This is a genomic window from Akkermansiaceae bacterium, assembly GCA_017798145.1.
Lineage (GTDB): Bacteria > Verrucomicrobiota > Verrucomicrobiia > Verrucomicrobiales > Akkermansiaceae > Luteolibacter.
The window spans coordinates 4,315,044-4,372,714 of record CP059069.1; the positions used below are offsets into that span (position 1 = coordinate 4,315,044).

Below are 57,671 nucleotides of genomic sequence, written 5' to 3' on the forward strand. Positions count from 1 at the left end.
ATCCGCACGGCGGAACTCGACCTTGTCGCCCTCTTTCAGTTCGTAGGGCTTCTCAAGATCGCCGGTGCGTATCGAGGGGCCGGTTAGATCGAAAAGGACGGCGGTGTGTGCGTTGCGTTTTTCCGATTCGGCGCGGATGAGCCTGGTCATCTCCGCCGCCCATTCGTGCTTTGCGTGGCTCATGTTGAGGCGCATGACATTTACCCCGCCATCAATCAGTTTCCCGATCATTTCCTGTTCCTGTGTGGCCGGGCCGAGTGTGACGATGAGCTTTGTTTTGCGTGGCATGGGTAGGGAGGGGTAATCGGTTTGCGACTGATCAAGTTGAAGAAGCAGGGGACATGCCGCAGTGAGGAAATGCAAGACCCGGATTGCAACCGATTGGGAATGCGTGTGCTGGGTGGCTGCATATTCGGGCGTTGCACCCAAATCCGGATACTTCCACCCGACAAAAAAGGCCGTGATGGAATTCCATCACGGCCTTTTCCTAAGAAGGTGAGCCTAGCGTCTGCGGCGGAGGAAGAATGCAGCAGAGAACAGAACCATGATTGCTGCGGAAGGCTCCGGGATAGGCATGAAGCCTGATCCGGTGAGGAAGAATCCGCCCATCTCGAAGTAGTTGGCGGGTTTATAGACGCCATTGGTGTCCTCCGCGTGGCCTCCTCTGCTGCTGATCTTCGCGAGGTAGTTTCCTGCTGCGAAATTTCCTCCGCTGCTGAATGTGTTGGTCAGGGTGTCGGGAGCTTCTGTGCCATTACCAAGAGATTGGGTGCCATCCGCGTTGAAGATTTCAAGAATTCCGCGGAAAGTTCCCACACCATCAGCAACGCCGGCTTCAAGATACTGGGTGCTGTTGTTCAGGGTAAGGGTGATGGCTTGCGTTCCGTCTGTTGCAAAGCTGAAGTAGTCCGAGGTGTAATTTGATGATCCGATTGCCTGCGGATCGGATTCACTTTTCGGAACGATGATACCCGATGACATCACGTAGTTGACGGTTCCATCGGAATTTACTGCCAGCACGCTGGCGGTGGCGATGCTTTTGCCCACCCCGTCGTCGATGAACTTGAGGTCAACTCCGCCCATTCTTCCGGCAGTGTTGGCAGCTGCTGCGGTGTTGGTGGAGAGCATGGTTTTTACGTCGTTCTGCTGTTCTTGGGAACCGTTTGGAAAAACGGTGCCGTCACGCCAAACAACGCGCTGGTTGCCGGAGGCTTGCCCCATGATTGCCACGTAAGAACCGTTGCCAGATACTGTGTCGCCAAGGCCGTATTCATTTACAGCGCTTGTGTTTACGGAGGAACCGGTAGTGAAATCGCCTTGATGAATGAGTCCGAATGCGTGGCCGTTCTCGTGTGCGGATACCGCGCCGATGTAGTCGCCGTTGATGATTCCGCCTGTGGCGGAACCCGCCTGGGCTTCCGAGAACATCCAGTTGGTGTGGGCACCACTGGCTGTCGGGTCGTTACCGGCGGCGATTCCAAGCCCCGATACGCCATCGGCACCATCATCATACCATTTACTCTGCGGGGTGAGGCTGCCTTGTGCCGGAGCGGATGTTCTGATCTGAGAACCAACCACGGTGTGCAGCATGTTTGGGGTGGCATCGTAGTAGGCCTGGCGCTGTGCATCGTTCGCAGCCTGGCCGGCTGCGACTGCTGGATCGACCGTGGTGACATTCACATCGAATCCTGTGTAGGATTGGGCGAGGCGTGCCCAAATTTTCTTGATTTGGGCCTGTTCGGCAGCATCGAACGAGCCTGTGCTATTGGTAGCATCGCGGTTGACGGCAGGAGTGAATCCAGGGGAGGTTGCGTGGCCATTCCAAAGTCCATTGTAGTCGAAACCACCCACGTTGAGGTAGATGGTGTATGCTGCACCGGGGCGGCTGCTAAGCTGCGGGATAGCGGTCATTTGAGCCGCGAGCGATCCGACGCCTGCTAAGATGGTGAGGAAACCGGCGAGCAATTGCTTACGACCGGAGAGGCGAGAGGCACTAAGGCCGTTAAATCTTAATGTTTTCATGGGAACGTATGTAGAAAGCACCACGATTTTAATTTTAGAGCCGATCAATTTTCAAGTATAATTAAATTATTTTAACGCCTAGAAACCCAAGTGGTTTCTCACAAATGGTAAAAAAATCACTCCGAATGATTGCTCCGGGGTGGCTTTTGAAGGGAAACTATAGAAGCAATCCTAGCCCTGCTCTATCGTCTTCTCCGTCGTGGCGTCGATGACGGCGAAGCGCTCGCGGTTGAGGGTGGGATCGGAGCGGAAAATGAGGCGCCCGGAGTGGGAGCGCTCGAGTTCCACAAGGACTTTCGCGTCTTCCTGCTTGAAGCGGTTGAGGACGTCCGAGTTCACAACGACGATGAGGTCTCCGACCTGGTCGCGGCGGGACTGGATGACGGTGTTGAGGCGGCGCTGGATCTCGATGGACATGGTCATCGGGGTTTTCACCCGGCCGCGACCCTGGCAGTAGGGGCAGGGCTCGTACATCGAGTCGCGGAGGGATTCGTTGAGGCGCTGGCGGGTCATTTCCATGAGGCCGATGGCGGAGATCTGGAGGATCTGGGTCTTGGCCTTGTCCTTTTTGACGCGTTCCTTCATGGCCTTGTAGACGGCCATCTGGTCGCGGCGGTGGCGCATGTCGATGAAGTCCACGACGACCAAGCCGCCGATGTTGCGGAGGCGGAGCTGGCGGGCGACCTCCTCGGCGGCCTCGACGTTGGTCTGGAGGATCATCTTATCGACATCCTTGGAGCCGCGGTTGCGGCCGGTGTTAACGTCCACGGAGATGAGCGCCTCGGTCTCGTCGATGACGATGTAGCCGCCACATTTCAGCCAGACCTGGCGGGAGAATGCCTCGTCGATCTGTTTCTGGATGTTAACCCGCTCGAAGATCGGCTGGTTGGCGGTGGGGAGGTGGTGGATGCGTCGCTTGGCGCGGCGGGAGATTTTTCCGGCGATCTCGCGGATGAGCTCGGTGGTTTCCGCATCGTCGCATAGCACTCGGTCCACTTGTTCGGTGAGGAAATCCCTAGCGGTGCGCTCGATGAGGTTCGGCTCCTGGAAGACGCAGCAGGGGGCGGGGTTGTTGGCTCGGCGGTTGTCGATGGAGTCCCATTGCTCAAGGAGCATGGCTAGATCGCGGACGAAGTGGCGGGCGCGTGTGCCTTGGGCGACGGTGCGCATGATGATGCCCATGCCTTCCGGGACGGAGAGGTTCTGGACGATGCGGCGGAGGCGCTGGCGTTCCTTGGGATCCTCGATTTTCCGTGAAATCCCGAACTGCTCGGTGAAGGGCATCAGCACGAGGTAGCGGCCGGCGAGGGAAATGTTCGTGGTGACGCGCGGCCCCTTGGTGCCGATGGGTCCCTTGGAGACCTGGATGACTATTTCCGAGCCGATCGGGTAGATGGAAGGAATGTCCTTGGAGGTGATTTTCTTCTGCTGCTTCTTTTTACCCTCGCGCTCGATTTCCTCAAGGCCGCCATCGAGTGCGGCGGGGATGGCGTCCCAGAAGTGGAGGAATGCGTTCTTATCCAGGCCGATGTCCACGAACATGGCTTTCAAACCTTGCTCGATGTTTTTGACACGGCCTTTGAAGATGCCTCCGACGATGTTCTGATCACCCTCTCGCTCCACGGTGTATTCCTCGAGGACACCGTCCTCCAGGAGTGCGACGCGGCGCTCAAGCTTCTCTACGTTTACGATGATGGTGTTGCCTTGGGATGGGTCGGTGTTGCCGATGCCTAACAGTCTTTTGATTTTCTGGATCACGTGATGTGTGTTGGTTGGAAATTATGGTTCTGGTATTTTGGAAACGGTTCACTCCTCGATGGGTGTGGCACGCGGGATCACTTGACCTTCACGGTCCGTTTCCTGGGTGATTGTTGGTTTGGGAGAGATTTCGGTGGGGAGGGTGCCGGTTGGCAGCTCGGGTAGCACCTCGCCGACCTCGTTGCCGGTTTCTCCGATTTCATCGGGATCTGCGTCTGGGGTGGCGCCGGGAGGTGCGACTGGGATTTCCGAGGCCTCAATGGCCGCGAGGATGTCCTCGGGCGGCTCGATGGCCTTTATGAATTCCAGGTTTCCCTTGTATTCGGTCTGTGGCTTGAGCGGTAGCCTCATGCCCTGCTCCTTAGCGAAGAGACCCGTGTAAACGATCTTGGTAAGCGGGCCGCAGACACCGCCGCCGGAGCCGGCCGCCTGCGACATGATGACGACGGCATAGCGCGGCTCATCGAAGGGGGCGAAGGAGATGACCCAGGAGTTATTGGACTTCTGGCCGTTGTCCACGGTCTGGGCGGTGCCGGTCTTGGCGGCGATCTCCACATCATCCATGCGGACTTTTCCGGCCGTTCCGCCGGCCTCGTTGACGGCCATCCACATGCCTTTGCGCACCAGCTCGATATCGGTTTCCTTCACGCCGGAGCGGAGCAGGTCGATGACGAGTTCCGGATGGTCAGGGACAAGGACGGTGCCGTCCTCTGCGGTGACCTTGCGGACGATCCTGGGCCTGAAGTATTTTCCGCCGTTGGCGACGGTGGCGGTCATGGCGGCGAGCTGGATGGGGCTGGCCATGGTGTCGCCTTGGCCGATGGAGAGGAATGCGGTGAGTGCGGGCGTCATGACCGCGCCGGGAAGCGCCGCACGCCATTGGCGGGAGCCGGGAAGGATGCCGGGATCCTCATTGGGCAGCTCGATCCCGGTTTTCTTGCCAAGGCCGACCATGGAGAAGCCGTCCACCATGGCTTTGGAGCCCATGGTGTTGGCGAGGCGGTTGAAGTAGGGGTTGCAGGATTGCTGGATGGCCTTGGGCAGGCTGATGGAGCCATGCCTGCCCTTGGATTGGTTCCACAGCCAGCAGCCTACAGGGTGCTTGCCATACATGACGAAGCCGTCGCAGGTGAAATTCCGCGTCGCCATGCCCTGGACTGCACCGGCGATGGCGGTGGGGATTTTCATGGTGGAACCGGGCGTGAAGGATGTGATGGCCCGGTTGGTGAAGGGGGATAGCTGCTTGTTGGAGTTGTAGGAAATGAATTTCTCGCGGGAGATGGATGGGATGAAGGCGTTGGGATCGTAATCCGGGACGGAGGCCATGGCGAGCACCTCGCCGGTGCGGACGTCCATGACCACCCCGGCGGCGCGCCCTGCACGGCGGAGCGTGTTTTCTAGCAGAAACTGGATACGGGCGTCGATGGCCAGCTGGACTTCCGCGCCGATGCCCGGCCTGGTGTAGTCGAGTATTCCCATGGTGCGGCCTTTCTCGTCCTTGAGCACCGTCTTGCGCCCTTCCGGGCCGCGGAGGTATCTGTCCATGGTGGCCTCGATGCCTGCGATGCCTTTTTCGTCGCCGACATAGTGGTCGAATTCGCGTTTTTCCGCAGAGGTGATCTCCCCTTTTTCCCATTGCTTCAGGTAGCCGAGAACATGGGAGGCGAGGGTGCCGTAGGCGTACTGGCGCTGCGGGCGAATGCTTAGGGTGACACCGGGGAACTCGAGGTTCCTCTCCGCAAGGCGGGAAAAATCCTCATAGGTGAGATCCGCGCGGTAGGTGAAAGGCACCAATCCGCCGTGGGTGAGGTAGTGGGTGCGGAGGGCGGCGGCGTTGTAGTTTTTCGCCATTCCGAGCTCCTGGAGCGGCTTGATCGTCCATTGGTTCACGATGGCGACGATATCCTTTTCCGAGCGTTTCCTGGGCAGGCCGTTCTGGGTGGTGAGGCGATCGAGGGTGGGGCTTTCGTCGTGCTGGAGCCGGTAGGCTGCGGCGATCTCATCGAGGTTGAAGGATACGACGTAATTCCTGAGGTTGCGGGCGAGGGGGATGCCGTTGCGGTCCGTGATCTCGCCGCGTATCCCCGGCTCGCGGACGGTGACGGTGCGGTTCCCCGGCACCTGGGCGAGGAATTCCGCCTGCCGCTCGATCTGGAATTCATGGAGCCGGGACAACAGGGTGCCGAAACCCACGAGGATGAGGGCGGTCAGCAGGTAGAGCCTGAGTCTGAAGCGAGGTTCCATGGTTGTCGTGTCAGCGTTTGCGGTTTTTTCCCGCTTCCGGATAGAGCGAGTGGCCGAAGGCTTTTGCAAGCAGGAAGAGCAGCCAGAAGATGAGGGGTGAAAACAGCATGGTAAGCAGCGAAGTGTAGGACATCAGCCGGATGATGGAGCGGCTGATGACGAAATCGCCCCGGACGAAGGAGATCAGGCAGTAGTCTGCGGCGAGGTAGAGGAAGGTGGCGATGCCGGTGAGGGCTGCGGAGAAATGCCATTTCCCTTGGCGGAAAAGGGGGTTGAGCCCCTGCATCAGGAAGCCCATGGCTCCGAAAAGCAGGATGGAATAGCCGAAACGCAGGGATTCCACCGGCTGGGTGTATACCTCAGGATCCGCTATCATGGGGGCAAGCGATGTGTGGGCATCCCACAGGATGCCGCCGATGAAGGCGAGCACTAGCATCGTCGGCGTGGCGACCGTCACTGCGGCGCACAGGAAAACGAGGTGGACGAGGAGGATGCGGGCATGGCTCAGGCCGGTGAGCGCGGGCACGAACTGCTGCACCATGAATGCGGCGAGTAGCAGGAGGATGGTGCTGACGTTGTATCGGAGCAAGGTTTTCCGGGAGGTTCAGTGGTTTTCCGAAAGGACGACGAAGACTGTGCCGAGATCGCTGAGATCGACGGCGGGCTTGACCAGCGCCTCGGAATCAAGCGCACCCCTCTCGATGGAGACGATGCTGCCGACGAGGATGTTCGGCTGGAAGATCCCGCCTCGACCGGTGGTGAAGACGCGCTGGCCGGGCTTGAGGGAGGCGTTCTTCGAGAGGAAACGGAGGCGCAGCAGCGGGTTGCGGTCGAACTCGCCGCGCTGACCGCTGAGGATGCCTACCTCGGGCGATCCCTCGACGCGGACGGAGACCTGGCATTTCTCGTCGGTGATGAGGAGCACGGATGAGCGTTGCTTGAAGGGGCGGTCGATGATGCCGACGAGGCCGTCGTTGGAAAGCACGGAAAGCTGGATGCCGATGCCGCGGTCTTCCCCCGCATCGATCTCCATGGTCTGCCACCACGTCGTCGGGTGGCGGCGTATGATCTGTGCGGCGACGACATCGAAGTTCGTCGCTTTCTTGAAATCCAGGGCATGGCGGAGCTCGGAGTTCTCGCGTTCCAGCGCCTTGAAGCGGGACTCGATGATGCGCAGCCGCCCGATCTCGCCGCGTATCGTGGAAAGCTCCGCCTCGAGTTCCTTCGAGTGCTTCGTTTCCGTTAGCAGCGCACGGGCTTTCGTTTCGAGTGCCGATCCGGATTTGAGGGTGGGGGAGATGGCCTTGAAATAGGCGACCTGGATTTCGCGCACGACGGTCTCGCTGCGCGTAAGCGCCCATGTCGCTCCCGCGAGGAAGAGAAGCAATGCGATCAGGTTGAGCGGTTTCATGGCCGTTGGGATTCCCCCTGCGGGGAGCCTCCGGGGCTCAGCGGTCGGTGTTCGTGACGCGCTTCAGGAGTGCAAGTTCCTGGAGCGCCTTGCCGGTTCCCTCCGCCACTGCGCTGAGGGGATCCTCGGCGACGTGGACGGGAAGTCCGGTTTCCTCACGGAGAAGACGGTCGAGCCCCTTGAGCAGGGCGCCGCCACCGGCCAGCACGATGCCGCGGTCGACAAGGTCGGCGGCAAGCTCCGGAGGGCAGCGTTCAAGGGTTGTGCGGACTGCGTCCACGATGGTGTTGAGAGGATCCGCCATTGCCTCGCGGATTTCCTGCGAGGTGATGGTGATGGTTTTCGGAAGGCCTGCGACGAGATCGCGGCCCTTGACCTCCATGGTCATCTCCTTGGGGAGAGGTGCTGCGGAGCCCAGGCGGATCTTGATTTCCTCGGAAGTGCGCTCACCGATCATCAGGTTGTAGGCGCGCTTCATGTATTGGATGATGGATTCGTCCAACTCGTCCCCGGCGGTGCGGACGGAGCGGGCATAGACGATGCCGGAAAGGGAGATCAGGGCGACCTCGGTGGTGCCGCCGCCGATGTCGACGATCATGTTTCCGGAAGCCTCCTGCACCGGCAGGCCCACGCCGATCGCGGCGGCCATAGGTTCCTCGATGAGATAGACCTCGCGGGCGCCGGCCTGCTCGGCGGATTCGCGCACGGCGCGGCGCTCCACCTCGGTGATGCCGGATGGGATGGCGATGAGCACGCGCGGGTTGGAGCGGCGACCCTTGTTCACCTTCTTGATGAAATGCCGGAGCATTGCCTCCGTGACCTCGAAATCGGCGATGACCCCGTCCTTGAGCGGGCGGATGGCGACGATATTGCCAGGGGTGCGTCCCAACATGCGTTTTGCGTCGTCGCCGACCGCCAGAACCTCATTGGTTCCGGCTTTCACGGCGACCACGGAGGGCTCGCGCAGGACGATTCCATGGTCTTTGACATTGATAAGGGTGTTCGCGGTGCCGAGGTCGATCCCGATGTCGCTGGAAAACATGTTTCCGAAAAGATTTTTGAACATGAAAGGCTTGTTGGTGGAAAGGTTTGGTAATGAACGGTTTGAAATGGAAAATTACGATTCTCCCGTGTGCCCTGCCGACCCGGGTTTCGTGCCGCACGCGCGGATTTCGAGAGGTCGCTGGCAAAGCCCTGCGGAAGAAGGGGAGAATCGGAGCGCAGCAGGGGGCCGTCAAGCCGGAAACAACGTTCCACATAATTGCTTCCAATGTTCCACGGCGGGAGCTGTGGTGGGTTCCGGCTGCCAAGTGGGTTGAAATCCGATAACGATAATCTACCTTGCTCTCGACTTTCCGCCATTTCCGAACATCTTGCCCCTCTCTATTACCGCACCTTCTGATGATCGTAAGCATTTTCAATGACGTGATCGGCCCCGTGATGCGCGGGCCGTCGAGTTCCCACTGCGCCGCCGCGCTACGGATCGGACGCCTGGCACGTGAGCTGATGGATTGCGATTTCACCGATGTCCTCGTCGAGTTTGACCGCGAGGGCTCGCTGCCGACCACCCACGACACCCAAGGCTCCGACATGGGGCTTTTCGGCGGACTGATGGGCTGGGATGCTGATGACGAACGGCTTCCCGGCTCCATGCGGACGCTCGGCGATACAGGGGTGCGCATCTCCATAGAGACGGTGGAAGCCGGGGATCCGCATCCGAACACCTATCGGCTCACTCTTCGCAGTGATCAGGAAGTGCATACATTGCGCGCCATTTCCACGGGCGGCGGAATGATGGAGGTGATCGACATCGACGGCTTCAGCGTCTCCATGTTCGGCGATTGCCACGAGACCCTGATCTGGGCCGATGGCAAAGAAGACGAGGTGGTTGCGGGGATCATGGCGAATTTTGAGGCGGATGAAATCATCCTCCATAAGTCCGGAGGGCGGCGTATGTTCGAGGTGAAGGCTCCGTCATTCGTTGGCGAAGAAATCCTTTCCAAGATGCCCGGCGTCACCTGCGTGAAGCGCCTTTCGCCCGTGCTTCCCGTGATGTCGCGCAAGGACACGGCGGTTCCCTACACCACCTGCGAGGAAATGCTCGTCCACGACGCGGGCAAGGGCACCCCGTTGTGGAAACTGGCGGTGAACTATGAGATGGCGCGCGGCGGCCTCACCGAGGAAGAGGTCATCGCGAAGATGGTCAGGATCGTCAAAATCGTCCGCCGATCCATCGCCCAAGGCATCGCCGGCACGGAATACGATGACCGCGTGCTTGGCCACCAGTGCGGGCGTTTCGATGAGTTGATGCGCGACGGGAAATTGCTGGATGGCGGCGCCCTCAACCGCATCATCCTCTATGTCACCGCTTTGATGGAGGTGAAAAGCTCGATGGGTGTCATCATCGCAGCGCCCACCGCCGGTGCCTGCGCCGCACTGCCCGGAGCCGTCGTGGCGATGGCTGAGAGCATGGGGCTCGGTGAGGACGAAATGGCAAAAGCCCTCCTCGCCAGCGGAATCATCGGGGTCTTCATCGCCACCCGCTGGACCTTTGCGGCGGAGGTCGGCGGTTGCCAGGCGGAGGGCGGTTCTGCGGCAAGCATGGCGGCGGCGGCGCTCGTCACCTTGGCAGGCGGCCCTCTGGATCAGGCGGTCGCCGCATCTTCCATGGCTTTCCAAAGCATGATAGGCCTGATCTGCGATCCCATCGCGAACCGCGTCGAGGCGCCCTGCCTCGGCAAGAATGTGATGGCGGCCGCCAACGCCCTTTCCTGCGCAAACATGGCGCTCGCCGGCTTCGACCAGGTGATCCCGCTCGACGAGGTCATCGAGACCGCGAAGCAGGTGGCCAAGCAGATGCCGCGCGAAGTCCGCTGCACGAATCTCGGCGGACTCTCCATCACCCCGACAGCGATCGCCCTTGAGAAAAAACTCGCCGAACGCCGTGCCGCCTCCTGTGGCTCGGGTTGCGGCTGCTGAAAGCTTTTCCTAACAGAATCCATGGACTCCACCCGCCGCCAGGCACTCAAGACAATCGCCGCGATGGCGACAGTGCAATTCGTCCCGAGCCGCGTTCTCGGCCTCAACGGCCAGACCCCGCCCTCGGAGGAACTCACCAAAGGCATCATCGGCTGCGGAGGCATCAGCGCCCAGCACCTCAAGATGCCCGGGAAGCTGCTCGCGCTCTGCGATGTGGACACCGGGCATCTCTCGCAGCGGATGAAGCAGTCCGGCGGAGAGGAAGCGGGCATCACCGGCTATTCCGATTTCCGCAAACTCATCGCCCGCGATGACATCGATATCGTCCACATCGCCACCCCGCCTCACTGGCACGCCATCATGGCCATCGAGGCCGCCAAGGCGGGCAAGGACATCTGGTGCGAGAAGCCGATGAGCCGCACCATCGGCGAAGGTCTCGCCATGGTGAAGGCAGTCGAGGCTCAGAACCGAATCTTCCGCCTGAACACATGGTTCCGCTTCAAGGACAATTTCTACGGCATGGGTACCCCCGTTTCTTCCCTGAAAAAAGCCGTCGATGCGGACATGCTCGGCTGGCCGCTCAAGGTTACCGTTTCCGGCGTGACCGGCTTCGACTGGAAGCTCAATACCTGGGCAGGAAAACCCGGCCTCCCGCCCGAGCCCGTCCCGCCGGAGCTCGACTACGACCTGTGGCTTGGGCCTGCCCCGAAGAAGCCCTACAACAGCCAGCGTGTCCACGCGAAGTTCCGCGGCTACTGGGACTACGACGGCGGCGGCCTCGGCGACATGGGCCAGCATTACCTCGATCCCGTCCAATATCTGTTAGGCAAGGACGCAGAGGCGCCCGTCTCCGTGGAAATCGATGCCGACCCGCAGGACGCGGAGGCCGTCGGGACATGGCGGCGGATGGAATTCACCTACGCAGACGGCTGCAAGATTGTCCTCGACGGCGAGAACAAGGACAAGGAAGCCGCCTACATCGAGGGGCCGAAGGGGAAAATCTACCGTGGTTTCAAATCCGACATACCGGATTTCGAGAAAAAGGTCGCCGCCCTGCCGGAGCCCCGTGCCCAGGAAACCGATTTCCATGAATGCGTCCGCACCCGGAAAAAATTCGCGCTCAACGAGCAGAACGGCTTCTGGTCCTGCACCATCGTCAACATGGGTGTCACAGCACACCGCCTCAACAAGAACCTCAGGTTCGACTCCAAGGCGCTCAAGTTTGATGATCCCGCCGCCAACGCGCTGATGGACCAGCCCATGCGCGAGCCGTGGGAAATCGGCGTGTGATCCGGGGGCGTTTCGCGTTGTGCGGTCATCGTCACCGATGGAAGGCGGAATCCGATTTCTACTCGCCAAGCCGGATGCGCGGTAGGAAAGTGAACCCGATGAGCGCGAAGACCAGAAAGCCGGTGGCCAGGGAACTATTGTTCGGGGATCTGTGGGAGTTCGATCCCGCCCCGGAGTCGGCTCCGGCGGAGATCGCGGATCGCTACAAGCTTTTCATCGGCGGAAAATTCGTCGATCCGAAGTCCAAGAAGTGGTTCGACTCGATCAGCCCGCGGAACGAGGAAAAGGTTTCCGAGATCGCCCTGGCGAATGCGGCGGATGTGGATGCAGCCTATGCCGCGGCGGCGAAAGCCTTCCCCGCCTGGTCGAAATTGCCGGGCGCGGAGCGCGGGAAATATCTCTACCGGTTGGCGCGGCTGCTGCAGGACAGGGCGCGGGAGTTCGCTGTGGCGGAAACGATCGATGGAGGAAAGCCGATCAAGGAGGCTCGCGATTTCGATGTCCCGATGGCGGCTGCGCATTTCTTTTACCACGCGGGTTGGGCGGACAAGCTTTCCTACGCAGCCCCCGGAAAAGACCTCAAGGCGCTCGGCGTCGTCGGGCAGGTGATCCCGTGGAACTTTCCGCTGCTGATGCTGGCGTGGAAACTCGCGCCTGCCCTCGCACTGGGAAACACAGTGGTGCTGAAACCGGCGGAGAGCACTTCGGTGACCGCATTGAAATTCGCTGAACTGATCCTCGATGCGGGCTTGCCTCCCGGCGTGGTCAACATCGTCACCGGCTTCGGCGAAACGGGCGGTGCCATCGTTAAACATCCCACGGCGGCGAAGATCGCCTTCACCGGCTCGACGGGTGTCGGGAAATGGATCCAGCGGGAACTCGCAGGCACCGGGAAACGCCTGACGCTTGAACTGGGCGGCAAGGGCGCGAACATCGTTTTCGAAGACGCCGCCATCGACCAGGCGGTGGAGGGAATCATCAACGGGATCTTCTTCAACCAAGGCCACGTCTGCTGCGCGGGCTCACGCCTGCTCGTGCAGGAAAGCATCGAAAGCGAGGTGATGCGCAAGCTGAAGCTGCGGATGAAGACCCTGAAAGTCGGCGATCCGTTAGACAAGAATACCGACATCGGCGCGATCAATTCCAAGCGCCAATGGGAGCGCATCACCGAACTGGTCGGCGATGGAGTGAAGGAAGGCGCCGAAATTTTCCAACCGGAATGCAAGCTGCCGAAGAAAGGTTTTTACTTCGCCCCAACTCTGCTTGGCGCTGTCACCCAGAGCCACCGCGTAGTGAAGGAAGAGATCTTCGGCCCCGTGCTTTCCGTGCTCACCTTCCGCACGCCGGAAGAGGCGGTGGAAAAGGCGAACAACACCGCCTACGGCCTCAGCGCCGGGGTTTGGACGGACAAGGGATCGAAATATCTACAGGTAGCCTCGCAGTTGAAAGCAGGCGTGGTATGGGGGAACTCCTTCAACAAGTTCGACCCCACATCGCCCTTCGGCGGCTTCAAGGAGTCCGGCTTCGGCCGCGAGGGCGGGCGGCAGGGCTTGTTGGAGTATGCGGAGTTGGGCTAGGGATCCCCACGTCATTTCGCTTCGGGACAGATCAATTCCACCTTCGGGAAGTAGGTCTGATAGGGGGCGGTGTCCCGGGTGAGGATGGGGATGCCGAGGGCTTCCGCGTGTCCGCCCGTTTGGTGCGGGTGATCGCCTCGTCCGACCAGTCGGCCCAGATCGGATCTTCGGTGACGACGTCGAGAACGACATTGCTGTCAATCCTGGGAAGGTTTGGTTTTTGGGAAACTCTTTTTTATCAAGGAACCGCGATTCCACGCCAATGGACGCGGATCCCGGAAAGCATGCTTAAAAATTCCCGCTCTCGGACAATGCCCATTCCAGCTTCGCTTTGGGAGTTCTTCCTTGGCGCACTCTGCGTCTCAGCGGTTCGAATTTCTTCTCTTCATTCGCGTGAATTCGCGGTGAAAATGCAAAACGAGGTGACCGTAGGTGTGGGTCAGTCCGGTTTGGCCTGCCCGATACGTGTTTGTCATGCCATGGCTGCTAGGTAGTCTGGGGCATGGAAACAAAGCATTTCGACTACGTGGTTATCGGTGGCGGCAGCGCCGGGTATGCGGCGGCGCGGACGGCAAGGGAGACGTTCGGAAACGTCGCCATCATCGAGGACGCGGAGGAACTCGGAGGCTTGTGCATCCTGCGCGGGTGCATGCCTTCGAAGACCCTGATCTATTCCGCAGAGGTGCTGCACCTTGCCAAGGAGGGGAAAAAATTCGGGCTGAATATCTCCGGTGCGGAGATGGATATGGCCGCGCTTCATCAGCGCAAACTCGATGTCATCGGCGATTTCACTTCCTACCGGCGTGAGCAGCTCGAATCGGATCGCTTTCACCTCATCCGCGACCGGGCGTTTTTCGTGGATGAAAAAACGGTGGATCTTGCCAATTCCGGACAACGGATCACGGCGGATCATTTCATGATCGCGACGGGTTCCGTGGTCAACACGCCGGACATCCCCGGCCTCCGGGAAACTCCGCACTGGACGAGCGATGATGTGCTGGATCTCGATTTCCTGCCGGAGTCTGTCATCGTCCTCGGCGGCGGCATCGTGGCCTGCGAGCTCGCGCAATTCCTGAACAGGGCGGGATCAAAAGTCATCCAGATCCAGCGCAGCCCCATCATCCTCAGGGAGACGTCGGAGGATGCGGCAAAGGTTGTCATGCAGGCGTTCCGCGACGAGGGCATCGAGCTTCATACGGACACCGCGCTGGAAAGCGTCGCACAGGAAGGCGGCGAGTTCGTCGTCCGTTTCCGCCAGGGCGGGGAAGCTCGGGAAGCCCGCGCCGCCCATCTCTTCAACGCGCTCGGCAGGAAGCCCAATGTCTCCGGCCTGAAACTGGAAAACGCCGGGGTGAAGACAAGGAAGTCCGGGCATATCGAGGTCGATGGCATGCAGCGGACCGCCAACCCGCGCATTTATGCCGCAGGCGATGTCACCGGGCCGCATGAGATCGTCCACATCGCGATCATGCAGGGTGAGGTCGCCGCGCAACATGCCGCCGGAAAATGCCCGAACCCGGTGAACTACGATGGCAGGACGGGCGTCGTCTTCACCGATCCGCAGATCGCCGGTGCGGGGATTCCCCTGGAGGAGGCCGAGGCAAAGGGCATCCGCACGGTGGTCGCGGACTACCCCTTCGACGACCACGGGAAATCCATCCTCATGGACGCGAAATACGGATACGTGAAAGCCTGGGCGGATCGCGACAGCGGCAAGTTGATCGGAGCGGAATGCGTCGGCAAGGATGCCGGGGAGCTCATCCACGCCATGGCCGTCGCCATCACCCTCGGCGCGACCCCGGCGGACTTGCTCAAGGTCCACTGGTATCACCCCACCCTCAGCGAAATCTGGAGCTACCCGCTGGAGGAATTGGCGGAGGAACTGGGGAAGTCAAAACCATGAAAATCATCCATACAATCGCAGCCGTGGCCGTGCTGGCATCGCAATCCAGTTGCATCCTCATTACAGATGCGGCAACGCGCCTGGCCTACGACCTGGAAGCCGGGGCGAAGAAGCTGGAAGCATCGGGCCAGAGCGGGCTGGAGGTGAAACACCGGCCTCTCCCTTTCCCGGATGGGGTGAAGGGCGATTACTTTGTCTGGCTCCAGGCGGTGCGAAGCGACAAGCCGAATAGCGGGACCCTGGCGGTGGGAGCCGTCAATGGGAGGCGTTTCGGAACCTCCTATCATCTGAATTACATGACCGTGCGCAAGGACTTGAGAATCCGGAAAAAGGCGGGCGAACCGACCTACCTCATGCTCAGCAAGACGGGCCTTGCCGACGAAGCAAACCTGAGAGGCGACAAATCGATCGAGGTCATATCGATCAGGTAGTTCACTTCAGCGTCTTGATCCATTTCGCGATCGCTCCTGCTTCATCCTCGGATAGCCCGGGATCCGGCATGGCGGGGGGAAACCCGACGGGATACATGGCCGTGGGATCGAGGATGGATCTGATGATGTAACCCTCATCCACGGTGACATCTGATGTCTTGCCGTCGCGGTGGGTCACCTTCTGCTTGCGTCCGAACAGACCTTTGAAATTGGGGCCGACAAGCTGTTGCCCGTCGATGGCATGGCAGGCTGAGCAAACCGCGGCATGAACCGCCTCCGCGTATTTGATTGGTTGCCTGGTGGCCAGCGCCGCATCGATGCCAACGGGGCGCTGGGATGTCTGGCCCAGGTGCTTGTTCATCGTGTACCAGGCCTCGTTCGCCCAAAGGGACGCATCCTCGATACGCAGGTTCACGACCCAGCCGACATTCTCGTTCGAATACTCCTTGCGGGTCACGAAAGGGGGCGAGTTGTCACGGAGACCATCGATGGCGATGGACAGGCGTTTCCCGTCTTCGGACAAAGCCATGGACTTCGGTGCAAGTGTTTCCATCCCGACATCCGGGCCGCCGTAACCGTTCGTCGGGATGTAGGTCCATTGGCGTATGGAAAGTTTCCCCGCTTCCGGCGCGGATTCCAGAGGCCGGAAAAACTCGATTTCCAGCCCTTCCTTGGTGTCCCGCACGGCCACCATTTCGTTGAACGATTCCGGGAGTGTTTCCCTGAATGAAAGCCGCTGGAGCCCGGTGTAAGGCTCGCCGGGCACGCCCTGGATGCGCCACAGGCCGCCGTGGCCGATGCCGCCGATGTAGTATTTCCCATCGGGGCCCCCGATCAGGCGGTTCGGGCCGGCGGTGAAGCCGTTCACCCCCGCCTTGTCGTAGCCTGCGGAGTGATTGAAAACGGCACCCTGCCACACTTCGCCGACCTTTTCCGTGAAGATCCGGGTCATCGTTCCCTTGGTGACATCCGGCACGAGGAACTGGCCGTTGTAGGCGGATAGTTCGCCTTCGAGGCCTTTGAGCTCCATCGGCTGGGCGGGCGAGCGGGCCACCGATCCCTGCGGCATGTGGACGGTGGGCGGGAGCTGGTATTTCGAACCTCCGACCAAGGAATCCACCTCGTCCGGCTGGAAGGCGGCGACGTTCGAATCGTCGCGTTTCATCAGGAAATGGCCGTAGAAGCCGCCCCTGGTGATTCGGATGAATTCATTGGACGGGTTGAAGACACCTTGGTTGTCGACAACGATGGGGCTTCCGTCGGATGCCACTGTGAATCCGTTGGGTGTGCGGTAGCCGCCGGCGAGGTATTCGATATCGACGTCCTCCGCCGTTTCCGAACCCGTGATGGGGCCGAGCATGAAGGATGAGCCGCGGTGGGTCTTGGGGTTCACCGTCACATTGTATTCGCGCGCGCCCCCGATCTTGATCGATGTCGTCAGGTTTCCCGCGAGGTAGGTCTTGCCGTCGCGTTCGATTTTCCCGAAGCCGACGGTGTAGGTATGGAAATTCGGCTGTGAGATGCCGTCGATGAGGACGGTTTTTTCATCGGCCGTGAATTTTCCGTCGCCGTTCCTGTCATCGAGCCGCGAGATCTTGTCCTTCTCTCCTATGTAAATCTTGCCCGAGAAAGTCCCGATGGCCGTTGGTTCGTAGAGTCCGCCCATGAGCTTTTCCGCGATGATGGGGCCGTCACTTCCGCCCAAGCCCTTGATGCGGAAAACCTCGCCCTCCCTGAACGGCGCCTGGTTCTGCCGGTCCGGTGTGAACACGGTCACGTAGAGATCCGCACCCATGAAGCACATTGCGGAAACCTTCAGCTCAACGTCGTTCTCCGGATAGACGTTCTCCATTTTCATCAGCGGATGGATGCCGGTTTGGGCAGGGAGCGGGGAGGAGGCGATTGCTGCCAGGCAGAGGATGAACGCGATTCGGAGGTTGCTCTTCATGCAGTTATGTCAGTTGTTCAGTATCTCGGCAGTGACTTTTTCGGGCGCATCCGAAATGGCGAGGGATTTCGCGGCGGCGGACATTTTTGAAAGCGCGGCGGGATCGGCGAGTAGGCCGATAAGGAGCTTGGCGAGGCAATCCGGGGTGAGATCTTTCTGCTGGATCAGTTTGGCGGCTCCGGCATCGGAGAAAACCCTGGCGTTTGCCGTCTGGTGGTCGTCGGCGGCGAAGGGGTAGGGGACGAGAATGGAAGGGAGGCCGGCGAGGGAGATTTCCGTGAGGGTGGATGCTCCGGAGCGGGCGATGACGAGATCCGCCAGGGCGTAGGCGGAGGGCATCTGGTCGCAGAAGCCGATGAGCTTGTAGCCGGGGCGCTGGACGGGGTTTTCCGAGGCGATGCGGTCGCGGTCGTTCGGGCCGGCGATGTGCAGGATCTGGATATCTTCAGGAAGAAGGGGGGCGGCCTTTGCGGTGAGCTGGTTGAGGCCGAGCGCACCCTGCGAGCCGCCGGTGACGAGGATGGTCTGCTTGTGAGGGTCGAGGCCGAAGCGTGCGGCGGCATCGGCGCGGGAGGGGAGGTTGAGGATTTCCGGGCGGGCGGGGGTGCCGGTGAGCTGGGTGGGTGCCTTGAAGAAGGCGGCGGCGGGTTGGAGGCCGATGAAGACCTTGGTGCAGAAGCGGGAGGTGAGGATGTTCGCCCGTCCCGGACGGGCGTTGGAATCGTGGACGAATGTTTTCTTTCCGAGCTTGTGCCCGGCATAGACGGGGGGGAGCGAGGTGAATCCTCCCATGCCCAGAACGGCGTCGGCACCGAATTCACGGATGATCTTTTTCGATGTCCGGATGGATTGGTAAAGCGCCCAGAGGAAAGGGAGCATCTTCGGGGAGAGTGTGGCGGGCTTTGCGATTGCAGGGACCACCCTGAAGGTGAGGTGCGGATATTTTGCTGATGCCTGCGAATCGATTTTCTTCTGGGAAATGAGAAGCAGCGGCTCGTGTCCCTGCGCAAGCAGGGACTCAGCGACGGCGATGCCTGGGAAGAGGTGGCCGCCGGTGCCCCCACAGGCGATTAATATTTTTTTCGGAGACATGTTATGAAAGCGGAGCGGGGGCTGTTGGGCGGGGATTTCCGGTGATCGGGTTTCGATTGGAAGTTGCTTGCTAAATGTTATTGGCGAAGGTGCCTAGTTTGAGACTCTTCAACAAATTGCATATAACTCTCAACTGCTTCAGGCCAAGCCTGCCCGTGCGAGGAGAGCGGTGGGGTCGGCGGGTCGGGACATGAAGTTCTCATAGAGGGTCTCTGCGGGGGCGGAGTTGCCTTTGCTCAGGATTTCCCGGCGGAACGACATGCCTGTCTCGGGGTTGAGGATTCCCTCTTTCTGGAATCGGGTGAAGGCATCCGCATCTAGCACCTCGGCCCATTTGTAGGAGTAGTAGCCGGCGGCGTAGCCGGTGGGGGAGCTGAACAGGTGGTTGAAGCGGTGCGCCATGGAGGGGCTGGGGGTGGTGACGGGAGCGCGGTAGGTGGCGAGGATCTCGCGGGTCACCTCATCGAGGTGGCGGCCGAGGTATTTGCCGAGGTGGATGTGGAGCTCGAGGTCGAGCTTGCCGTGGGCGAGTTGGGTCATGAAGGTGCTTGCGCTGAGGTAGTTCTTGGCGGCTACCATTTTCCCGAAAAGGTCTTCCGGGATGGTTGCGCCGGTCTCGTGGTGGCGGGCAAAGAGATCGAGTGTCTCGCGCTCCCAGCAATAGTTCTCCATGATCTGGGAGGGCAGCTCGACGAAGTCCCATGCGACGTTGGTTCCGGAAAGGGATTTCACCGGGACATCGGAGAGCATGCCGTGGAGAAGGTGGCCGAACTCGTGGAAGATGGTCTCTACCTCGCGGTGGGTTAGGAGGGCGTCCTTACCGCCGACGGGCGGGGTCATGTTGCCGATGATGAGGCCGAGGTGGGGCTCGCCGGGGCCGCCGGTGAGAAGGGAGTTCATCCATGCGCCGCCGCGTTTCGTTTCACGCGGGTGCCAGTCGGCGTAGAAGGAACCGAGGTGTTTCCCGGTTTCCGAGTCGTGGATCTCGTAGAATGTGACCTCCGGGTGCCAGGTCTCGACTGCCCCGTCCATGGCAGGGTCGGGGGGGCTACCGGGTTCGTAGTAGATGGTTTCGAGCTGGGTGATGGTGATTCCGAAGATGCGGGTGGCGATCTCGAACATGCCTTCCATAACGCCGGTGACGGGGAAGTAGGGGCGCAGGGCTTCGTCGTCTATGGCATAGTTTTCCTTGCGCTGGAGCTCGGCGTAGTAGGCCGTTTCCCATGGTTCCAGAGGCTGGGGTAGTTGGGCGCCATGATGCCGCCCCTCCTTGGTGGCCTTGTATTGGGCGAGTTGCCGGACCTCCTCCTTGAACCGTGTCTCGATACGCTCGTGGATCCGCTCGACGAAGGCGAGGGCGGTTTCGCCGTCGCGGGCCATGCGGCGCTGGAGGGTGAGGTCGGCGAAATTCGCATGACCTAGGATTTGGGCCTTTTCGTGGCGGAGCTTGAGGATCTCCCAGACAAGTGAGGAATTGTCGTAGGGCTCGTGGACGGCTACGTTGACCGAAGCCTCCCAGACGGTCTTGCGCAGGTTCTCGTCCTCCGCGTGCTGCATGATGGGATACATCGATGGGAACTGGAGTGTGAAACGATAGCTGCCCTCCGGATGTCCTTTGGCCTTGGCGTTGGCGGCGGCGCCGGCGAGGGCGGATTCGGGTAGCCCGGCGAGTTTGGCCTTGTCGTCGATGACGAGTTCCCATGCGTTGGTGGAATCGAGGACGTGTTCGGAGTATTGTTTGGTGAGCTTGGAGAGTTCCGAGTCGATCGCGGCGATGCGGGCTTTTTTGTCATCGGGAAGGGCGGCGCCGGAGGTCTTGAAATCCTCGATGGTTTCCTGGATGTGGCGTTGGTGAATGGGTGGGAGGGCTGCGGCGGCTTGGCTTTCCGCAAAGGTGTTGAGGATCTTGAACAGTTGGGGGTTGAGCGAGAGCGAGGAGTAGAAATCGGTGACTGCGGGCAGCATCCTGTTGAGCGCTTCGCGTTGGGCGGGATTGTCGGAGACGGAATCGAGGTGCTGCAGCCTGCCCCAGCCCAGCGACAGGGTTTCCGTGGCGTTTTCCAAGGCCAGGAAACTCGATTCGTAGGTGATTTCCGAGGCTGGCTGGGAACAGATTTTCCCGATGGCGTCCTTCGCGTCGGCGAGGGCTTGGGTGATGGATGGTACGATGGTTTCCGGGGTCAGTGTGGACCAGCGGACGTGGAAGTCTGGGGATAGGAATGGATGCATTTGGGGAAGTTCTAAATTTTGAATTCTAAATTTCAAAATCATAACGAAGAAACCGGCCGGAGGCGCGGTTCTCCATCATGGCTGTAGTGTTTCTGTCAGGACGAGGGTGCCGATGGCGATTCCGAGGACGATGCGGTACCAGCCGAAGATGCCGAGGCCGTGGGACTGGAGGAAGGATACGAGCCATTTGACGGCGAAGGCGGCGGAGATGGTGGCAGCGATGATGCCTGCGATGAGAGGTATGGGGCCGTAGGAATCCCACATGAGCTTGGATCCGCCGAACCAGACATCGTAGTCGGGGCCGGCTTCGCCGAGTTTCCAGATGGCCTTTTTCGCGGTGGCGGCGGTGAGGGTTAGCACGCCGAGAAGGAAGGAATACTCGACGGCGGATTTCACCGAGAGCCCGACGATGAGGCCACCGCAGATGGTCATCAGTGAGCGGGATGTGCCGGGCCACATGGCGATACACTGGAGGAAACCGATGAAGAGGGCGGACTGCCAGGCGAGCTTGAGGATGTCGCGGCCGTTGCCGCGGGGCGGGTGGCGTTTCCGCCAGCGGACGGTCCACAGGATGGCGAAGCCGCCCGCCACCCATGCGAAGATGACGGGCCAGAGGCCGAAGAGCTTTTGCTCGATGATGTCGTTGAGGAGAAGGCCGAGGACTGCGGCGGGGAGGAAGCCCACAAGGACGGCGACGGCGAGCTTGAGTCCCTCGGGATCGCGGCCGAGGACTCCCATGAGCATTTTCAGGACGTGTTTGTAGTAGAGGCCGAGGACCGCGAGGATGGCTCCGCCCTGGATGCAGATGGCGAAGCAGTCGGCGGCGAGCTTGTCGATGCCGTTGGCGGTGCCGATGTGCATGAGGCGCTGGGCGACGATGAGGTGGCCGGTCGAGGAGACAGGGAGATATTCGGTGATGCCTTCGATGAGGCCGAGGAGGATGGCTTGCCAGATTTCCATAGGGGCGTGGCGGCAGTTTGGGTATCTGGAGCCAGGGTTGCAAGGCTTGGGATGGAGAAAGGAAAGCAGCCCTTCCGGCGGTGCCGCAATCCGCGCGATCCACCTCGGCACATCGGGAACTTTGCCAAATCCTGCCGCCTGAAAGGACGGCTCTCCCTATTTTACAGTTTGCTTGCGGGGGAGGGGATGCGAGCTTGGGCGCGGGAGAAGGATGAAGGAACGGTATCTGAAATTGGTGAGGAGCGCTTACCGGATGTTGCGGCACCGCAGGTTGCGCGACAGGCCGTGGTGGCGGACGATGACCAGGCCGCTCTTCGATAGGCAGCTCTGGGTGCCGTGCCGTGATACGGTGGCTTCGGGTCTGGCGATCGGCCTGTTTTTCTCGATGATCCTGATTCTTCCGTTGCAGATGCTATTCGCGGCGGTGCTGGCGATGCGGTTCAGGGTGAATGTGCCCTTCGCGATGGCGGGCTGCTGGGTTTCCAATGTGTTCACGAACGTGCCGCTGGGTCTGGCGCAGGCATGGCTGGGGAACTGGATGATCACCGCGCTGCATTTCCCGATGCCGCATTTCCTCCGCAAGGTACACTTCAACGTGCCGGAAGTCGGCGAGATCAATGCCGCGAACCTGTTCCTGGGAATGTTCGTTTCCGCGGTGATACTGGCGCTGCTTTCCTACCCGCTGGTGCACCTTTTTTCCGCCGTCATGCCGCATCATCTGCCTGTGCTGAAGCGGCGCTTGCCTCCGGTTTCTCGGAAGGCTGGGGATTGAGCGGATTTTTGGTTGGACTTGCCGGGTGAAACGGGGGCTTTCTGGCGGCGATGATTCCCAACGTCCTTGCAGAGAGATATTCGTCCACGGAAATGAACAAGATCTGGTCCGCGGAGGGGCGTATCGTGTTGGAGCGGGAGTATTGGATCGCGGTTATGAAGGCTCAGCGGGATCTTGGGCTGGGGATTTCCGAGGAGGCCATCGCGGCCTATGAAGAGGTGAAGGACAATGTGGATGTGCGGTCCATCATGGATCGCGAGCGGGTCACCCGCCACGATGTGAAGGCGCGGATCGAGGAGTTCAACGGGCTGGCCGGGCATGAGGAGATCCACAAGGGGCTGACCTCGCGCGATCTCACGGAGAACGTGGAGCAGCTTCAGGTTTTCCGGAGCCTCCTGCTGATTCGGGACAAAACCGTCGCAGCCCTGCGTGGGATGCGCGAGCGTGCGGAGCAGTGGGATGAGATGGTGCTGACCGCGCGGACACACAATGTCGCCGCCCAGCCGACGACTTTGGGCAAACGCATAGCCATGTTCGGGGAGGAGCTGCTTTCCGGATTCCGCATGCTGGAGGATGTCATCGCCGGCTATGCCGTGCGTGGATTGAAAGGGGCGGTCGGCACGCAGATGGATCAGCTCTCGCTCTTCGGTGGGGATGCGGAGAAAGTCGCCGAGCTTGAGAAACGCATCGTCGCCCATCTAGGCATCCCGCAGCAGTGGAGCAACGTGGGCCAGGTGTATCCGCGGTCGCTGGATCTGCGGGTCGTCTCCATCCTCACGGAGCTGGCGAGCGGCCCGTCATCCTTTTGTAAAACCCTCCGCCTCATGGCCGGGAACGAAACCGCCAGCGAGGGTTTCGCGCCGGGGCAGACAGGATCGAGCGCGATGCCGCACAAGATGAACTCCCGTTCCTGCGAGCGGGTGAACGGTTTCCACGTGATCCTCAAAGGCTACCTCGCCATGGCCGCCGGTCTCGCCGGGGACCAGTGGAACGAGGGCGATGTGAGCTGTTCCGTAGTGCGCCGCGTGATGCTTCCGGATGCTTTTTTCTGCATCGACGGCATGTTCGAGACCTATCTGACGATCCTCGGCCAGATGGACGCCTACGAGGCGGTGATCGCTTCGGAAACCGCCCGTTACCTGCCTTTCCTGATGACCACCACGGTGATGATGGAGGCGGTGAAACGCGGGGTCGGACGGGAGACTGCGCACAAGGCGATCAAGGAGCACGCGGTTGCGACGGTTGCGGACATGCGCACGGGTGCGGTGGATAAGAACAATCTGCTGGACCGGCTTGCCGAAGACGGCCGACTGGGCCTATCCCGCGACGAGCTCGGCGAGATCCTGGAAAAGGGCGACAAGGAAGTCGGCGCCGCCAAGTCACAGGTGAACTTTTTCTCCGGAGAAGTCAGAAAACTTGAGCAGAAATGGCCTGAGGCTTCGGCTTACGCGCCGGGCGGGATTCTGTAGGACTTTGCACCGCAGGCTTTGGACTAATGGGATTCCCATTCCCAGCTCTGACGCTGCGTGCTGAACAGAGGAACGGATTCCATCTTCCACCCCGTTGAGCCGACGGAAATCTGCGGATGAGAGCCGCAGCAGTGCAGAGCCTCCTGCGGTTCACATCAGCCTCCCGTGCGGGGCGGACCCTTTTTCTTCGGCTTGTCCGGGGTGACATCGCGCATGCCGCCGGATTTGCCGCGCTGCTGCTGGAGCTTCTGCATTTCGGCTTGTTTTTCGGCCATCCGCTGCACCCAGGATTTCTTGCCGCCGTCCTTGCGGGCGACGAGTTCCGGCTCGGGGATCTTGTTCATCAGGTAGGTCTGTCCGATGGAGAAGATGTTCTGCGTGGTCCAGTAGAGTGCGAGGGCGGAGGCGTATGCGTAGCAGAAGAAGAAGAACATCAGCGGCATGAACATCATGATGCGCTGCTGCATCTTGTCGCCGGTCTTGGGCATCATCGCCATCTGGATGGCGCTGGTGGCGGCCATGACGATGGGGAGAAGATTGATCGGGATGCCGAAGAAATGGGCGACGGTGTCCGGCTGCGAAAGGTCATCGACCCAGAGGAAAGGCTGGTTGCGGAGCTCCACGGCGTAATCGAGCATGCGGAAGAATCCGAAGAAGATAGGGATCTGGATGAGCATGGGAAGGCATCCGCCGAGGGGGTTGATGCCGTATTTGCGGTAGAGGCCCATCATCTCGGTATTGAGCTTGTTGGGGTCGTCGGGATATTTCTCCTTCAGCTCCTTCATCTTGGGCTGGAGCTTGGACATGCGCTTCATCGAGTGGGTCGATTTCGCGTGGAGCGGCCAGATGGCGATGCGGACGATGAGGGTGAGGCAGATGATGGCGAGCCCCCATGACTCGTGGGAGGAAACCTTCATCAGGCCATCGTGGAGGAGGTTGAGTAGCCAGTTTAGGAAGCGCGACACCGGGCTGAAGAAGCCGTATTGCATCATGTCGCCCCAGCCGTCGCCGCCGCCTTCCGCGTTGTCGAGCTTGCGTAGCATCGTGTTCGCCTTTGGGCCGACGAAGATGCGGTAGCTCAGGCTGACGGGCTGGCCGGTGGAAAGGGAGATTTCAGGCAACGAGATGGCTGCCTGGACGGCAGGGTATTCCTTGCCACCCTCGGTGAGTGATACGGTCTGCGGCTTTCCCCAGACAAGCGTCTTGGCTTCCTTCTCCGGGCGGATGACGATGGAGAAGAACTGGTTGGTGATGCCCGCGTACTGGATCTGCTCCTCCGCTTCGCTGTTGATGATGGATTTTTCCGAGGAGAACCAACCGCCCTTGAAGCCTGTCGCGGCATGAAAGTGCATCTCGTTGTCCGAATACCAGAAGAAGCCCGTGTATGCGGCCCGCTCCTTTTCGTGGAGGGGCGCTGAGGAACCCAGGAAAAGTCCGTAGCGGGAGAGGTCGAAATCGCCGATGCCGGTGTATTCGAATGCGAGATCCAGCTTGAGGAAATAGCCTTTCCCGGGGATGTCGGAATTTTCCAGCGAGAAGGTTTTCTTGGCGATGACGCCGGTGGGCAGCTTGGCGATGAACACGGCGGTCTCGCCGGGGACGGATTGGTCCGCCTTGTAGGCGTAGGTGGAGTTCTCGAGTTTCTCCCTATCGTCCACGAAACCCGCGATGGGGCCCGCTCCGTGGATGTTGATGCGCACCTTTGAGGATCTGCCGACGTTTTTCTGCTCCTTGAGATCCGCGAACTTGATGCCCCCGCCGATGTTGGAGAGGGTGAAGGCGACTTTCTCGTTCTCGAGGACGATGAGTTCCTCCTCCGTGGGAGGGGGAGGGGTCTCGACGCTGAGCGCGGCCTCCCCGGCGGTTGCTGCAGCTTGCCCGGTGTCCTCAGCAACGGGCTTCGGCGCGGGCGGGGCTTTCTTCGGGGTGAAATGGATGTTAAGGGCGATCAGTACGCCGCAGACGGCGAGGACGATCCAGGTTTTACGGTCGTACATGGGGTGGGGAAATTGGTTGGTTGCCCGGCGGTTTTGGAATCCGGGTAGGGCTGATTAGGTGCTGGACGGGCTGCGGTCAATTGCCAAGACGCCGGAAACGCCCGACCCCCGGCTTGTCCCTTGCATAGCGATCTTTGCGGGCCCACGCTTTCCGCACGCCAACATGGAAGCCCCAGCAAACAACAACGCCACCGAAGCAGCCGCAGCCATCCTCGCCGGGAAACCGGGCGGGATCAAGCACTCCGTCTGCCGCTGGTGCTATGATGACATCCCGCTCGAGAGTCTCTGCGAGGCAGCGAAGGGGATGGGTGTGCAATCCATCGAGCTGGTTGAAACGTCGGACTTCCCCATCCTCAGGAAGCATGGCCTGGACTGCGCGATGGTGACCTTCCCGACGGCGGTCACAAAGCACGGCGTGAAGGTCGGCATGATCGAGAAATCCTTCAACCGAACGGAGCACCACGATGCCCTTGTGGAGGTTTATGAAAAAAAGCTCAGCGACTGCGCGGCGGTGGGCGCTAGGCAGCTCATCTGCTTTCCGGGGAACCGTGACGGGATGGGCGATGAGGAGGGCCTGGAGAACTGTGAGGCAGGCCTGAGGCGTATCCTGCCTCTTGCCGAAAAGCTCGGTGTGATCCTTTCCATGGAGCTTCTCAACTCGCGCGTGGATCATCCGGATTACATGTGCGACCGCACGGCATGGGGAACGGCGCTTGTGGATCGCATCGCGAGCCCGAACTTCAGGCTGCTCTACGACATCTACCACATGCAGGTCATGGAGGGGGATATCATCGCCACGATACGGGCGAAGCATGACTACTTCTCCCACTACCATACCGGCGGCGTGCCTGGGAGAAATGAGATCGATGAGAGCCAGGAGCTTAACTATCCGGCGATCATGAGAGCCATCGTGGAAACCGGATACAGCGGCTACGTCGGCCAGGAGTTCATCCCGAAAAACCCGGACAAGCTAGCCAGCCTGAGGCAGGGGGTGGGGATCTGCACGGTTTGACCCCATGGGATAAGGCCGCATGCCGCCTCTTCTGCCCAGTATTGAAGGGCATAACAAAAAAGGGAGCCGCTTACGGCTCCCTAACTTGTTCATCCTAAATGGAAAAGTGCTCGAAAGAGGACTCGAACCTCCACAGGTTTCCCTACTAGATCCTTAGTCTAGCGCGTCTACCAATTCCGCCATCCGAGCTTTTCTTTCCGGTTTGGGTGGGCGCAGGAAATATGACGAAGGGCCGGGCTTTGCAAGAGAATGTTCGGATTTTTTTCCCTGATGGGGCGGTGGTGTCGGCTTATCCTTGAAGTCCCTGCGGGTTGCCATTACCCAGAGCGCGTGTTGACGATCAAGAAACTTACGAAAACCCTCGGCGGGCGCACCCTTTTGCGCGAGGCCGAGATGTCCATCAACTGGGGCGAGCGCGTCGCCCTCGTGGGCCCGAACGGGGCCGGGAAGTCCACGCTTTTCCGGATGATCCTCGATGAGGACCAGCCGGATGAGGGCACGATAGACCGCGACGAATACGCGATCACAGGATATCTCCCGCAGGAAGCGGGCGAGCCTTCCGATGAGACGATCATCGAGATCGCGATGGGGATCACGCCTGAAATGATAGGCCTGCTGCGCACGATACGCGAAGGTGAGAAATCAGGCGACCTTTCCACCGAGAAATTCGCCAAGGCGCAGGATCAGTTCACCGCGCTCAACGGCTACCAGCTTGAGCCGAAGGCCAAGAAAATCCTCGCCGGGCTGGGCTTCAAGCAGGAGGATTTCAACAGGCCGGCCCGCGAATACTCCGGCGGCTGGGTGATGCGCGCCCACCTCGCACGCCTCCTTGTCATGGAGCCCGACCTGCTCATGCTCGACGAGCCGACCAACCACCTCGACCTCATCTCCCTCCTCTGGCTCCAGCGCTACCTGTTGAATTACTCGGGGGCCATCCTGATGATCTCCCATGACCGCGATTTCATGGACATGATGATCGAGACCGTCATTGAAATCGATCCGGATGCGATGCAGCTCATTTCCTACACCGGAAATTACACGGCTTATCTTGACGAGAGGGAAAAGGTCTATGAGCGCAAGGTCCAGGCCTACCGGAACCAGAACAAGGAAATCGAGGCGCATATGGAATTCATCGAGCGCTTCCGGCAGGTGGGTTCGAAGGCGGCCCAGGTGCAGTCACGGATCAAGCTTGTGGACAAGATCGAGAAAATCGAGAAGCCCCGCGCCCCGCGCAAACCGTTCAAGTTCGCATTCCCGCAGCCTCCGCGCTCGAACCAGAAGGTCATCGAGTTCCATAAAGTCGGCCAGTCATACCCGGGGAAGCGCATTTACAAGGATCTCGACCTCACCATCGAGCGCGGGGACAAGATCGTCCTTGTCGGCCCGAACGGTGCGGGCAAGACCACCCTGCTCAAGCTGCTGGCCGGGGAACTGGAGATCGACGGCGGGAAAAAGGAGACCGGCTACCTCACCAAGATCGGCTACTATTCCCAGCACCGCGCCGAGGCCCTGAACGAATACAACACGGTGCTCGATGAGGTCATGGGCGCGTGCACCACCCTCCGCGAAGAGGACGCCAGGGCCATCCTCGGCACCTTCCTGTTCCGCCGGGCGGATGTGGAGAAACGCTGCGGCGTCCTTTCCGGAGGGGAGAAATCACGCCTCAACCTGGTGAAATTCCTCGTCGATCCGCCCAATCTCCTGCTCATGGACGAGCCGACGACCCACCTCGACATCCTCTCCATAGACTCCCTCGTGAACGCGCTGAAGTCCTACGAAGGCACGCTTGTCTTCATTTCCCACGACGTGCATTTCATCCGCACCCTCGCGGAAACGACCTTGCATGTGACACGCGATGAAAAGAACCCGGAGAATGGCGCCGTAGTCACCCGATACACCGGCGGCTACGATTACTTCCTGGAGAAATCCGGCCTTAGCGACGACCGCAGTGCGGTGACTTCCTAACAAGCAAACAAACATGAATTTGCGCACCATACCAGCCCTTGTTCTGCTCACCGCCGTGGCGGGCGCGGCACCGGTCGTCATCGACGATGCCGCCCTGATCCGCGCGCTCCAGAAAGGTGTCTCCGATTTCGCCGAATCGGGAGAGGGCATCACCGCAGACCAGCTCGCGAAAGATGTGGCCGCGGCTCCAGCCAAGCTGGATCTTGCGATTCCTGCGGTGAGCCCCCCGGAGAACCTTGATGCATCCGTCTATCTCATCGGTTCCGTTTACAAATGCGGCAAGTGCGACAAGTGGCATTCCTCGGGAACCGCGACGGCATGGGCCTTGGCCGAGGATGGCCTGATGGTGAGCAACCACCATGTCTTCGCGAACACCAAGGGCGGGGCGATGGGTGTCTGCGGCATCGACGGGAAAGTCCATCGGGTCATGGAAATCCTCGCTGCGGACGAAGCCAACGACATCGCCATTTTCCGCGTCGACGCAAGCGGTCTCCAGCCGCTGGGCATCGGCGAACCGGCACCGGTCGGCACGGCCGTGCAGGTCATCGGGAATCCGGACCAGCGGCTGTTCACCCACACCTTCGGCCACGTTTCCCGCTACCACAACCGCCCGAAGGCACCCGGCGGCGCGGGCATCCTGCAGATGTCCATCACCGCGGACTATGCCAAGGGTTCCTCAGGCGGGCCGGTGCTCAACGCGGCAGGCGAGGTCATCGGGATGGTCAGCTCCACCCAGTCGATCTACTACAAGGGCAAGGAGCAGGGGCCCTTGCAGATGGTCGTAAAAAACTGCGTTCCGGCTTCCTCCATCTCTGCGATGATCCCGCAATACGGCGGGAAAACGGCGCAAGTGCCGGAGGGCGCTCCCCAGGAACAGCCGCAATGAGAAGGAAGCTCATCATCGCCATGCTATTGCTCGTGGCTACGGCGGCGGCCTACTGGCTGGGCAAGCCGTAGGCCGGAAGGAGTGTGGGTGCCTTGGGCGGCTTTCGCTATCCGCGTCGGAATCTCATTGTTTCGGGATCAGCCGTATCTGATAGATCTTCGGCCAGCATTTTCCGGTGACGAACAATTCCCGCGACTGCGGGTCGTAGGCGATGCCGTTGAGCACATGTTCGGGATCGAGCCTACGGGACTTGGCATCGATCCCGGTCAGGTCGATCACGCCGAGGACGGTGCCGTCCTTGGGGTTGATGCGCAGGATGAAATCGCTGTGCCACACGTTTGCGAAAATCTCGCCCTCGATGAATTCCAGTTCATTGAGGAGATTGACCGGCTTGCCATTGAGGCGCACCCGCAGCTCCCGCCAGACGCGGAAGGTCTTGGGGTCGAGAAAACGCAGCCGGTCGCTGCCATCGCTCATGACCAGGGATGCCCCGTCGCTCGTGAGCCCCCAGCCTTCGCCATCGTATCTGAAGTTCCCCAAGGGCTCCAGGGTCTTGGTGTCATAAAGGAAGCCCTGCCGGCCGTGCCATGTCAGCTGATGGAGTTTCCCATCCAGGTCCGCCACGCCTTCCCCGAAAAAATTGGCAGGCAAGTCTCTTTTCCTCAGCACCTTTCCTGTTTCCTTCTCAACGCGGCGTATGCTCGACGTGCCATATCCGCCGGTGGTTTCGATCCAATCACCGTGCGATAGAAGCAATCCCTGGGTGAAAGCCCCTGTGTCATGGGGAAGCTCGCGGAGCACCTCATAGCCCAGCATGGGATGGGCTTTCCAATCCGGAGCCACCGGCGCTTCGGCAGGCTCCTTGACCTGATTCACCCCCTGTGCCTTTTTCTGGCAAGCCCCCGATGAGAGGGCGAGGAGTGCGGCGGCGAAGATGCGGAATTTCATGATGGGAAGGGGTTGTGCATCCGCCACCGTTGGGCCCGAAACGCAATGCGTGGCGGCGGCAGGGAATCCTGTTGGGAAATGCGAATCCTGTCGATAGGCAACACCCGTGTGGCTGGTGAAAGATGATCCGGCGCCTCACAGGCCGGAAGCCCGGAACAGCAGCCGGAATGCGGGCGAGAAATCATCCGGGCAAGCCGCGAGCCAAGCCGCGATCTCCTCCACCGGGAAGGGCATGACGGAATCGATCTCCGCCGCCGGGAAGCGGATGGAGCCGTTATGGCGGATGAGGAAAAGGTGGACGTGCTCCCAGCCGGTATGTTCCGAAGGAGCGGCCGTCGCAAGATGCCGGAGATCCTCAGGGGTGATGTCGCGGATGCCCATTTCCTCGCCCAGCTCGCGGACGGCGGCCTCGCGATAGCCTTCCCCCGCATCGAGGTGGCCGGAGACGCTGGAGTCCCAGACGCCCGGGTTCATGTCCTTGATGAGGGAGCGTTTCTGGAGGTAGAGGTCGCCGTTGCGGTTGAGAACGAAGACATGGACCGCGCGGTGGATGAGGCCTTGGGAATGGACTTCCGAGCGGGTGGCCGTGCCGGTGGGGACATCGTTTTCATCCACCACATCGAAGACCTCATCCGCCTTCTGTGCATTGTCCTTGAGCGGGTGGGGATCGTAGGCACGGGTCAGGGCGATCCATTTCCCGAGATCCAGCTCTTCGCCGCGCACGGTGGTGGAAAGCCCCATGCGCTTCGCGATCCCTTCCCATGGTGGGGAATCCGGGAGCTGCTTGCGTAGCTGTTTGCGGCGCTGTGCAAAGCCGCGGCGCACCAGCTCATCGAAGAGGCGGGCATCGAAGGGTTCCTGCCCTCGCTCATCGCGTGGAGTGAGCACCGCTACGGCGGAGTCGATGGTGGGCTTCGGGAAAAACGCGTCGGGCGGGACCACGCGCAGGGATTTGATTTCCCAGTTCACCTGCATCCGCAGGCTCAGGATGCCGTAATCCTTGCCTCCGGGCTGCGCGCCGAGGCGGTCGATGACTTCCTTCTGCAGCATGATCACCGCGCGGGAAAAGGGGTGGGGACGCCCTAACAGGTTTTTCATGATCGCCCCGCCTGAGGAATAGGGGAGATTGCCGAGCAACTTGACCGGGCGGTGCCTGAAGAGGAGGCGGCGGTCGAACTTCGCCCCATCCGCATGATGCACCTCCACATCGTCCCGGTGGGAGAATTTTTCCTTCAGCGCACCGGCAAGCCTTCCGTCGAACTCCACGAGGACGACGCGCTTCGCTTTTCCGATGACATGCTCCGTGAGCGAGCCCGTGCCCGGCCCTACCTCGACGACCGTATCGGCTTCGGAAATCTCGAGCTGGGAGACGATCCAGCGCGCCATGTTGGGATCGGTCAGGAAATTCTGGCCGAGCTGCTTGCTTGGCAGCACCCTGGCGCGATCGAGCGCCTCGCGAATCTCCTGTCCTGTCATGGGCGGCATCCTTGCCGCGCAAGCGACACCTGGCGAGCGCGGAAATGCAGGCCTAGCGGGATGTGAACACCCGGCCTTTGCCAGTCACCCAAGCCGTCCTGACACTGGAGTAAAGCCCGTTGAGCTGCTGCTCGGAAAGCAGCCGGTATTCGATCGTTTTGCTGTGCGTCGTCAGCGGGTATTTCTTCACGACCATATCCTGCACCTCGGTGCCTGCACGCCTGGCCGCGCCGTCCACAAGGGCGAGCGCCCTCTCCGCGGCATCGGATGCGGCGGCACCGACCCCGGTGGCGGTGATCGGGGTGATGAAATAGAAGCGTGCCAGCGCCTGGCCGGTGGTGTCCACCGTCACCTCATCGACGATGAGCGTGCCGTCGAGGACATACTTGTGGCGGCTGACCGAGGAGATCCTGCCGAGGGCGACGAGGTAGTTGCCGCCAGCAAGGTTTGCCTCCCAATAGCCGTTGCGCACCTCCCTGTCGGTGGGTCCGTTGGCGTTGGGGTTGTCCGGATCGGCATTGGTGCCGCCGTTGTTGTTCTGCGCAAATGCGTTGAAGGCAAGGAGGAGTGTCGCAATCAGGACGGCGGCTGGTTTTTTCATGATGGTGGGAACCTATGCGGGAAGCGGGCGCTTGGCCAGCTTCCAAAAATACTACGGAAAACTTAATCATTGCCAGTTCATCCCTTCGGTAGCATGCTATGCGCATGGTTCGTTACCGCCCTAACGTCGCGGCGCTGATGGTGAACGCGGATGGAAATCTCCTCATCTGCGAGCGCGCAGGTGTGCAAGGGGCGTGGCAATTCCCCCAAGGCGGTGTGGATGCTGGTGAAAGCATGGAGCAGGCGCTTTTCCGCGAGGTGCGCGAGGAAATCGGCATCGCCAGCAAACATTATGAGATCATAAGCCGCCGAGACGGCTACCGTTACCTCTACCCGCCGGATGTGCGTGTGAAAAAGATCAGGAAGCACGGCAACCACGGACAGGAGCAGACGTATTTCCTCTGCAAGCTCAAGCCATCCGCACCACCCGTCAACGTGAACCAGATCCCGCAGGAATTCGGCGCATACCGCTGGATCCAGCCGGATGAGTTCGATCTCGACTGGCTGCCCGCCTTCAAGCACGAGGTTTACCGGTGCGTGATGGCCGATTTCTTCGGGGTAGATCTCGACCCTGCGCAAAAAATCTGAGTTCTACGCGATTGCGTGATTCCCTTGTCGGGTTTTGCGGGTAGGATGAGGGCGTGTAAGGGATAGCACATAGCCCCCCAAAGGGCCCAAGGGCGCCGGAAATTCAAGGGATCCGGCGCCCTTGGTTTGTACTCCCAGTGCCTCCAGGGCCAGGAATCGAGAAAATGTTAGAATTTCATCCTTGATTGATTGATATTTTCAAAATATTAATTGACTTGCTCTTGGGAAATTTAATTTCGGTTAATTTCCTGAGCGTGACATTTCCATTTCCTGCAGACTGGTGCTGCGAGCCTATCTCCGGGGGGAAGTAGGCAACGCCAGCAGGCTGCGGGGATCTTTGGGGGGAATGTGCAAGTTCAGGGCGTGTTTGGGGTCAAATCCAAGCACGCCCGATTGCTTTCCGGGATCCGGGGCTCAGTCCCCCAGCGAATTTGGATACTCGCCGGCGGCGATGAGATCCGCGATTGCCTTGACCACATGATCCTTGTCCTCCGCGTAGGTCACTCCGAACCATGAGGAGCTTGTCGTGATCGCACGGCAGCTGGTCTTTCCCTTGCGGATGAGAGAGTCCACAACGGTGGGGATGTAGGATTCGCCGGTCATCCCGAAGTGTTTCCCGAGGAATTCCATGAACTCGCCTTCAAGATCTTGCACGAACTCGGCCGGGAAGAGCCAGAAATTCATCGAGGCGGGGGCTGATGCCGGGATTTCGCTGCGGACGCCATCCAGTCCCTCACCTGTCACCCTGCCATCGGCTTCCCTGCCGATCTTGACGAATTCCTCGACGCTCTCCAAGAGCCCCTCGGCGGAAACCCCGCAGATCCCGCGGTTCACCTGGCCGTGATCCGAGAGGGTGTTCTCCAGCGGATAGGCGATGAGCGCACAGGTGTCGGCGGAAATATCGGCCAGGAAACCGGCGGCGCGGGCATAGGCATCGCGGCCATAGAAATCATCCGCATTGATCACGGCGAAAGGGCCGTCGATGAGGTGCCGCGCCGCCCGCACCGCGTGGGTGGTGCCCCAAGGCTTGCTGCGCCCTTCGGGAGGTGTGAAGGGGGCTGGCAGGTCATCGAGTTTCTGGAAAGCGTAATCGACCCGGATCTTTCCGGCAAAGCGAGCGCCTATCCCTTCACGGAAGGCATCCGCGAAATCCTCGCGGATCACGAAGATCACGCGGTCGAAGCCTGCGCGGATCGCATCATACACCGAGTAGTCGAGGACGGTCTCCCCGTTGGGGCCCATGGGGTCGATCTGTTTGAGTCCGCCGTAGCGGCTTCCCATTCCGGCGGCGAGTACGATGAGCGAAGGCATGGCGGTTTCTATGGCAGGCAGCGCCGGATTGGCAAGGATATGCGGAAAGGCTCTCCGTACCGCTTCACGAAATCCGCATTCGCCCGGATGCGGAGGGGGGGCGCGGATCCGGGAATACGTAAGGCGGAGCCGACTAGCGGCTCCGCCTTACGCTGAGATTCCGGGACTGTGCCTGAGCAAGATGGGGGAAGAAACCGCGCTCCGGCAACATGCGTATGTTCGCATGTTCCAGAAATAGCGATATCACGGGATCGCGTAGTATCTGGGGGCGGCGCCGATTTTCACTCAAGCCCTTTTAGGATCTCCGCGCGCAGCTCTACGGCATCCACTTCGTCGGCATCCTGCCAGAGAATTTCCCCCTTTGTGGAGATGATGACGGTGAGTGGCAGGGCGCCGGTCCATTCCGGTGCGATGGCCTCGGCAAGCTTGTCCGGATTGCCGCCCGCCCAGATGTAGTTGTTGGATGTGCGGCCTTCCTTTTCCATGGAAGGCTTGGTGCGGTTCGACAGCGCGGCGTGGCGGGACTCGAGGAATTTCAGCACCTTGTCCCTATCTTCGGCCGGATCCATGGAGATGGAGATGAAATCGACATTGCGGTTCTGGAAGCGGCGGTAGGTGTCCACAAGCATGGGGAACTCGGCGACGCATGGGCCGCAGGTTGTGGACCAGAAATTGATCACGCGGACGTTGCCGGATTTGTTTTCGCGGAGAGCTTTGGCAAGGCTTTCGTCGAGGTCATCGAGGGTGACAGCCTTTTCCTCCCATGCCTTTTGGTCCTGCTCGACGCTGTTGCCCTTGAAGAGCCACTTTGTGGAGCATCCAAAGGAACGTGTCACCGGCTCGGCGATTTCCTTCCCAGCGAGGATGGAGTCGAAGGCATCGCGGATATAGGATTTCTCGACGGGGCCCTTGGAGCGTCCGGCATCGTCCATGCGGCCGGTGTAGCGGAGCTTGCGGTCTTGGTCGAAGACGAAGACATGGGGGGTGGATTGGGCGCCGCAGGCGGTGGCGAAGGCTTGCACCTCACCATCGTAGAGGTATGGGAAGGTCCAGCCGTGGCTGTCTGCGAAGGGTTTCATTTCCTCGAAGGAATCCCCGTAGGGGGAATATCCGAGCTCGTCGGGGCGGAGGCTGGCAGGGTTGTTGGAATTCACCGCGACGACGGCAACGCCCTTGTTCTTGTAGGCCTGGTGGATTTCCTCGGTGCGGACGGCGGCGGCCACGGAATCAGGGCAGTGGTTGCAGGTGAAAATGATGCAGAGGATCTTTGCGTCCGCATAATCCTTTTCCGTATGCCGCTTGCCATCGGTGCCGGGTAAGGCGAAGGGCGGCATGTCTGACCCTATGGGCAGGACTTTCGGGACTTCGGCGGCGAAACTTGCGGCGGCGGCAGCCGACATGATGGCTAGGATGGTGTTTTTCATGATGCCGCATACGATAGGCGGGTTTGCTTACTTACAAGGCTGAAAACAGGAAAACGCCGGTGGGTTTGGGGCGACTGCGCCCCGCAGGGAGATGAGGCCGGCGAGAAAACCGCCACAGAAGTCGCACAAGGCACATATCAGGATCCGCCGTTACGCAGCATGCCGGGAACTGGGATTCAGATCCCAGTTTCAGGCAGAGATCGTGAAACCGAATGCGGGACAGTTTGTGAATCTTGCGCGATCGGTGGCCAAATCCCCGCTGTTTCCGTCCCGCTGTTTCCGTCCCGCGGTTGATCCCACTGTTGTGCCTGATATCAGGAAACCATGATTTTCCGCAGATTTATCTCGCGCTGGCGGCCGAAATTGTTTAGGAAATGCGAAACATTTTCACGGTTATGCCAGCACCCACCGAATACACCCACCCGATCAATGTACGCACCAGCCAGCTCGACATGCCGAAGCGCGGGGGGCGCCAGGACGATTACGACGACAAGATCCGCAACGCCCAGCTGGAGCTGGAGCGCATCCAGCTGGAGCGCGAGGAGCTGGAGCGCAAAAAACGAGAGCTGGAAGAGCTGACCGCTAGGAAACGCGAGTTCCTCTCCCAGCAGGTGGAGCTGACCGAGAGGCTGACTTCGGCCATCACCCTGATCGATAGGGAGCTTGTCGCCCTGCGCGAGGAGACGAGCCAGCTGGAGCAGTGCCGCTCATGTTTTGCGGAGCACCTCGACAAGATCCAGAAGCACGATCCGGAGAAATGGACGCGGGACAATCTCCATGAGAAGCTGGACAAGGCGACGTTGGTCACCGACCAGGCCGCAGACGAATACGACCAGGCGGCGGCATACTTCGAGGGGAGCCGGGCAGGAGGAATTTTCGGGAGGTCGTCCAAGGGGGCGCGCCGCAAGGCCAAGGCGAAAGGCGGCGAATCTGAATTCCGCAGCCAGTTCGTAAGCGGGCTTGCGTTCAACCTTCCCATCATCGCGTTGGGTGCGCTCGCGCTCATCGCCTACCTCATCAAGTGAAGCCATGGCAAAACTGAAACAGGGAAATCTCTTTGAGGAGGATGCGGAGTTGCTGGCGTTGCGCGAAAGGGAAAGGAATCTCGAGCAAGCCCACAAGGATGTCGTACAGCTGCCGGCAAGGCTTGAACGGGAGAGGCGGGAGCGGGACTCGACCATGCCGCCGATGGCGGAGATCAGGGAGCGAGAGCAGATCAGGCAGTTCGAGAGAAGCCTGAGCCGCGGCCAGATCGAGAACACCCTGCGGGCGCAGAGGCAGAGTCTCGCCATGATGCTGCTCCTTGCCACGGCCACGGTGCTGATGCTTTTTTGGGCTTACCGCATCGCATTCAACTAGGGTTTCTCCCAGTTTTCGATGCGCTGCTCCGAGGAGCGCGGCTCAAGGTGAGTGATGACCCTTCCCTCGGGAGCGATGATTTCCGCAACCGCAGACTCGATGTCCGTGGCTTGCCTGTGCGCTTCGACCACGCTCATGCCATCCGGGAAAACCAGGTGGAATTCCACCCAATGGGCGCGTCCGGAATGGCGGTGCCTGAAATTATGGTATGCGAGATCGCGGGAACACGTTTCCCTATCGAGGACATCCCTTGCCTGTTGCTCGATGACGGGATCCGCCTCGTCGAGCAAGCCGCCAAGGCTGTCGCGAATGAGCCTGAGCCCGATGCGAAGTATATTCAGGGCGGCAATGACGGCACACACCGGATCCCACCAGACCCAAGCGGTGAGCTTGACCAGGGCCAATGCTGTGATGACGGCCAGGCTGGACCATACATCGGTGAGGACATGGATGCCGTTTGCGCGGATAAGCGAGGAACCGGATTTCCGCCCGATCCGCACCAGGGAGAGCCCGAGGGCGAGGTTCACTGCGGCGGCGGCCGAAGTGATCCAGAGGCCGATGCCGAGGTTCTGCAGGTTCACCCCATATACGAATTGCTTGCCCGCCTCATAGAGGATGAACACGGCGGCGGCGGAGATCATCGCCCCTTCGAAGCCGGATGATATGTAGGAAATCTTGTCGTGCCCGAAATGATGGGTGCCATCGGCTGGCTTATGCGAAAGACGCAGTGCCCAGGCTGCGAATGCCACCGCGAAGACATGCACAACGGACTCCACCGCATCCGAGTAGATGGCGGATGAGCCGGTGACGACCGACGCGAAGGTCTTGCCTGCCAGGAGTGCGAGCGCGCACGCCAGAGAGAGATTCATGAGCCATTTCTGCTGCAGGAATCCCGACACGCCCGGATCCTGCCCGCTGATTCGCAAAAGCCAATGCAAAAACCCATGCTGCCAAGTCCGCAGTGGCGGGGGTGCCCCGGACGGTGTATCAGTCGCGCCAATGAAAGAACTATTCCGCGAGCGGGATTTCACGAAGGTCGGGTATTTCCAGTCCGTCCTGGAGGCGGAGGGCATCGCCACCATCGTGAGGAACAAGCACCTCACCATGTCCGGCCTCACCGAGATCCCCATCCCGGAGTTTTTCCCCGCGCTGTGTGTCATCGACGAAGGGGATTATCCGCAGGCCATGGAAATCATCCGCAATCATATCACCCAGAATGCGGTGGGCGCGGATCTGGAAATACGGTGCCCGTCATGCGGCGAGACCAATCCGGGCAACTTCGACCTGTGCTGGTCTTGCGGCGCGGACATGGGTGGCGGCTTGCCTGGCGGGGATGCAGGCGCTATCTAGGGGCATGGATTTCACCACATGGGAGACGATGGATCCCCACATGCTTGTCGGCTTGCTGAATACGGAGCTCAGGAACCATGCGGAGTGCCTCGACGATCTGATCAAGACGCATGGCTTGCCCCGCGAGCGTCTCGTGCTGAAAATGGAGCTTGCGGGCTACGACTACCGAGAGGCGCAACGCCAGTTCCGGTAAAAAAAACGCCCGGCCCCAATCAAGGGAGCCGGACGCTGGAGTTGTTCGGTTATGAACTTGTGATTGCAGTGGATTACCAGCGTCCGCCATCGCGTCCGCCGCCGCGGTTTCCACCGCCGCCTTTGTAGCCTCCGCCACCACCACCGCCGCCACCGCCGCCACGGTTTCCACCGCCGCCGTAGCCGCCGCCACCACCGCCGCCGCCGTAGCCACCACCACCGCCGCCGCCGCTCGGGCGTGCTTCACGGGGTTCCGATGCGTTCACGCGGAGGGCGCGGCCGCTGTAATCTTGCCCGTTGAGCGCCTCGATGGCTGCATTGAGCTGGGATTGGTCGCCCAGGGTCACGAAGGCGAATCCCTTGGATTGCCCGGTGTCACGGTCGGTGATGATCTTGACCCGTTCGACGGGGCCGTATGCGGCGAAGAGGTCGGAAACTTCTCCTTCAGTTGCTGTGTAGGGCAGATTGCCCACATAAATGTCCATTTGTTCAGATTTGACGCCAGTTTTCTTTAAGCAATTCCCCCGATCCTGGCGTCACGGATCAAACAAAGAGCGAGCAAACCCATATTTGGTTCGATCAAACCCCGATCAGTGATCCGAATCGGTTGCTTAGCAAGGATAAAATTTTCGTAATTGCACATTTTCAGTGGCGCTTTGATTTTCGATGGCTTCGGCAATGATTTCATGGCCTGTGGGGTAAATTTTTAGTTAATTAACCTTGATAATTTTAAAAAGTTCTGCATTCTCGTCCCAGTGATCAGCAGTCCCTTGCTCATTTTCAGACGGCAGTCAGCCTGCATGTTGGCTGCCTGTGCGCTCGCAGCGATTTCCTGCGGGGAGGGGCTATTGGCGTCGGAGGTCATGTCGAATCCGATCGGCAAGGTGGCGAGGCTTTTCAATCCCAAGCTGGTCAAGATGGAGGATAGGGTGGAATTCCTCAACCGACAGCTCATATCGCTCGCCGCGCACGAGGAAAAAAACCTCAGGTACGGTGTCGGTTGCAGGGGGGCGCGCAAGGATCCGACGGATGCGCCGCCCTCGCTAACGGTTGATTTGGGAAGGGATTTCCCCATCGACACGCTCTTCCTGATCCCGCTCCAGTCAGGTGAGGGTGGGAGTATATTCCCGAAAGCGTTCAAGATCGAGCTCTCATCGGACGCGGGTTTTTCCGAGCACCGTGTGCTTTACGATACAGGGCGGAACATTTTCCCCGACACAGGTGGCAAGCCGGTGAAATTTTCCGGCCAGGGTGCTGTGGCTAGGTATGTGAGGATCACAGTCTGGCAGGGGAGCCTCCGTGGGAGGAGCGAGGTTTTCGGACTTTCTGAGCTTGTTGTGATTTCCGGGGGCTTTCCGGTTTCCTTCGGCTGCGAGGTTTCCGATGTTGGGGGGCTGCGGGTTGAGAACATGTGGTATCCCGAGGCTCTCACGGATGGGAGGATGCCACTGGGTTCGTGGGAAGGTGGCAATTGGGCCGACGGGATGGTCGCGCCGGAAAGCTTCGAGGTCCACGGTGTAGGGCAGGCGATCTCATGGGGCTCCGATTTCGGAAAAACCGAAAAACTTGATCTCCTGATCCTATTCCCCATGGAAATCCACGGAATGCTTGAGGCCAGCGTCATACCGGAAAAACTCGAGGTGCGGGTGCTCGCTGAGGATGAGGTGGGGTTCACATCCGTCCGCACCTGGGAGGCGCCCTTCAAGGGGGGGCCACAGGATGTGCCGTTTGTCTTGGATCTCGGCGGCGTTTCCGCAAAAGCCATTCAGATCAACGGTTTGGAGGCAAGCATGGTCGGCCAAGTGCCGATGTTCGGGCTTTCCGAAATCCAGGTCTGGGCAGACGGGATAAACATCGTAAAAGGCCGCAAGGTCACGCGCAGCTTCGCTGGCGACACCGCAGATGTGGATTACCTAACGGACGGCTTCGCCAGCGCGCGCGAGATCATCCCCGTGGGATCCTGGCTCACCCAGCTCCATGACAGGTGGAGGCTGGAAAGGGAAATCGAGGCGCTGCGACCGATGCAGGCGCAGATGGCTTCCGAGAGCGAGCTCAACGCAACCTGGGGCTCCGCGATGATGCTCGGTTTGACCTTCTTGATCCCCGTTTTCATCGTCGAGCGCAGGCGGCTCATCTCCAGGAACCAGATCGACGAGCTGCGCAAGCGCATCGCCTCCGACCTGCACGATGACATAGGCAGCAATCTCGGCAGCATCTCGCTCATAGCCCGCACGGCCAGGAAAGACCTCGTCAGGCAGCACGGGCCGGAAGGGGTGAGCCAGGATCTGGGGGAGGTGGAGAGCATTGCCAGGGAGAGCTCGCTCGCCATGAGGGACATCGTCTGGCTGCTGGAGAGGAAACAGGACTCCATCGGGGATCTCGTCCACCGAATGCGAGAGACGGCTACCCGGCTGCTCCGCGAGGTGGACTACAGCATCGAGTGCGATTCGGGCAAAGCCGCCGCGAAGCTCTCTCTGGATGCCAAGCGACATCTCTTCCTATTCTACAAGGAGGCTGTCCACAACATACTCAAGCACTCCGGCGCGACCAGCGTCTCGATCCGGCTCTGGGACGAGGGCGACAAGCTGGCTCTGGAAGTGATCGACAACGGCAAAGGGCTTCCGAAAGTGGTCGTGGACGGAAAGGAAGTCACAAAGACGGTAAGGAAGCTGGACGAAAGGGCGCGGGTGTTGGAAGGTGATCTTGTCATGCAAACCGAACCCGGCAAGGGAACCAGGATCCTCCTGATGGTGAAACGATCCCTACTCATTGCCGCACCCAACCTGAAATGAGCGAAAAAAAGAAAATCTCCAAGATCTGGATTCTCGAGGATCACCAGGTTTTCGCAAAGCAGATCCGCCGCCTCATCGATGGCGAGGACGATCTTGAATGTCCCTACCATTTCTCGACTCCCGATGAGTTTTTCGAGAAGCTGGAATATACCTCCGAATACCCGGATGTGCTCCTGCTCGATCTCGGGCTGCCCAGGATGGACGGCCTTGAGGTGCTTGTTAAGGTCAGAAAGAAATTTCCCGATCTCAAGGTGCTCATCCTATCTGCTTTCGACGACCGCGAGCGGGTCTACAGGGCGATCTGCAACGGAGCCTCCGGCTATCTCCTCAAGACCGCGGATCCCGATGAGATCCTAAGCGGCCTCCATGATGTCATCCACGGCGCGGCCGCCCTGAGCAGCGCGATCGCCACCATGATCCTCAACGGTTTCTCCAAGCACGGCCCGGTCGAGGAGGTGGAGGCGCTGACAAGCCGCGAGGAGGATGTCCTCAAGTCGCTCGTGAAAGGATACTCCAAGAAGGAGATAGCCGAAGACCTGTCCATCTCCGCCCACACGGTCGACATGCACTTGCGCTCCATCTACCGGAAGCTGCATGTCCGCACCCAGACGGAAGCGGTCTCCAAGGCGCTTCGGCAAGGGATCGTTTGATTGCCGCCGGATTTTGGAACGGGCTCGATGCTTCCGCCACTGCGGGCGGCGGACGGAATCCCGCCGGTGAGCAGGCTTGACCGCCAGGGAGGGAAAACCTACCACAGGGAATGCAGCCGATTTATGAGGGGAAAGCGAAGCGACTTTGGGAAACGGAAGACCCCGCGACGCTTAGGATGGAGTTCAAGAATGATGCCACCGCATTCAACGGCGAGAAAAAGGCCAGCTTCGAGAACAAGGGGCGGCTGAACAACGCGATCAGCACCCTGATTTACCAATACCTGGAGAAAGCCGGCATCCCCACCCACTTCGTCCGCCAGATCGACGAGACGAACGTGGAGGTCAGGAAAGTCACGATCCTGATGGTCGAGGTGATCGTCCGCAATGTCTCGGCGGGCAGCTACTGCAAGCGCTCCGGATTGGAAGAGGGCAAGCCCTTTTCCCAGCCCGTCATCGAATTCTCCTACAAGAGCGACGAACTCGGGGATCCCCTCATCAACGACGACTACATCCGCGAGATGGGTCTGGCGACCGCGGAAGACATGGCTTTCCTCCGCGAGTCCGCGCTGAAGGTGAACACCATCCTCTCCGGGTTCTTCGCCGAGGTCGGGCTGAAGCTGGTGGACTTCAAGCTGGAGTTCGGTAGGCTCGCCTCCGATCCGTCGAAGATCGTCCTCGCCGATGAGATCAGTCCGGACGGTTGCCGCCTGTGGGATCTCAAGACCGGTGAGAAAATGGACAAGGATCGCTTCCGCCGCGATCTCGGCAATGTCATGGAAGCCTACGAGGAGGTTCTCAAGCGCCTCAAGGCGCGTCTCGAAACCAACTGACCCAAGGATATGAAACTAACAGCCACCCTCGCCGCCTTCCTTCTCGCCGCCTGTTCCGCTCCGACAGAGCCGCTGGTCGTGAAACAGTTCACACTCCGCGACCAGGACACTCTCAAGGAGAACGATCCGATGGTGCGCAACGAGAAGCTCCGCCGCCTCTACGGGGCGGTCAGCCTTGAGGAGCGCAAGGGCAGGCTCGGCCAATACTACACCGTAATCTGGAGCGATACACCTACAGGGACGACCAGAAAAACCGGGCGCGAGATCCGTTTCCAATACCAACAGGGCGGCAGCAAGGTGAAGACGATGACCAGATCCCTTGAACCCGGCGCTTCCTCCGGCAAGGAGGAATTCGCCATCATCGGCGACGACTATTTCCAGAACGGTCGCGTGCTCACATGGAAGATCGATTTGCTCCACGGCGGCGCACCCATCGCCTCGAAGCAATCCTACCTCTGGGAATGACTTCCTGAATTCAACTTCCAAGGAATGGGAAGTCGTCGATCCTGCACCCTTGATTGAAAGCTGAATTTTGAAAATTGAAGTCTTGAACACCGGCACCGAGCTTCTGCTCGGCAACACCCTCAACACCCACGGCGGCTGGTTCGGCCGGCAGCTCTTCACCATGGGTCTGCGCATCGCCCGGCAGGCGACCGTCCCCGATGGCGATGCGATCCGCGAGGCTTTCGCGGAAATGGTTGTCCGCGCCGATGTCATCCTGATCACCGGCGGTCTCGGTCCGACGAGCGATGACCTGACGCGCGAGGTCGTGGCGGAAACGCTTGGACTGGAGCTGCACCTCGACGGGCAGGCCTTGAGCGCCCTGGAGTCGTTCTTCGCACTGCGCGGCAAAACCATGGCACCCGCGAACCTGCGGCAGGCGATGGTTCCCACCGGAGCCGATGTCCTGCCGAACCCGAACGGAACAGCCCCCGGCCTCTACATCCCGCCGCGAATCAACAAGCTTTCCAACTGCGCCGTCTTCCTCCTCCCCGGCCCGCCGCGCGAGCTTTACCCGATGTTCCATGAGGAGGTCGCCCCGCGGCTGCGTGCCCTCTCGGGGGTGGCGGATGTGGCCACCGTTTCCGAACTCAAATTCACCGGCATCGGCGAGAGCGATTTCCACCACGGCATCGATGACCAGCTTGCGGCCATTCCCGGCCTGGAATACGGCTACTGCGCGCGCATGGGTGAGGTCGATCTGCGCCTGATCGGGAACGGCGAAAGCATCCTTTCCGCCCGCGATCTGGTGATGGGGAAATTCTCACAATTCCTCATCAGCGACGATGGCTCTTCCCTGGAGTCCACCGTCATCCGCCTGCTGCGGGAAAAGGGCATGACCCTGGCCACCGCCGAGAGCTGCACCGGCGGACTGATCGCCAACCGCCTCACGAATGTCCCAGGGGCTTCGGAAGCATTCACCCACGGCTGGGTCACCTATGCGGACGCGGCCAAGACCGGCCAGCTCCATGTCCCTGCGGAAACGATAGCAGCCCACGGAGCTGTCTCCGAGGAAACCGCCCGCGCCATGGCGGAAGGTGCGCTGGCGGAAAGCAAGGCCGATCTCGCCGTCTCCGTCACCGGCATCGCCGGCCCCTCGGGTGGGACGGAAGACAAGCCGGTCGGCACGGCATGGATCGGCCTTGCCGCCAGGGGCGGGGAGACGGCGGCCGTGAAAGTCTATCACCCCCGCAACCGCAAGGACTTCAAGCAATCCGTCTCGCAATCAGCCCTCGATCTGGTGCGGCGCAAGCTGCTCTAGCCCTGCCCGCCCTGCGGCGGTTGAGTCTTGGCGGTTTTGAGCCGCTCGCGGAATGCGGGATCGATGTTGGGCTGGGGAATGTCTTTTCCCAGGATGGCCTGCCCGAGATCGCCGAACACGCAGTTTATGACGAGGAAGGCGATGCTGCCCATCGCGAGTATGAAGGCCGTCCAGAGGCAGCGGTTTGCGATTTCCCTTCCGATGGCACCCCATGACTGGAGTATTCCGGCCAAGGTCGCTGCCGCGGTGCAGGCGGTGAGTATCCAGAATACCAATGCCTTCACGGCGGAATGCGGGAGGTAGCCTCTTATGCCCATGGTCGTGGAAGGTTGTCGTTTTGGTGGGCGGATATGGAGTTGCCTAGGGTGTGAGAGCCGCGTTGACGAGGATCTCCAGCTTCACGATATCGGCCGCGAAGCCGCGTATGCCTTGGGCGGTTTTCTCGGTTGCCATGGCGTCGTCGTTGAACATCAGGCGGAAGGATTTCTCATCGAGCGAGATTTTCTCCACCGGATCGGCGGCGGCGATTTCCGGGGTGAGCTTGGCCTCGATGGATTCCCCGGAGGCGGCGAGCTCGGCGAGGAGCTTGGGCGCGATGGTGAGCAGGTCGCAACCGGCGAGGGAGGTGATCTCGCCCTTGTTTCGGAAGGAGGCGCCCATGACCTCGGTCTTGTATCCGAACTTCTTGTAGTAGTTGTAGATCGCCTTCACCGAGATCACTCCGGGATCCTTGTCCCCTTCGAAATCGGGCGTGCCCTCAGTGTTCGCCTTGTGCCAATCGAGGATGCGGCCGACGAAGGGGGAGATGAGCTGGACCTTGGCCTCTGCGCAGGCGACCGCCTGGGCGAAGGAGAAGAGCAGGGTGAGGTTGCAATGGATGCCGTCCTTTTCGAGGGCTTCGGCGGCCTTGATGCCTTCCCACGTGGAGGCGATCTTGATGAGCACGCGATCCCGGGGGATGCCTTCCTTCTCGTAAGCGGCGATGAGCTCGCGTGCCTTGGCAACGGTGCCAGCCGTGTCGAAGGAGAGGCGGGCATCAACCTCGGTGGAAACGCGGCCCGGCACGATCTTGAGGATTTCCAGGCCGAAGAGGATCAGGATGCGGTCGAGGACGGCATCGGTGAGCGCCTGGCCGGAGAGGCCGCCGCCCTTGAACTCGGCGATGGCGCGGTCGATGAGAGGGCGGTATTCGGGTTTCCCTGCGGCCTGGAGGATGAGGGAGGGGTTTGTGGTCGCGTCCTGGGGCATGAATTCCTTCATGGCCTCGAAATCGCCTGTGTCGGCGACGACCGTGGTGAGCTTCTTGAGTTGGTCGAGTTGGTTCATTTCGTGGAAACGGTAGCAGCCGCCTGATCTGTGTGAACGCTAATCATGTGATTTTTTTCTGAAAAGCGTGAGTGGGAGTGCTGGGACGGAAGTGTGGGAAGGGGTGTTCCAATGGTTCTTCACTCTCCGGGTGCCACGTTGAATCGGTAGCGGCCGCCGCCGAGCTTCAGGCTGTGTTTGGTGGAGTCGCCGCGTGTTTGGAGGATTTCCGGATGTTCGGAAAGGGGCTTGCCGCCTTCCGTGATGACATCGCCGGGCAGGGCGGGGAGCTCGACGCTGGCGGTCGCGCCGTGTGGGATGGTGATTTCGAACTCGCGGGTCTCACCTTTGATATGCCAGTTTGATACAATCTTGCCACGTACGGTATCGTGGGAGGATTTCACCCAATACAGGCCGCCTACGGTCTGCGGGCGGATGAGGATGCGGTCGAAGGCGACGGCGTCCTCCGCGCATTCGATGCCGCCGAGCCAGTTGAAGAACCACGCGGAGATCGAGCCGAACATGGGATGGTTATGGGATTTCACGTCGGCACCGCCTTCCCAGTCTTCCCAAAGTGTGGTGGCGCCGTTTTTCAGCATCCACTTCCATGAGGGGAAGGAGTCGCGGTCGGCCAGGGCGTAGGCAAGGTCGCTGCGGCCGTTCTTGGAAAGCTCGTCGAGCAGGATCTGGGTGCCGAAGATACCGGTGGTGAGGCGCGGGGAATCCTCGGGGGCTGTCAGGTTGCGGACAAGCTCACCGAATACCGCCTTGCGATCCGCCGCGCCGGCCGCGCCGTAGCCGAGCGCAAAGGTCTGTGCGGATTGGGTGGCGACGCCGACCCTGCCGCTCTCCTTGTCGAGGAAAGCCTTGGACCAGGCGGTGGCGGACTCTTCCGCGATGGCTTCGTAGCGGGTTGCGTCATCGATTTTCCCGATGAGGCGGGCCAGGCGCGCGACCCTGCGGGCGGCATCGATGAACATTGCTGTGAGGAACTCCGGTCCCTTCCCCTGTTCCAGGGATTCGTGATCGCCGAGGCCGTTGGTGACGAGGCCTTCCTTGCGGCTTGCTGCCACGCCATCGAGCCATTTCATCGCGACTGGAACCTGCTCATCGAGCAATGCCCGTGCGCCGTAGTGCTGGTGGAGCTGTTCTAACAGGAGCGGATGGGCCATGGCCCAGCCGACGCCGCAGTAGTCAATGCCGACGAAGGGCGCGGTGTCGGTCAGGCGGCCGTCGGGGCGGGCGGCATCGGCCCAGTCGCGGACGGTCTTCGAGTAGAAGCCGGACATGTCGAAATTCATCATGAACGTCTCGCTGGTGGCGACGATGTCACCTCCGTATCCGAAGCGCTCGCGGTGCGGGCAGTCGGACTGGACGGTGACAACATTGTTCAGGAAGGTGCGGCGACAGATTTCCTGTATGCGGTTGAGGTCTTCGTTTGAGCAGGAGAAACTGCCGGCATCGGGCAGGTCGGTGTGGAATGGAAGGGCACTGAAATCCTTGGTGGAAGGAGTGGTGGGCAATCCGCTGATCTCCATGTAGCGGAAGGCGTGGAAGGTGAAGCGTGGGACAAAGGTTTCCTCTCCACCGCCCTTGGCGATGTAAACGTCCTGCTGCCACGCAAATTCCGGCGCACCCGGGCCACCCTTGGATTCCTGGGTGCCTTTTTTGAAGCCTTTGATCTGTCCCGCGATGCTGGTGAGTGGGTTGAGGGTGCCGTCCTCGTTGAGGAGCTCGCCGTAGCGGAAGGTGATCCGGGTGCCGGCCGGGGCATTGATTCTGATTCCGGGAACTGCCGTAAGGTTCAGCCCGAAGTCCACGATGTGAACCCCGGGCTTGGGTGAGGTGATGGTCTGTGCCGGATAGCCCCCTTTGTGCCTCACGGGTGGCATTTGGAGCGGCTGGAGAGGTTCGAGCGTAGAGTCGCCGCTGACCTTGGCCTTGCTCCATTTGCTGTCGTCGAAGCCGGGTTTGTCCCAGCCAGTGGGTTCAAGCCTGGCATCGCGTTCCTCACCGATGAAGATGCTGTTGCGGATGGTCGGCCCCTGCGCGGTGGTCCAGCCATCACCGGTGGTGATGGTGGTGGAGGTGCCATCCGGGTGATCCACCACAAGGAGCGCGATGGCACGGGGGCGGCCGACGGGTAGGGAGCCCCGGATGTTGCGGTGACCCCACATGCGGAGGGGCAGGGGATTGTACCAACCGTTGCCTAGCCGTATGCCGAGGCAGTGCTTGCCTTCCTTGATGCGGTCGGTGACGTCGTGGCTGCTGAAGAGGATGCGCTTGTCGAAGTTTGTCCACGGGGGATTGAATGCGTAATTGTCCAGGACTTGGCCGTTGATGCTGGCCATGCCAAGGCCGAGTCCGGCAAAGTGCAGGCGTGCGCGGGTGACTGGTTTCGGTATCTCGAACTCCCGTCGCATGAGCGGGGCTGGGTCTGGCTTGTAGAAATCCGCGTCCTCCGTCGGGTTTTCTCGGCCGTCATCGATCCACTGCGCACCCTGCCAGTCGGCGGGCGTTGCGGGGGCGACTTCCCAGATGGCCGGTTCGCTCCACGGGGATGGTTCCTGCCCTTTCCCCCACCAGCGCACCTTCCAATGGCATGAGGCTCCGGCTGCGAGCGCTTTTCCACCGTATTCCAGCCCCGGCGCCCGGCCTGCGGGCGTTTTCCCGGAGTCCCAGAGATCCGCTTTTCCCTCCTCGAGCAGAGCCGGACTGCTCGCAACGAGCACTTGCCATGCGCTTGCGGTGACATTGCGTTCCTCGGAAACGATCTTCCAAGTGAGCATCGGTTTCGCCGAGCCTCCGAGCGGGTGACCCTCATCGCGTTTGATGAAACCGCGTTTGCTTATCACCGGTTTCTGCGAGTCGCAGAAAGGAGGAGTCATCCCGTCGCTGCGGAGATCCAGGGGTTGCGTCAGGGGTGGGTTCTTTGTTTCCGCGTGCATCGTGGCGATGGTGGAGCTGAGGAGTGAGAGGACGGTGAGGATTTTCATGGGAACCAAGGAAGGATGTGATCCCTGCCGAAAAGTGCGATACGAAATTTCCCGTGGATTTGAATCTGGCCGTGTGCGCCGACCGAACCGGATCAGATCGGTCAGTGAGGGCGGATCGGGTGGGTCAGGGGCGCTTTGGAGATTCTTATTTCTGAACGGATGAGGTATGGTGCGGCTTCCCTACCGTCTCGAATCACGATTTCTGAGAATGCGACAAGTGGAGCGAAGGCTTGGCCGCTCATCGCGCTGGGCTCGAACGCGCCGAGCAGTTCTTCACACCGTACCGGCCTGATCCTCACACGCCCCATCAAAGCCGCCTTCGCAGGCGAACCGCTGGATTTCGCACCTGAACAGTCACGCAGGGGAATGTTACTTAGCGGGTGATGCCCCATATACGATCCCAACACAACCGCTTGAAGCTAAGATCCCGAGCGATTTCCCCTTGGTGGCTTAAAATCAAGAATTGCGCCTTTTTGCGCATTTTACGGAATGCGGATTCCGACGCACATGTTAGGGTTTTGTTGTTTCCAACCAAACAACATCATGAACGACCGCCGTAATTTCCTCCGCAAACTCGCTGTCTCCACCGCCATCCCCGCGCTGCTCTGTGGTCGGGCGTTCGGCCAAGAGCCACCACCTCCCGTTAAGCTCGAGGAGACCGATCCCGTTGCGGTGGCTCTAGGCTACAGGGAGGACACCACCAAGGTGGATCAGACAAAATACCCGATGCACAAGCCCGAACAAAGGTGTGACAACTGTGCGCTCTACACGGGCAAGGCCGGTGAAGCGACCGGGCCATGCGGTGCCTTCGGAGGCAAGCTCGTCACCGCCGCCGGTTGGTGCCAGGTCTGGGCGAAAAAGCCTGAGCCGGTTAAGCCATAACCGGGACTGCGGCACAGCCCGCTTTCAGCCTCCATCCGTCCAGGGGCGGATGGAGTGTTAGCCGATCTTCGGTGGTATTGCTTGTTGCAAGAGGCCAATGCGTCCAAGCGCCTTTACCTTCCAGCCTAGGGGTGCTAGTTGTTTCCAAACGAACAACCGACCACTGGAAAATGAAAATCTGCCACACCGCATCCCTAGCCCTGGCCGCAAGCTTGCTCGCAGCCACTTCTGCGTACTCCGAGTCAAAGCCCGTCAAGGTTTACATCATGGCGGGGCAATCCAACATGGTCGGGATCGGGCAGGTGAACGGTGGCGGGACGCGCTGGGGCGGTGAGTTCACCGATCCTGTGCTTTCCGTTTACGAAGGGGAGTATGACCCAGCGGCGGATTACGATGCGCTTAAGGCGGTGAGCACCCTGAAGCTGGAAAGCTTCGGCGGCACTTCGCCCACTCCGTATCCAGGTGGCGGGGTGCAGGTTGTGCGCGGGGAAGTGGCGATGCCTGAGACGGGCGTATATGAGTTCCGCCCCGGCTACGGTGCTTCTGCGGACAATATCATGATGGTCGATGGCAAGGAGGTTTACCGCAAGGAGGCGGGGAAGAATCCGGTGCATGTCCAGATGAAGCTGGAGGCGGGCAAGAAGCTGCCGTTCAAGATCACTTACCTGAACAAGGACGCCGGGGGTCTGGGCTGGTATGCGCGGGTGGATATCCCAGGCACGCTCTCAACCGTCGTGAAGCAGGACGGCAAGTTCCCCCATCTCATCGATGAGGATGGCAATTGGAAATCCCGCGACGATGTCTATTACAAGGGCGTGGTGACAGCCACCGCCGACAAGTGGCTGGCACCCGGCTGCGGCGCGGGGGAAAATAACATCGGCCCGGAGCTTGGGTTTGGAAACATCATCGGGGATTACCATGAGGAGCCGGTTTTGTTGCTCAAAGCCTCACAGGGGAATAGGTCGCTGGCATGGGATTTCCTGCCGCCGGGCAGCGAGCGCTTCGAGATCGGGGATACGGTCTATGCGGGTTACAAGGATACGCCGGACTCTTGGAAAAAGGGCACGGAGCCGGTGCCGGTGGACTGGTATGCGGGCAAGCAATACGACGATTGCTTCCAGGCGGCGCATGAGGTTTTGAAAAATTTCGATGGCAAGTTTCCGGATTGGAAGGAGCGCGGGTATGAGATCGCCGGGTTCGTCTGGTGGCAAGGGCACAAGGATCAGGGCAGCGCGGTTCATGCGGAACGCTATGAGCAGAATCTTGTCCGCCTGATCAAATCGCTGCGCGAGGAATTCAAGGCACCGGATGCGCCTTTCGTGGTCGGCACCATCGGCTTCGGCGGATGGGAGATGGCGGGAAATGCGGTGACGGTGGCCAACGCGCAACTCGCGGTGAGTGGGGAGAAGGGGAAATACCCGGAGTTCAAGGGCAACGTGAAATCGGTGGAGACCCGCGATTTCTGGAGGCCTGCGGATCAATCACCAAAGGATCAGGATTTCCATTACAACCAGAATGCCGAGACCTACATGCTCGTCGGCGAGGCGCTCGGGAAGGGGATGCTTGAGCTTCTGGAAAAGAAGTGACCTTTGCCTGTCGCACCGCTCGGGGTTTCCGGCCATCCGCCAGGCCATGTGGGCGGGGCTGCGGTTTTTCTGCGGGAACTTGGCTTGACCGCGCAGGGCGGACTTCCAAGCATTCCCGCATGTCGAAATATGCAGGGGAGGAAGTCTTGGTGGTGAAACGCGGTTTGCTGGAGGGGCTGGGGATGTTCGAGGGCTTGCGAACGGAGCGGGTGGATGATGCGGTGGAGGCATTGCTGGATGCAGAGAACCATTTTTTCATGGATAGGGCGGCGGCGGAGGAAGATCCGGGTCACAAGCAGCTGATCCCTTATTGTATCTTCAGGTGTGGCGACAGGGTGCTATACTACACCCGCGGGAAATCCGGGGGGGAGAGCCGCCTGCATGCAAAGATTTCTGTCGGGGTCGGCGGGCACATTAATCCGGTGGACATGGGCGAGGGCAGGCAGGGAGCGGCCGCGTATTATGCGGCGGTGCAGCGGGAGATCGACGAGGAGCTGGATATCGCCTGCGATTACAGCATGAGCGTCGTCGGGCTGCTCAACGATGATTCCAATCCCGTCGGCCAGGTGCATCTGGGGGTTGTCCATCTGGTGGAGCTGGAGGGCGAGGAGGTTTTTTCCCGGGAGGAGGCTCTGGCAAACCTTTCCTGGGCGAGTGTATCCGAGTTGAACGGGGAGCTTGCCGATAGGCTGGAAACCTGGAGCGCGTTCTGCGTCGACTGGCTGGCGGCGCAAGCCACCGAAAAAAGGTGAGGCCGGCCTTGGTGGGGGAATCGCACCTTTGGCAAAGGGAAGGTGGTTGATGGGCTGGCTCTTTGGGATAGGCTGCTGTCGATGAGCAGGGTTCTTGTGATTGGTGCGGGGTATCTCGGAGAGGAGATATTGAGGATTTTCCGGGAGGAAGGATGGGATGCGCAGGGCGTTTCGCTGGGCGGGGGGGATGGATTGTTGGCTTGTGATGTGGGGGATGCGGATTGCGTTCGGAGGCTTCCGGATGCGGATGCGGTGGTTCATTGCGCTTCGTCTGGCCGGGGTGGTGAAGATGCGTATCGCAGGGTGTATCTGCAGGGCTGCCGGAATCTGGTGGCACGCTTTCCGGGGGCGGATATCCTTTTTACTTCCAGCAGCTCGGTGTATGCGCAGGTGGGCGGGCAGCTTGTGACAGAGGAATCCGAGACGGTGCCGGACCGGGAAACAGGAAGACTCCTGCTGGAGGCGGAGCGCGTGATCCTGGATGCAGGGGGCATCGTGGCGCGATTGGCCGGGATCTATGGGCCGGGGAGAAGCGTGTTGCTGCGGAAATTTCTCGAAGAGGAGGCGGTGATCGAGGATGACGGCGGGCGTTTCCTGAACCAAATCCACCGGGACGATGCGGCGAGGGCGGTCGTGGATCTCCTGACGATGGGGAATTTCCCGGCGGGGCAGATTTTCAATGTCAGCGATTCGGAGAGCCTGACGCAGCTGGAGGTCTATCAGGGCCTGGCACGGATTTTCGGGAGGGATCTGCCGCCCAGCGGGCCGAGGGATCTGAACCGGAAGCGTGGGTGGACGAACAAGAGGGTTTCCAATGCGAAGCTGAGAGCGGAGACAGGTTGGAAGCCGCAATATCCGTGTTTTCTGGATGCCGTGGGAGGCTTATGAGCGTAAGAAGGCGGTCGCAGACGCAGCTGTCCCTCACAAGCTGCCCGACCATGTCCAGAGGTTTTGGTCGAAATACTTATGCGCGGAGTTGATGAGGCGAGCTGGGTCGGCGTTGGGGCGTAGGATGGCGAATACGGTGGAGCCCGAGCCGGACATGAGGGCGGCTCTCGTGTCGCGGCGTTGGAGCAGCCAATCCTTGAGTTCCGCGAGGTAGCGGTGTTTTCGGAAGACGGGTTTTTCCAGGTCGTTGATGAGGGTGAGTTCGCCGAGATGCTGTTCACCGTAGCGGATGCCGGGGAGGGGCTCTGCATCGAGGCAGTTGCGGTAGGAATCAGGGGTTGGGACGGAGAACATCGGCTTGAATAGGACGATGGGGAGCGGCGGTGGGTTCTTGGCTGCGGTGATGATTTCCCCGCGTCCGGTGCAGCGGGCGGTTCCGGCGTATAGGAAAAACGGGATGTCGGAGCCGAGGGCGGCAGCGATGTTGTGGAGGGTTTCCGGCGGGAGGGGTTTGTCGAGTTGTCCGTTAAGTGCCAAAAGGGTGGTGGCGGCGTTGGAAGAGCCACCGCCAAGGCCGGCTCCGTGGGGGATGCGTTTTTCCAGATGGATGTGGTAGGGAAGGGATTCCCGGGATTCGGCTGCAAGTGCTTCGGCGGCTTTGACGATGAGGTTGCCGCTGTCGGTGGGGAGCGATAGATCGTCGCAGGTGAAGGAGAAGGATCTCGCCGGGGTTATGGTGATCCCGTCCGCGAGTCCCGGAAGCTTGGCCATGAGGGTGTCGATCTCGTGGAAGCCGTCGGGCCGCTTGCCGAGGATGCGGAGGGAGAGGTTGATCTTTGCCGGTGAGAGCATGGGGAAAGTGCCGAATGATTTGAGGGATGGATTTGAATTTCAATTTGTCCCTCCATCTCCCTGCGGTCGGTTGTGATCAGCGGAAAAGGTTGATAACGAGAGGAGGGCGAGCATGCGGCCGGTTTGGCCTTTTTCGATCCGGTAGGAGTAGTGGCGTGTGAGGTCGGAGGCGGTGTTTTCGCAGGAGTCGTGGTAGTTGCGGATGCCCAGTCCGCGTGCCTGGGCGGCGATGGTGGAGGCGATGTCCACTTCGTAATCGGGTGGGCGGATGCAGGGGGAGAGGGCGCAGATGAGGTCGGCGGGGTCGGTGCCGAAAGTGGCTTCCATTTTGCCGACTGCCGCGGCGAGGATGTTGCCTTCGGTGCCTTTTTTCCCGGAATGGAGGAGGGCGATGGAGCGTGTGACGGGATCGGCGAGGTAGATGGCAGCGCAATCGGCGACGTATATGGCCAGGAGTTGGCCTGGGAGATTGGTGATCAGCCCGTCCACGAGGGGGTGGGTGATGGGAGCCGTTCCCGAAGGAGAATCGATCAGGGCGACTCGATTTCCGTGGATCTGCTCGGCGTGGTGGCGGGTGAGGGTTTCGGGAAACCTTTCCGCGATGATCGTGTCATGGTGTGGGGCGAGGTTGCGCAGCGCGAAGTCTCGGTCGCCCAGGACATCGACCTCGGAAAGGCGGGGTATCCAGTCTGCGCGGAATCCGGGGATGCTGGAGATGGGATTTAGAAACAAGAACGCCTCCGTCACGGGGTGAACCGTAACGGAGGCGCTTGGTAATCGCCAAGCTGGATTATTCAGGGGGGAGACAGAGTCTTAGGCAATCGCGCGGTTTTTGAGCGCACGGTTGGTGTGTTCCACTGTTTCGGCCTCTTCTTCATCCATGCCTGCCAGTATGTTGGCCAGATCCGTCGCGATCTCCTTGCGCATCTTGGAAACAAGGTCGATTCCCTTTGATGTGATGCGCACCATGATCTTACGGCGGTCTTCGGCTGCATGAACTCTCTCAACGTAGGACAGTTTCTCCAACCGATCCACGAGGCCGGTGGCGGCTGCCGTGGAATGTCCCATTTTTTTCGCGATGTCGGACATGGTCAGATAGTCTTCGCTGGAAAGATAGGTTAGGAGGAAGAACTGGGGGAATGAGACGTTCCCCTTGTTGAGTTCGCTTGACAGGTTAAGAATGCAGCTTCTCTGCGTGAACAGGACGAAGTCTGCAAGACGATCGGCATCGGCTTTCGCCGAGGTGCCGGAGGCACTTGGTTGTGTGTTTTTCATTTTGGCTGGTTGTAGTGTTCATGTTTGGGGACATGTAAGGGAGCACAGCCATTGCGAAAGAGAAGATAACCGGGTTGCCGGATAGTAATCAACCCTAAAGTTAAAATTTTTTCAAAAAGACTGCACGTATGCTCGGTGCTTTTTGAAAATAGCGGATCCCGCCTGTTAAGGAAAGCTGTAAATTTTGGAAAAGTTAACCAATTGGAATTCAAGGGATAAGGGGCTTATTCACAGCCCATTTTCAGAGAGAGTGTGGCTTCGGGTGTCAGTCTGAGACGGGGGAATCTCATGTTATCCTTAGGTGGTTCTTTGGCTTTCAATGGCGGTTTTGGTGATTTTTGGATTGGTGAACAATCGCCCGGAGCCGCAGAACCATACGAAGATATTGAAACGCAAAGACGCGAAGGCGCAAAGATTCCCGGTTTGAATTCACCAGGCGTACCCGATGAGTGTTGAAAGGCTCTGCGCCTTGCATGTCCAGTTTGACTTTCCATCAAGGGCACCCCGCCGCTCCGCCGGGAAAATCCCCGTCCCGCTGCGCCGGTAGGCCGATCCCTAGGCAGTAAGCCTCCGTGGAACAGGGGAGATTTCCGCCGCCGTGATGCGCAAAATGCTCTGCGTGCGCAACAAGGGTGCCGAGAAATCCGGATTTTCACTTGTACGGTCAGACCACCGCTCCGCGGAACACCATTCCCATGGCCAAAGAGGATATCGCTCCTGCAAAACCTTGACAGGCCCCGCCGTTTCGGCCATTTTCCCCGCCCCGCGCGTTGGTACGTGCGGCAACCAGAACACTCCAATGAAAAAGGATCTCCATCCACAATACAACCCCGTCGTCTTCGTTGACATGACCACGGGCGCACGCTTCGTCACGAAATCCACCAAGTCCTCGGACAAGAAGGAAGTCATCGACGGTGTCGAACACTCCGTGATATCCGCAGGCATCACCTCCGATTCCCACCCCTTCTTCACCGGGCTCGCGCAGTTCGTGGACACCGAGGGCCGCATCGACAAGTTCCAGAAGCGTTTCGGCGCAGTCCGCCGCGTCGGCAAGCCGAAGATTGGCTGAGCCACAGAACGGAAAAGATTCGTTCTTCACGAAACGGCATCCCGCAAGGTATGCCGTTTCTTCGTTATGGCTGCCAAGGGTTCGGTCACAGCACCCCTTCGAGCCATGCGAGCATGCGTTTCCGGTAGGCTCCCTCATTTCGCGCCAGCGAGTCCCCGTGGCTGCCGCCCTTCACCTCGAAGAATGTCTTCGGTTCGCTGGCGAGATCGAAGAGCTGTTTGCCTTGTGCAATAGGCACCACCTGATCCCTATCCCCATGCACCACAAGCAGAGGGGTGTCGCTGAGTTTCCCGATGAAATCCTTGGGCGACAAATCGTCGGTGATGAGCCTCGCCCCGTATTCGCCGCCGACGATGCGCGCCATCGCCTGGTAGGAGGAAAAGGTCCCGTCGATCACGATGGCCCGCAAACCCTCCGGCTGCTTTTCCGAGAGAGCTGCGACGGACTTTGCGCCGCCGAGGCTGTGGCCGAAGGAAATGAGTTTCCCGGCATCCACATCCTTGCGTGCCGCGACGTATGCGAAGGCGCCCTTCACATCCTCCACCATGCCTTTGCGATCCAGTTCGCCGCCGGATTTCCCAAAGCCGCGGTAATCGTACATGAACACCTGGTAGCCGGCCTCCACCAGCCAGAGGACAAAGCCCAGGTGGTGCCCGATGGATCCGGCGTTGCCATGCGAGAATACCACGGTGCCTTTCGCGCGCGCCGCCTTCGCGGGCATGAACCATCCATGGAGTTTCGTGCCGTCCGTGGAAAGGAAATCGATGTCGTCGTATCTGAATCCCCACTTCGCAGGGGTGGCGGGCTCGTCCCGGGTCGGGAAATAAAAGAGCTTGTTC

51 protein-coding genes and 1 tRNA gene (2 of these 52 cut by a window edge) are annotated in these 57,671 nt (G+C 60.2%); 25 read left to right on the top strand and 27 right to left on the bottom strand.

The annotated features are described in order from the left end of the window. From pyk to HZ994_18490, 7 genes are all read right to left on the bottom strand, one after another. Positions 1-288, bottom strand: the start of a protein-coding gene (gene pyk, locus HZ994_18460; protein QTN34217.1) for a pyruvate kinase. It extends 1,116 nt beyond the left edge of the window; the window shows 288 of its 1,404 coding nt (coding positions 1-288); it begins with the start codon at positions 286-288; its stop codon lies off the left edge, out of view. Between the two features lie 213 nt (positions 289-501). Continuing rightward, positions 502-2,022, bottom strand: coding sequence for a hypothetical protein (locus HZ994_18465; GenBank protein ID QTN34218.1), 1,521 nt, complete (start codon positions 2,020-2,022; stop codon positions 502-504). 171 nt (positions 2,023-2,193) lie between these two features. Further along, positions 2,194-3,780 carry an Rne/Rng family ribonuclease gene (locus tag HZ994_18470; GenBank protein ID QTN34219.1) on the bottom strand — a complete coding sequence of 529 codons (1,587 nt, stop codon included), beginning with the start codon at positions 3,778-3,780 and terminating at the stop codon, positions 2,194-2,196. A gap of 48 nt (positions 3,781-3,828) precedes the next feature. Then, complete coding sequence (locus HZ994_18475; GenBank protein QTN34220.1) at positions 3,829-6,024, bottom strand: hypothetical protein; 2,196 nt, start codon at positions 6,022-6,024, stop codon at positions 3,829-3,831. A 10-nt stretch (positions 6,025-6,034) separates the two neighbouring features. After that, positions 6,035-6,613: a hypothetical protein gene (locus HZ994_18480; protein QTN34221.1), complete on the bottom strand. Its 579-nt coding sequence runs from the start codon at positions 6,611-6,613 to the stop codon at positions 6,035-6,037. A 15-nt stretch (positions 6,614-6,628) separates the two neighbouring features. Further along, positions 6,629-7,435 carry a rod shape-determining protein MreC gene (locus HZ994_18485; protein ID QTN34222.1) on the bottom strand — a complete coding sequence of 269 codons (807 nt, stop codon included), beginning with the start codon at positions 7,433-7,435 and terminating at the stop codon, positions 6,629-6,631. A gap of 37 nt (positions 7,436-7,472) precedes the next feature. After that, the gene (locus tag HZ994_18490; GenBank protein QTN34223.1) at positions 7,473-8,501 is read right to left on the bottom strand and encodes a rod shape-determining protein; all 1,029 of its coding nucleotides are present in this window, start codon (positions 8,499-8,501) and stop codon (positions 7,473-7,475) included. A 335-nt stretch (positions 8,502-8,836) separates the two neighbouring features. Between HZ994_18490 and HZ994_18495 the strand changes: the two genes are divergently transcribed. The 5 genes from HZ994_18495 (at position 8,837) to HZ994_18515 (ending at position 15,615) form a co-directional block, all read left to right on the top strand. Further along, complete coding sequence (locus HZ994_18495) at positions 8,837-10,414, top strand: L-serine ammonia-lyase, iron-sulfur-dependent, subunit alpha (GenBank protein ID QTN34224.1); 1,578 nt, start codon at positions 8,837-8,839, stop codon at positions 10,412-10,414. Positions 10,415-10,435: 21 nt separating this feature from the next. After that, positions 10,436-11,704 carry a Gfo/Idh/MocA family oxidoreductase gene (locus tag HZ994_18500; protein QTN34225.1) on the top strand — a complete coding sequence of 423 codons (1,269 nt, stop codon included), beginning with the start codon at positions 10,436-10,438 and terminating at the stop codon, positions 11,702-11,704. Positions 11,705-11,802: 98 nt separating this feature from the next. Next, positions 11,803-13,281 carry an aldehyde dehydrogenase family protein gene (locus tag HZ994_18505; GenBank protein ID QTN34226.1) on the top strand — a complete coding sequence of 493 codons (1,479 nt, stop codon included), beginning with the start codon at positions 11,803-11,805 and terminating at the stop codon, positions 13,279-13,281. A gap of 502 nt (positions 13,282-13,783) precedes the next feature. Next, on the top strand, positions 13,784-15,184 hold the full coding sequence (locus HZ994_18510) for an NAD(P)/FAD-dependent oxidoreductase (GenBank protein QTN34227.1): 1,401 nt from the start codon (positions 13,784-13,786) through the stop codon (positions 15,182-15,184). Further along, a complete protein-coding gene (locus tag HZ994_18515; protein QTN34228.1) occupies positions 15,181-15,615 on the top strand; it encodes a hypothetical protein in 435 nt (144 codons plus the stop codon). Before HZ994_18510 ends, HZ994_18515 begins: the two co-directional genes overlap by 4 nt. 1 nt (position 15,616) lies before the next feature. Here HZ994_18515 and HZ994_18520 read toward each other — a convergent pair whose 3' ends face one another. The 4 genes from HZ994_18520 to HZ994_18535 form a co-directional block, all read right to left on the bottom strand. After that, a complete protein-coding gene (locus tag HZ994_18520) occupies positions 15,617-17,563 on the bottom strand; it encodes a c-type cytochrome (protein QTN34229.1) in 1,947 nt (648 codons plus the stop codon). A gap of 9 nt (positions 17,564-17,572) precedes the next feature. Continuing rightward, positions 17,573-18,655: an undecaprenyldiphospho-muramoylpentapeptide beta-N-acetylglucosaminyltransferase gene (gene murG / locus HZ994_18525; protein QTN34230.1), complete on the bottom strand. Its 1,083-nt coding sequence runs from the start codon at positions 18,653-18,655 to the stop codon at positions 17,573-17,575. A gap of 138 nt (positions 18,656-18,793) precedes the next feature. Next, complete coding sequence (locus tag HZ994_18530) at positions 18,794-20,884, bottom strand: M3 family metallopeptidase (protein QTN34231.1); 2,091 nt, start codon at positions 20,882-20,884, stop codon at positions 18,794-18,796. Between the two features lie 75 nt (positions 20,885-20,959). Next, positions 20,960-21,844, bottom strand: coding sequence for an undecaprenyl-diphosphate phosphatase (locus HZ994_18535; protein ID QTN34232.1), 885 nt, complete (start codon positions 21,842-21,844; stop codon positions 20,960-20,962). A gap of 235 nt (positions 21,845-22,079) precedes the next feature. Between HZ994_18535 and HZ994_18540 the strand changes: the two genes are divergently transcribed. Together HZ994_18540 and HZ994_18545 are read left to right on the top strand one after the other, a co-directional pair. After that, positions 22,080-22,616, top strand: coding sequence for a DUF2062 domain-containing protein (locus HZ994_18540; GenBank protein ID QTN34233.1), 537 nt, complete (start codon positions 22,080-22,082; stop codon positions 22,614-22,616). Positions 22,617-22,666: 50 nt separating this feature from the next. After that, entirely contained in the window at positions 22,667-24,085 is a 1,419-nt protein-coding gene (locus HZ994_18545) for an adenylosuccinate lyase (protein QTN34234.1), read from the top strand. Between the two features lie 155 nt (positions 24,086-24,240). Here the strand turns inward: HZ994_18545 and yidC are convergent, their stop codons facing one another. After that, positions 24,241-26,082 carry a membrane protein insertase YidC gene (yidC, locus tag HZ994_18550; protein QTN34235.1) on the bottom strand — a complete coding sequence of 614 codons (1,842 nt, stop codon included), beginning with the start codon at positions 26,080-26,082 and terminating at the stop codon, positions 24,241-24,243. Positions 26,083-26,245: 163 nt separating this feature from the next. On the opposite strand from yidC, the gene HZ994_18555 reads away from it, so the two are divergent. Further along, positions 26,246-27,094 carry a TIM barrel protein gene (locus HZ994_18555; GenBank protein QTN34236.1) on the top strand — a complete coding sequence of 283 codons (849 nt, stop codon included), beginning with the start codon at positions 26,246-26,248 and terminating at the stop codon, positions 27,092-27,094. 107 nt (positions 27,095-27,201) lie between these two features. Here HZ994_18555 and HZ994_18560 read toward each other — a convergent pair. After that, positions 27,202-27,283, bottom strand: a tRNA-Leu gene (locus HZ994_18560). Between the two features lie 141 nt (positions 27,284-27,424). Between HZ994_18560 and HZ994_18565 the strand changes: the two genes are divergently transcribed. After that, the gene (locus HZ994_18565) at positions 27,425-29,059 is read left to right on the top strand and encodes an ABC-F family ATP-binding cassette domain-containing protein (protein QTN34237.1); all 1,635 of its coding nucleotides are present in this window, start codon (positions 27,425-27,427) and stop codon (positions 29,057-29,059) included. A 13-nt stretch (positions 29,060-29,072) separates the two neighbouring features. Further along, complete coding sequence (locus tag HZ994_18570; GenBank protein ID QTN34238.1) at positions 29,073-29,945, top strand: trypsin-like peptidase domain-containing protein; 873 nt, start codon at positions 29,073-29,075, stop codon at positions 29,943-29,945. 123 nt (positions 29,946-30,068) lie between these two features. On the opposite strand, the gene HZ994_18575 is transcribed toward HZ994_18570, so the two are convergent. From HZ994_18575 to HZ994_18585, 3 genes are all read right to left on the bottom strand, one after another. Next, positions 30,069-30,893, bottom strand: a complete 825-nt coding sequence (locus HZ994_18575) for a glutaminyl-peptide cyclotransferase (GenBank protein QTN34239.1) — start codon at positions 30,891-30,893, stop codon at positions 30,069-30,071. A gap of 135 nt (positions 30,894-31,028) precedes the next feature. Next, positions 31,029-32,369 (bottom strand): ribosomal RNA small subunit methyltransferase A, encoded by a 1,341-nt coding sequence (gene rsmA, locus HZ994_18580; protein ID QTN34240.1) that lies wholly within the window; start codon positions 32,367-32,369, stop codon positions 31,029-31,031. A 52-nt stretch (positions 32,370-32,421) separates the two neighbouring features. After that, entirely contained in the window at positions 32,422-32,970 is a 549-nt protein-coding gene (locus HZ994_18585) for a hypothetical protein (GenBank protein ID QTN34241.1), read from the bottom strand. Positions 32,971-33,074: 104 nt separating this feature from the next. Here HZ994_18585 and HZ994_18590 point away from each other — a divergent pair, with 104 nt between their 5' ends. After that, positions 33,075-33,557, top strand: a complete 483-nt coding sequence (locus HZ994_18590; protein ID QTN34242.1) for an RNA pyrophosphohydrolase — start codon at positions 33,075-33,077, stop codon at positions 33,555-33,557. Positions 33,558-33,971: 414 nt separating this feature from the next. Here the strand turns inward: HZ994_18590 and HZ994_18595 are convergent, their stop codons facing one another. Together HZ994_18595 and HZ994_18600 are read right to left on the bottom strand one after the other, a co-directional pair. Further along, the gene (locus HZ994_18595) at positions 33,972-34,868 is read right to left on the bottom strand and encodes an NTP transferase domain-containing protein (protein QTN34243.1); all 897 of its coding nucleotides are present in this window, start codon (positions 34,866-34,868) and stop codon (positions 33,972-33,974) included. A gap of 281 nt (positions 34,869-35,149) precedes the next feature. After that, entirely contained in the window at positions 35,150-36,292 is a 1,143-nt protein-coding gene (locus HZ994_18600; protein ID QTN34244.1) for a redoxin family protein, read from the bottom strand. A 395-nt stretch (positions 36,293-36,687) separates the two neighbouring features. Here HZ994_18600 and HZ994_18605 point away from each other — a divergent pair, with 395 nt between their 5' ends. Together HZ994_18605 and HZ994_18610 are read left to right on the top strand one after the other, a co-directional pair. Continuing rightward, positions 36,688-37,317: a hypothetical protein gene (locus tag HZ994_18605; GenBank protein ID QTN34245.1), complete on the top strand. Its 630-nt coding sequence runs from the start codon at positions 36,688-36,690 to the stop codon at positions 37,315-37,317. 4 nt (positions 37,318-37,321) lie between these two features. Continuing rightward, the gene (locus HZ994_18610; GenBank protein ID QTN34246.1) at positions 37,322-37,651 is read left to right on the top strand and encodes a hypothetical protein; all 330 of its coding nucleotides are present in this window, start codon (positions 37,322-37,324) and stop codon (positions 37,649-37,651) included. Here HZ994_18610 and HZ994_18615 read toward each other — a convergent pair. Further along, entirely contained in the window at positions 37,648-38,520 is an 873-nt protein-coding gene (locus tag HZ994_18615) for a cation transporter (GenBank protein QTN34247.1), read from the bottom strand. The two genes, HZ994_18610 and HZ994_18615, sit on opposite strands and share 4 nt — an antisense overlap. Before the next feature lie 130 nt (positions 38,521-38,650). On the opposite strand from HZ994_18615, the gene HZ994_18620 reads away from it, so the two are divergent. After that, entirely contained in the window at positions 38,651-39,001 is a 351-nt protein-coding gene (locus tag HZ994_18620; protein ID QTN34248.1) for a DUF2007 domain-containing protein, read from the top strand. A 4-nt stretch (positions 39,002-39,005) separates the two neighbouring features. Then, positions 39,006-39,194 carry a DUF4250 domain-containing protein gene (locus tag HZ994_18625; protein ID QTN34249.1) on the top strand — a complete coding sequence of 63 codons (189 nt, stop codon included), beginning with the start codon at positions 39,006-39,008 and terminating at the stop codon, positions 39,192-39,194. Positions 39,195-39,267: 73 nt separating this feature from the next. Here the strand turns inward: HZ994_18625 and HZ994_18630 are convergent, their stop codons facing one another. Beyond that, on the bottom strand, positions 39,268-39,678 hold the full coding sequence (locus tag HZ994_18630; GenBank protein QTN34250.1) for an RNA-binding protein: 411 nt from the start codon (positions 39,676-39,678) through the stop codon (positions 39,268-39,270). A gap of 285 nt (positions 39,679-39,963) precedes the next feature. Between HZ994_18630 and HZ994_18635 the strand changes: the two genes are divergently transcribed. From HZ994_18635 to HZ994_18655, 5 genes are all read left to right on the top strand, one after another. Further along, complete coding sequence (locus tag HZ994_18635; GenBank protein QTN34251.1) at positions 39,964-41,985, top strand: hypothetical protein; 2,022 nt, start codon at positions 39,964-39,966, stop codon at positions 41,983-41,985. Further along, positions 41,982-42,635 carry a response regulator transcription factor gene (locus HZ994_18640; GenBank protein ID QTN34252.1) on the top strand — a complete coding sequence of 218 codons (654 nt, stop codon included), beginning with the start codon at positions 41,982-41,984 and terminating at the stop codon, positions 42,633-42,635. The genes HZ994_18635 and HZ994_18640 overlap by 4 nt, the downstream gene beginning before the upstream one ends. Before the next feature lie 110 nt (positions 42,636-42,745). After that, a complete protein-coding gene (locus tag HZ994_18645) occupies positions 42,746-43,465 on the top strand; it encodes a phosphoribosylaminoimidazolesuccinocarboxamide synthase (protein QTN34253.1) in 720 nt (239 codons plus the stop codon). 9 nt (positions 43,466-43,474) lie between these two features. After that, on the top strand, positions 43,475-43,930 hold the full coding sequence (locus tag HZ994_18650) for a hypothetical protein (GenBank protein ID QTN34254.1): 456 nt from the start codon (positions 43,475-43,477) through the stop codon (positions 43,928-43,930). A 64-nt stretch (positions 43,931-43,994) separates the two neighbouring features. Further along, positions 43,995-45,227: a competence/damage-inducible protein A gene (locus tag HZ994_18655; protein ID QTN34442.1), complete on the top strand. Its 1,233-nt coding sequence runs from the start codon at positions 43,995-43,997 to the stop codon at positions 45,225-45,227. Here HZ994_18655 and HZ994_18660 read toward each other — a convergent pair. The 3 genes from HZ994_18660 to HZ994_18670 form a co-directional block, all read right to left on the bottom strand. Beyond that, positions 45,224-45,544, bottom strand: coding sequence for a hypothetical protein (locus tag HZ994_18660; protein QTN34255.1), 321 nt, complete (start codon positions 45,542-45,544; stop codon positions 45,224-45,226). The two genes, HZ994_18655 and HZ994_18660, sit on opposite strands and share 4 nt — an antisense overlap. 43 nt (positions 45,545-45,587) lie before the next feature. Further along, positions 45,588-46,553 carry a transaldolase gene (tal, locus tag HZ994_18665; GenBank protein ID QTN34256.1) on the bottom strand — a complete coding sequence of 322 codons (966 nt, stop codon included), beginning with the start codon at positions 46,551-46,553 and terminating at the stop codon, positions 45,588-45,590. 119 nt (positions 46,554-46,672) lie between these two features. Further along, a complete protein-coding gene (locus tag HZ994_18670; protein QTN34257.1) occupies positions 46,673-49,528 on the bottom strand; it encodes a family 78 glycoside hydrolase catalytic domain in 2,856 nt (951 codons plus the stop codon). Between the two features lie 543 nt (positions 49,529-50,071). On the opposite strand from HZ994_18670, the gene HZ994_18675 reads away from it, so the two are divergent. From HZ994_18675 to HZ994_18690, 4 genes are all read left to right on the top strand, one after another. After that, positions 50,072-50,410 carry a high-potential iron-sulfur protein gene (locus HZ994_18675; GenBank protein ID QTN34258.1) on the top strand — a complete coding sequence of 113 codons (339 nt, stop codon included), beginning with the start codon at positions 50,072-50,074 and terminating at the stop codon, positions 50,408-50,410. A gap of 170 nt (positions 50,411-50,580) precedes the next feature. After that, positions 50,581-51,996: a hypothetical protein gene (locus HZ994_18680; GenBank protein QTN34259.1), complete on the top strand. Its 1,416-nt coding sequence runs from the start codon at positions 50,581-50,583 to the stop codon at positions 51,994-51,996. 119 nt (positions 51,997-52,115) lie between these two features. Beyond that, entirely contained in the window at positions 52,116-52,748 is a 633-nt protein-coding gene (locus HZ994_18685; GenBank protein ID QTN34260.1) for an NUDIX domain-containing protein, read from the top strand. 81 nt (positions 52,749-52,829) lie between these two features. Then, complete coding sequence (locus tag HZ994_18690) at positions 52,830-53,636, top strand: NAD-dependent epimerase/dehydratase family protein (GenBank protein ID QTN34261.1); 807 nt, start codon at positions 52,830-52,832, stop codon at positions 53,634-53,636. A gap of 33 nt (positions 53,637-53,669) precedes the next feature. Here the strand turns inward: HZ994_18690 and ispE are convergent, their stop codons facing one another. From ispE to HZ994_18705, 3 genes are all read right to left on the bottom strand, one after another. Then, positions 53,670-54,488 (bottom strand): 4-(cytidine 5'-diphospho)-2-C-methyl-D-erythritol kinase, encoded by an 819-nt coding sequence (gene ispE / locus HZ994_18695; GenBank protein ID QTN34262.1) that lies wholly within the window; start codon positions 54,486-54,488, stop codon positions 53,670-53,672. Positions 54,489-54,527: 39 nt separating this feature from the next. Beyond that, complete coding sequence (locus HZ994_18700; GenBank protein ID QTN34263.1) at positions 54,528-55,235, bottom strand: polyphenol oxidase family protein; 708 nt, start codon at positions 55,233-55,235, stop codon at positions 54,528-54,530. 66 nt (positions 55,236-55,301) lie between these two features. Then, positions 55,302-55,763 (bottom strand): MarR family transcriptional regulator, encoded by a 462-nt coding sequence (locus HZ994_18705; protein ID QTN34264.1) that lies wholly within the window; start codon positions 55,761-55,763, stop codon positions 55,302-55,304. 799 nt (positions 55,764-56,562) lie between these two features. On the opposite strand from HZ994_18705, the gene HZ994_18710 reads away from it, so the two are divergent. Next, complete coding sequence (locus tag HZ994_18710) at positions 56,563-56,832, top strand: type B 50S ribosomal protein L31 (GenBank protein QTN34265.1); 270 nt, start codon at positions 56,563-56,565, stop codon at positions 56,830-56,832. Positions 56,833-56,917: 85 nt separating this feature from the next. Here HZ994_18710 and HZ994_18715 read toward each other — a convergent pair whose 3' ends face one another. After that, on the bottom strand, positions 56,918-57,671 hold the 3' portion of the coding sequence (locus HZ994_18715; GenBank protein ID QTN34266.1) for an alpha/beta hydrolase. The gene runs 167 nt beyond the window's last position; only the last 754 of its 921 coding nucleotides appear in the window; its start codon lies off the right edge, out of view; it ends in the stop codon at positions 56,918-56,920.

Coding starts and splice junctions, on each gene's coding strand:
- HZ994_18465 (QTN34218.1), bottom strand. CDS start 2,022: ATGAAAACATTAAGATTTAACGGCCTTAGTGCCTCTCGCCTCTCCGGT.
- HZ994_18475 (QTN34220.1), bottom strand. CDS start 6,024: ATGGAACCTCGCTTCAGACTCAGGCTCTACCTGCTGACCGCCCTCATC.
- HZ994_18485 (QTN34222.1), bottom strand. CDS start 7,435: ATGAAACCGCTCAACCTGATCGCATTGCTTCTCTTCCTCGCGGGAGCG.
- HZ994_18490 (QTN34223.1), bottom strand. CDS start 8,501: ATGTTCAAAAATCTTTTCGGAAACATGTTTTCCAGCGACATCGGGATC.
- HZ994_18495 (QTN34224.1), top strand. CDS start 8,837: ATGATCGTAAGCATTTTCAATGACGTGATCGGCCCCGTGATGCGCGGG.
- HZ994_18500 (QTN34225.1), top strand. CDS start 10,436: ATGGACTCCACCCGCCGCCAGGCACTCAAGACAATCGCCGCGATGGCG.
- HZ994_18505 (QTN34226.1), top strand. CDS start 11,803: ATGAGCGCGAAGACCAGAAAGCCGGTGGCCAGGGAACTATTGTTCGGG.
- HZ994_18510 (QTN34227.1), top strand. CDS start 13,784: ATGGAAACAAAGCATTTCGACTACGTGGTTATCGGTGGCGGCAGCGCC.
- HZ994_18515 (QTN34228.1), top strand. CDS start 15,181: ATGAAAATCATCCATACAATCGCAGCCGTGGCCGTGCTGGCATCGCAA.
- HZ994_18520 (QTN34229.1), bottom strand. CDS start 17,563: ATGAAGAGCAACCTCCGAATCGCGTTCATCCTCTGCCTGGCAGCAATC.
- murG (QTN34230.1), bottom strand. CDS start 18,655: ATGTCTCCGAAAAAAATATTAATCGCCTGTGGGGGCACCGGCGGCCAC.
- HZ994_18530 (QTN34231.1), bottom strand. CDS start 20,884: ATGCATCCATTCCTATCCCCAGACTTCCACGTCCGCTGGTCCACACTG.
- HZ994_18535 (QTN34232.1), bottom strand. CDS start 21,844: ATGGAAATCTGGCAAGCCATCCTCCTCGGCCTCATCGAAGGCATCACC.
- HZ994_18545 (QTN34234.1), top strand. CDS start 22,667: ATGATTCCCAACGTCCTTGCAGAGAGATATTCGTCCACGGAAATGAAC.
- yidC (QTN34235.1), bottom strand. CDS start 26,082: ATGTACGACCGTAAAACCTGGATCGTCCTCGCCGTCTGCGGCGTACTG.
- HZ994_18555 (QTN34236.1), top strand. CDS start 26,246: ATGGAAGCCCCAGCAAACAACAACGCCACCGAAGCAGCCGCAGCCATC.
- HZ994_18570 (QTN34238.1), top strand. CDS start 29,073: ATGAATTTGCGCACCATACCAGCCCTTGTTCTGCTCACCGCCGTGGCG.
- HZ994_18575 (QTN34239.1), bottom strand. CDS start 30,893: ATGAAATTCCGCATCTTCGCCGCCGCACTCCTCGCCCTCTCATCGGGG.
- rsmA (QTN34240.1), bottom strand. CDS start 32,369: ATGACAGGACAGGAGATTCGCGAGGCGCTCGATCGCGCCAGGGTGCTG.
- HZ994_18585 (QTN34241.1), bottom strand. CDS start 32,970: ATGAAAAAACCAGCCGCCGTCCTGATTGCGACACTCCTCCTTGCCTTC.
- HZ994_18590 (QTN34242.1), top strand. CDS start 33,075: ATGGTTCGTTACCGCCCTAACGTCGCGGCGCTGATGGTGAACGCGGAT.
- HZ994_18595 (QTN34243.1), bottom strand. CDS start 34,868: ATGCCTTCGCTCATCGTACTCGCCGCCGGAATGGGAAGCCGCTACGGC.
- HZ994_18600 (QTN34244.1), bottom strand. CDS start 36,292: ATGAAAAACACCATCCTAGCCATCATGTCGGCTGCCGCCGCCGCAAGT.
- HZ994_18605 (QTN34245.1), top strand. CDS start 36,688: ATGCCAGCACCCACCGAATACACCCACCCGATCAATGTACGCACCAGC.
- HZ994_18610 (QTN34246.1), top strand. CDS start 37,322: ATGGCAAAACTGAAACAGGGAAATCTCTTTGAGGAGGATGCGGAGTTG.
- HZ994_18615 (QTN34247.1), bottom strand. CDS start 38,520: ATGAATCTCTCTCTGGCGTGCGCGCTCGCACTCCTGGCAGGCAAGACC.
- HZ994_18620 (QTN34248.1), top strand. CDS start 38,651: ATGAAAGAACTATTCCGCGAGCGGGATTTCACGAAGGTCGGGTATTTC.
- HZ994_18625 (QTN34249.1), top strand. CDS start 39,006: ATGGATTTCACCACATGGGAGACGATGGATCCCCACATGCTTGTCGGC.
- HZ994_18630 (QTN34250.1), bottom strand. CDS start 39,678: ATGGACATTTATGTGGGCAATCTGCCCTACACAGCAACTGAAGGAGAA.
- HZ994_18640 (QTN34252.1), top strand. CDS start 41,982: ATGAGCGAAAAAAAGAAAATCTCCAAGATCTGGATTCTCGAGGATCAC.
- HZ994_18645 (QTN34253.1), top strand. CDS start 42,746: ATGCAGCCGATTTATGAGGGGAAAGCGAAGCGACTTTGGGAAACGGAA.
- HZ994_18650 (QTN34254.1), top strand. CDS start 43,475: ATGAAACTAACAGCCACCCTCGCCGCCTTCCTTCTCGCCGCCTGTTCC.
- HZ994_18660 (QTN34255.1), bottom strand. CDS start 45,544: ATGGGCATAAGAGGCTACCTCCCGCATTCCGCCGTGAAGGCATTGGTA.
- tal (QTN34256.1), bottom strand. CDS start 46,553: ATGAACCAACTCGACCAACTCAAGAAGCTCACCACGGTCGTCGCCGAC.
- HZ994_18670 (QTN34257.1), bottom strand. CDS start 49,528: ATGAAAATCCTCACCGTCCTCTCACTCCTCAGCTCCACCATCGCCACG.
- HZ994_18675 (QTN34258.1), top strand. CDS start 50,072: ATGAACGACCGCCGTAATTTCCTCCGCAAACTCGCTGTCTCCACCGCC.
- HZ994_18680 (QTN34259.1), top strand. CDS start 50,581: ATGAAAATCTGCCACACCGCATCCCTAGCCCTGGCCGCAAGCTTGCTC.
- HZ994_18685 (QTN34260.1), top strand. CDS start 52,116: ATGTCGAAATATGCAGGGGAGGAAGTCTTGGTGGTGAAACGCGGTTTG.
- HZ994_18690 (QTN34261.1), top strand. CDS start 52,830: ATGAGCAGGGTTCTTGTGATTGGTGCGGGGTATCTCGGAGAGGAGATA.
- ispE (QTN34262.1), bottom strand. CDS start 54,488: ATGCTCTCACCGGCAAAGATCAACCTCTCCCTCCGCATCCTCGGCAAG.
- HZ994_18705 (QTN34264.1), bottom strand. CDS start 55,763: ATGAAAAACACACAACCAAGTGCCTCCGGCACCTCGGCGAAAGCCGAT.
- HZ994_18710 (QTN34265.1), top strand. CDS start 56,563: ATGAAAAAGGATCTCCATCCACAATACAACCCCGTCGTCTTCGTTGAC.